We start from the raw sequence: 56720 nt of genomic DNA on the forward strand, positions 1-56720 counted from the left end.
GTAGGACGTCGCCAGGCTGCCAAAAAGTTCTAAAAGCGTTAAGCTTTTAGAACTTTTTTTATTGCTTTTATCGATAAATGACTTTCTTCCAATTCCCCCCATACTATGTAAAAAAGCCTCTTTTTTTATCACATTAAAAGATATACATTACACAAATTATTAAACTTGAAAATTGCAATAAATCAGACTATAGTTAATATAATCTTTAAACATATGCCTTTTCTTCCATGAAAGAATGGGGATAGCAGGTTTGGAATAACTAAAAAATGGGAAAATTAATAAAACGTCTTCCTTGCTAAATAATATTTTTATCGTGTATAATTATAGTCAAATATAGTCAAAGTCAGAAGGGGGAGGCTTGGTGAGAAATATTTCGGATATAATTGAGAATTACTTAAAAGAAGTATTAGAAATGAGCGAAAAATCATTAGTAGAAATAAAACGAAGTGAAATCGCTGATAAATTTGAGTGCGTACCATCACAGATTAATTATGTAATCAATACTCGTTTTACGATAGAAAAAGGGTATGTGGTGGAAAGTAAACGTGGTGGCGGTGGTTTTATTCGAATTATGAAAGTCCAAACATATGATCATGCCCATTTAATTGACCAATTACTATCCCTTATTCAAAGTCGGATACCTCAAAATAGTGCAGAAGATTTAATTCTTCGATTAGTAGAAGAAGATGTTATCAATAAGCGAGAAGCGAAGATAATGTTAAGCGTAATTGATCGTTCTGTATTATATTTAGAATTACCATATAGAGATGAATTAAGAGCAAGATTATTAAAGGCGATGTTAACTTCATTAAAATATAAATAATATCCCTGTGCATAAATTGAGGTGAGGATTATGATGTGTTCCGAATGTAATCAAAGACCAGCTACTTTACATTTTTCTAAAAATATCAATGGCAAAATAACAGAGTTTCATTTGTGTGAGCATTGTGCAAAGGAAAATGGTGATATATTTATGACGAATGGCTCATCTGGTTTATCTTTGAATAGTTTATTAGCTGGGTTATTAAATATAGAGCCAAGTTTTCAACATATCACAGAAGATACCTATAAGAGACAGCAGCCGTTACAGTGCAAAGAGTGTAATATGACATTTTCTCAATTCAGGAAATTAGGTAAACTAGGTTGTCCTCATTGCTACGATACATTTAAAGACCAGCTGCTGCCATTTATAAAGCGGCTCCATGGTGGGAATATTGAGCACAAAGGAAAAATTCCAGAGCGTATTGGAGGCCATTTTCTCATTAAAAAGGAAATTGAGCAGTTGCGAATAGAGTTAAAAGAACTAATAAACAACGAAGAATTTGAAAAGGCAGCAGTCATTCGAGATGAAATAAAAGATAAAGAAAAGCAGTTAACTTCTTTTACTGAGGGAGGGGAGTAACGTGTCTTTAGAAAAATTTATAAGTAAAGCACGAACTTCATGGATGTGTTCCGATGGTCCTGATTCTGAAATCGTTCTTACCTCTCGAATCCGATTAGCAAGGAATATAGAGGGCGTGAAATTTCCTCTTTTATTTTCAAAAGAAGAAGCTGAGAATGTGATTCAACAGGTTGAGGGTGCAATCATAAATGAGTCCAATCAACCTTTTGGTCAATTGGAACTTCTTTCGATGAATAATTTAAATACATTGGAAAAAAGAGTCCTTGTGGAGAAACATTTAATTAGTCCTCAGCTGGCAGAGCAGTCTCCTAATGGAGCAGTCATCTTATCAGAGGATGAAGAAGTAAGTATTATGATTAATGAGGAAGATCATATTCGTATTCAGTGTATAAAGCCTGGTCTTCAAATAGAAGAAGCGATTAAAGAAGCTAATATAATTGATGATTTATTAGAAAAAAAGGTCAATTATGCTTACCATGTAGAAATGGGATATCTGACAAGCTGTCCAACTAATATCGGAACAGGATTAAGAGCTTCTGTTATGATGCATCTACCGGGAATGGTATTAACCCAGCAAATGAACCGAATTATTCCAGCGATTCAACAGCTTGGATTAGTAGTTAGAGGAATCTATGGAGAAGGCAGCGAAGCCCTCGGAAATATTTTTCAAATTTCTAATCAGATAACACTAGGTAGATCAGAAAAAGACATCATCGAGGAACTAAAAAGCGTTGTTACTCAATTAATTGAGCAAGAAAAAGAAGCAAGGAATGCATTAGCACAAACCTCAAACATACAATTAGAAGATAGGGTTTTTCGTTCATACGGTATACTGTGTAATAGTCGTATTATGGAAACAAAGGAAGCAGCTAAATGTCTATCCGATGTTCGGTTAGGAATTGATATGGGATATATAAAAAATATATCGAAAAGCATCCTGAATGAATTAATGATTCTTACCCAGCCTGGATTTTTACAACTATATGCTGGAGAAGAGATGAATCCAAATGAACGCGATATTCGTCGTGCAGTCTTAATAAGAGAAAGATTAAAATTGGAAACAGAATAGAGATTCTAAGGAGGATGAAAGTATGATGTTTGGCCGATTTACAGAAAGAGCGCAGAAAGTATTAGCACTTTCCCAGGAAGAAGCAATTCGATTAGGTCACAATAATATTGGTACAGAGCATATCTTATTAGGATTAGTTCGTGAAGGAGAGGGAATTGCTGCAAAGGCATTGCAAGCACTTGGATTAGGTGCTGAAAAAATCCAAGAGGAAGTAGAAAACTTGATTGGTCGTGGTCAAGATACAACTCAAACCGTACCACATTATACACCAAGAGCTAAAAAAGTGATTGAACTATCCATGGATGAAGCAAGAAAATTAGGTCACTCCTATGTGGGCACAGAACATATTCTTTTAGGCTTAATTAGAGAAGGTGAAGGGGTAGCTGCCAGAGTATTAAATAATTTAGGTGTAAGCCTAAATAAAGCGCGTCAACAAGTCCTCCAGTTGCTTGGCAGTAGTGAATCAGGAAATCATCCAGGCGGCTCTGCTGCTAGTGCTAATACACCAACGCTTGATAGTTTAGCTCGAGATTTAACTGCTATTGCAAGAGAAGGAAGTCTTGATCCTGTTATAGGGAGAAGCAAAGAAATCCAACGTGTTATTGAAGTATTAAGCAGACGGACAAAAAATAATCCTGTATTAATAGGGGAACCTGGTGTTGGTAAAACTGCTATTGCAGAAGGTCTTGCACAACAAATTGTTCAAAATGAAGTTCCAGAAATTTTGAGAGATAAACGTGTAATGACATTAGATATGGGAACAGTTGTTGCTGGTACGAAATACCGTGGTGAATTTGAGGATCGCTTGAAAAAGGTGATGGATGAAATTCGCCAGGCTGGTAATATCATTCTTTTCATTGATGAGCTGCATACATTAATCGGTGCAGGTGGTGCAGAAGGTGCTATTGATGCTTCAAATATTCTAAAGCCATCCTTAGCTAGAGGAGAGCTTCAATGTATTGGTGCCACAACATTAGATGAATATCGTAAATATATTGAAAAAGATGCAGCGTTAGAAAGAAGATTCCAGCCGATCACGGTTGAAGAGCCTACTAGTGATGAATCTATTCAAATTTTAAAAGGCTTAAGAGACCGTTATGAGGCGCACCATCGGGTATCAATTACAGACGATGCAATTGAAGCAGCTGTAAAATTATCTGATCGCTATATTTCAGATCGTTTCTTACCAGATAAAGCAATTGACTTAATTGACGAAGCTGGTTCCAAGGTTCGATTAAGATCTTATACAACTCCACCAAACTTGAAAGAATTAGAAGTGAAGTTAGAAGAAGTACGTAAAGAGAAGGATGCTTCTGTGCAAAGTCAAGAGTTCGAAAAGGCTGCTTCTTTACGGGATACAGAACAAAGATTAAGAGAACAGTTAGAAGAAACGAAGAAAAATTGGAAAGAGAAGCAAGGACAAGAAAATACAGAGGTGACAGTAGAAGATATTGCGAGTGTAGTATCTAGCTGGACTGGAATCCCTGTATCTAAGCTTGCGCAAACAGAAACCGATAAATTACTGAACATGGAAAATATCCTTCATAATCGCGTAATTGGTCAAGAAGAAGCAGTTATTGCTATTTCTAAAGCAGTAAGACGTGCAAGAGCTGGTTTGAAAGATCCGAAGAGACCAATAGGTTCCTTTATTTTCCTTGGTCCTACTGGGGTAGGGAAGACTGAACTTGCTCGAGCGCTGGCAGAGTCCATGTTTGGTGATGAAGATGCCATGATCCGTATTGATATGTCTGAATATATGGAGAAACATTCTACTTCTAGATTGGTAGGATCTCCTCCTGGTTATGTAGGATATGAAGAAGGCGGACAATTGACAGAGAAGGTTAGAAGAAAACCATATTCTGTTGTTCTTTTAGATGAAATTGAAAAAGCGCATCCCGATGTATTTAATATTTTACTTCAAGTGCTGGAGGATGGCCGTCTAACAGATTCGAAAGGAAGAACGGTTGATTTCCGAAACACTGTATTAATTATGACTTCCAACGTTGGAGCTTCTGCATTAAAACAAAATAAATATGTTGGATTTAATGTGCAAGATGGAGATCAAGATTATAAAGATATGAAGGGCAAAGTAATGGAAGAGCTGAAAAGAGCATTCCGTCCAGAGTTCTTAAACCGTATCGATGAAACAATCGTTTTCCATGCATTAGAGAAGAAGCATTTAAAAGAAATTGTTACTTTAATGGCAGATCAGTTAGTTAAACGTCTAACAGAACAGGATATTCAATTGACTATCACAGAAGCGGCCAAAGAAAAAATTGCGGAAGAAGGCTATGATCCGGAGTATGGAGCGAGACCACTTCGTCGTGCAATACAAAAGCATATAGAAGATCGATTATCTGAAGAACTTCTAAAGGGCACAGTATTAACTGGTCAGCAAATTGAATTGGATGTCGAAAATGGTGAGTTTACTGTGAAGGTGAACGGTGCAGAGCCAGCGGTAAATCTACAAAAATAATACCAAGAACAATTATAAAGTGACACACGTATTACAGCTTTACGTGTGTCCTTTCTTTATTTAAGATAAAATAGAAAAAATTAAATATCTATTGTTTGGGTTGGAGACGTTAGTAATAAAAGGGGAAGGAGGCAGAATATGGCTAAAAGAAAAACAAAGTTTCTTTGCCAGGAATGTGGATATGAATCAGCAAAATGGATGGGGAAATGTCCTGGTTGTGGAAACTGGAATACAATGGTGGAAGAAGTAGAGAAGAGTGCTGTTCAAAGAAAAGGTGCGTTTGCTCACACTGCAGCTAGTACTGTTGCAGCAAAGCCTATTCCTATAACAAGCATTGAAACGGTTAATGAGCCAAGAATATATACCGACTTAATGGAGTTAAACCGTGTTCTTGGCGGAGGAGTCGTGCGTGGTTCTCTTGTATTAATAGGTGGAGATCCCGGGATTGGAAAATCAACGCTTCTTTTACAAGTATCCTCGCAGTTAGCACATAAGAAACATTCTGTCTTATATGTTTCTGGAGAAGAATCGCAAAAGCAGACAAAGTTAAGAGCAGACCGATTGGGTGTAGTTTCCGATCATTTGCTTGTGTATTCAGAAACCAATCTAGAGGAAATAAGTAGAACCATTGAAAATACGAATGTGGAATTTGTGGTTATTGATTCGATTCAGACAATCTATCATCCGGAGGTCACCTCTGCCCCAGGAAGTGTTTCTCAAGTTAGAGAATGTACAGCAGAATTAATGCGGATAGGAAAAACAAAAGGAATAGCAATCTTTATTGTAGGACATGTCACAAAGGAAGGATCGATTGCAGGACCAAGATTATTGGAGCATATGGTTGATACTGTACTGTATTTTGAAGGAGAAAGACATCATACATATCGTATTTTACGCGCTGTAAAGAACCGTTTTGGCTCTACTAATGAGATGGGTATTTTTGAGATGAAGGAATTTGGACTGGAAGAGGTAGAGAATCCCTCTGAAATTTTCTTAGAAGAGCGATCACAGGGTGCCGCTGGTTCCACTGTTGTAGCATCAATGGAAGGAACAAGACCAGTTCTGGTTGAAATCCAAGCATTGATTTCACCGACTAGTTTTGGGAATCCACGAAGGATGGCAACGGGCATAGATCATAATAGAGTGCCGTTGTTAATGGCGGTATTAGAAAAAAGAGTTGGTATGTTATTGCAGAATCAAGATGCTTATTTAAAAGTAGCTGGTGGTGTAAAACTAGATGAGCCTGCCATTGATTTGGCGATTGCTGTAAGCATTGCCTCGAGTTTTAGAGATAAACCGACAAGAGCAACTGATTGTATTATTGGGGAAGTTGGCTTAACTGGAGAAGTTAGAAGAGTATCCCGTATTGAGCAAAGGGTGCAGGAGGCTGCTAAATTAGGTTTTGAGCGTGTTATTATTCCAGCTAATAATTTAAGTGGTTTGAAGGCTCCAAAGGGCTTAGAGGTCGTTGGCGTTCATACGGTTGCGGATGCTTTAAAAGCGGCTTTAGGTGATTAGCTTTTTGGAAAAAATACATTGATGTGAATTTTTAGTTGTGTTAAAATGTAATATTTAATTATTTGACTTGCGTTTATTTTTAATGCTAATCTAGTTTTATAAATAAAATAGGTATTTATCTCTTTGTCTGTGTTATATTTCCATTTTTGTAAGGGTTTAAGGATTTTTGCTGAGTTATTATTAAATGTTTCTATTGAATATAGATAATCGGGCATTATTTCCCGAGCAATGGAAAAAGGGCATTTTTAACACTAGTATATGACATAGTCATCATATCTATAAAAATAACTTTTTCATTACAAATAAAAAATTCCTGTAATATTAGGTTTCAAAACTGGGAATTTGTTTATAATGTGAAAGAGGAGGTGGAAGTATTGTTAAAACGCATTGTTCAAGTTTGTTTTTTAATTATTGGAGGAACAATCGGGTTTTTATTTATTCCTGATTTATTCTCGGTAATGTCTATCGATCATGATCTTATTAATAACGCATATGTGTCTGCAATACTTGGTGCCATTATTTTTTATCTTATTACTTTTTGGGCGATTGATTATATTGTTAACTTTATTAAGTTTTTAGAAGAATCAATTGTAAAGGCTCCGATAACGGATATAATTTTCGGTAGTCTTGGAATAGGATTTGGGTTAACTCTAGCCTTTTTAGTAGGCTATGCATTAACATCTGTTCCTGTGCTTAATACTGTCGCTCCAATCCTTTTATCATTACTTTTTGGATATTTAGGCTTTCAAGTTGGGTTTAAAAAGAGAGATGAGCTATTAACACTCTTCACAACTAGAAAGAAGAAGGTAGTGGAAGAGGAACCCACAAAAGTTGAGAAAAGTAATTTAAAAATATTGGATACTAGTGTTATTATTGATGGAAGAATAGCTGATATTTGTCAAACAGGTTTCCTGGAGGGCACAATTGTTATTCCGCAATTTGTACTGGGAGAACTTCAGCATATAGCAGATTCATCTGATGCGCTAAAACGTAATCGTGGACGAAGAGGGCTAGATATTCTAAATCGAATTCAAAAGGAATTAGCGATTAAAGTAGAAATTTACGAAGGTGATTTTGAAGATATCACGGAAGTAGATAGTAAACTAGTCAAATTAGCTAAATTAACAAATGGTGTTGTTGTTACAAATGATTTTAATTTAAATAAAGTTTGTGAACTGCAGAAGGTTGCTGTTCTTAATATTAATGATTTGGCAAATGCTGTAAAGCCAGTGGTTCTTCCAGGGGAAGAAATGAAAATACAAATTATTAAAGATGGAAAAGAACATAATCAAGGTGTTGCCTATCTAGATGATGGCACGATGATTGTAGTAGAAGAAGGTCGCAATTATATTGGAAAACATATAGATGTTCTCGTAACGAGCGTATTGCAAACGTCTGCAGGTCGAATGATCTTTGCAAAACCAAAATTATTAGAAAAAGCATTGTAAGAATAGGGGTTAGTTATATGACTTATGAAGTCATTATTCCGGCAGCAGGACAAGGGAAACGAATGGGACTAGGAAAAAACAAATTATTTCTTGAGCTAGACCGTTTACCAGTATTTATTCATACCTTAATTGTTTTCGAAAATGATCCAAACTGTAATGGAATTTGGTTGGTAGTTAGTTCAGATGATAAAAAAGAAATGAATGAACTAGTAAAAAAATATGCAATTACAAAGGTTATTGCTCTTATTGAGGGTGGTACAGAAAGACAGCATAGTGTTTACCATGCAGTAAAGGAATTATCGGACGATACAATTGTTCTTGTTCATGATGCGGCGAGACCTTTTATTCAAACAGAGCAAATAGCTAGATTAACAAAGGTTGCAGTAGAAAGCGGCGCAGCTGTTTTAGCAGTACCAATTAAAGATACGATCAAAAAAGTTGATGGTGATTTGGTAGTGGAAACAGTTGAGCGTTCAAGCTTGTGGGCGATTCAGACCCCACAAGCTTTTCGCGTTTCTATTTTAAAAGAAGCACATGAAAAGGCGATTGTCGATACATATATAGGTACAGATGATGCTAGTTTGGTGGAACGATTAGGACAAGCTGTTCAAATCGTAGAAGGAAACTATGACAATATTAAATTAACGACACCAGAAGATTTATACTTTGCCGAAGCAATTGTGGCAAAGCGAAAAGAAGATATAGCAGATAGTAATAAATAAGTTTTGAAAAGTTTTAACATAAGCAAATGAATGGAGGAGTTAAAGATGTTTCGCATAGGACAAGGGTTTGATGTTCATCAATTAGTAAGTGGAAGGCCACTGATTATCGGAGGGATAGAGATACCATATGAAAAGGGTCTTCTAGGACACTCTGATGCAGATGTTTTACTACATACGATTGCTGACGCTTGTTTGGGTGCTATTGGTGAAGGGGATATCGGAAAACATTTTCCTGATACAGATGAAGCCTTTAAAGATGCTGATTCTGCAAAATTATTGCAGCATGTATGGCAAATAGTAAAGGAAAAGGGTTATGAATTAGTGAATGCTGATTGTACGATAATGGCTCAACAGCCGAAAATGGCGCCACATATTCAAGCAATGCAAGCGAGAATTGCAGAATTGCTGGAGACAGAACAAGATAATATTAATGTAAAAGCAACAACAACAGAGAAATTAGGATTTACCGGAAGAGGAGAAGGGATTGCTTCCCAAGCAGTTGTATTGCTCCAAAAAAGAAATGTATAAATGATAACCAATTATAGAGGCGAACACCTTTTAAAGGAAAAAGCAAAGTGATAGAATAGATTAGAAAAAAGCGTAAGTAATCAAGGAGGCACAAGCATGTCTAACGAAATTCGTGTTCGTTATGCTCCAAGTCCAACAGGGCATTTGCATATAGGGAATGCGCGTACAGCGTTATTTAATTATTTATTTGCACGTAGTCAAAGCGGAAAATTTATTATCCGAATTGAAGATACGGACAAAAAAAGAAATATTGAAGGTGGAGAAGAAAGCCAATTAAAATATTTAAAATGGCTTGGTATGGATTGGGATGAAAGTACGGATGTTGGCGGAGAATACGGTCCGTATCGTCAATCTGAAAGAAATGACATTTATAAGAAGTACTACACAGAATTACTAGAAAAGGGACTTGCTTATAAGTGTTACTGTACAGAAGAGGAAATTGAAGCAGAAAGAGAAGAACAAGTAAGTAGAGGGGAAACACCTAAGTACTCTGGCAAATGTCGTCATTTAACAAAGGAACAGCAAGCGGCATTAGAAGCGGAAGGAAGACAGCCGAGTATTCGAATTCGTGTTCCTGAAAATGTTGTTTATGAATTTAATGATATGGTTAAAGGAGACGTTTCATTCGAATCAGCAACAATTGGCGATTATGTTATTGTGAAAAAGGATGGTACTCCAACCTATAATTTTGCAGTAGCAATTGATGATCATTTAATGGATATCACACATGTATTGCGTGGAGATGATCATATTACCAATACACCAAAACAATTAATGATCTATGATGCACTAGGTTGGGACAGACCTATTTTTGGACATATGACTTTAATCGTCAATGAAAGCAGAAAGAAATTGAGTAAGCGGGATGAATCCATTATTCAATTTATTGAGCAATATGAAGAATTAGGCTATTTGCCTGAAGCATTGTTCAATTTCATTGCTTTATTAGGATGGTCTCCAGAGGGAGAAGAGGAATTATTCTCTATAGAAGAATTTATCCGCATCTTTGATCCAGCAAGGTTGTCTAAGTCTCCTGCGTTATTTGATCAAAATAAATTAGCATGGATGAATAATCAATATATCAAAAAGGCTGATTTAGAAACAGTTGTTCGTCTAGCTGTTCCTCATTTAGAGAAAGCAGGCTTAGTAAGTGAAAATCGCTCAGCTGATGAAGAGGCATGGGTAAATAATTTGGTTGGTTTATATCAAGAGCAAATGAGCTGCGGTGCTGATATTGTAAACTTATCTACGTTATTCTTCAGTGCTGAATTGCAATATGATGAAGAGGCAAAAGAGGTTTTAGCTGGTGAACATGTTCCGGCTGTAGTCCAAGCGTTTAAAGAGGCATTAGCTGAAATGTCAGAGTGGAGTGCAGAGCAAATTAAAGCCGCTATTAAAGTGGTTCAAAAAGCTACTGGTCAAAAGGGCAAAAACTTATTTATGCCGATACGCGTGGCTACAACAGGTCAGACACATGGTCCTGATTTACCAAAAGCGATCGAGCTATTAGGTAAAGAAAAAATTGATGCGCGATTAACAGCATTAATTAGTTAACATTTTGGAGAAAATATAATATAGTAGTAGGAAAGCTATATAGAAAAAACGAAGATGAGGAAAAGTAAAAAAGGAGAAGCTTATTAGAGAGAATCATCACCCGGCTGAAAGTGATTCAAGTAACCTCTTTTTTGAAGTGCGCCTCAGAGTCCTGTATCGAAAAAGAATTTATTTTAGTAGATAGAGGCGGAACCTATCCGTTAACAGGGATGAGTGGAGATTATTGCTTAAAAGCAGTAATCTAAACAGAGTGGAACCGCGCCTAAATAAGCGTCTCTGTCTTTTAGACAGAGACGCTTTTTATATGGATAAAAAGCTTCGGTGAGATCAAGGGGAAGAGACGCAGTAGTTTTACTTTTTTGGCTGGAGTTTTGGGATAAAAATGAAGTAGTAAAAAATAGGGATTAAAATGTTTTTCTTGTATATAAGATATATAGACATTTAAAGGGAAACAGTGGTAAAGGAAATGACATCTTTTACGAGTGTGATGATTGCTAGAAAGCAGCATTGGAGTTGCAAAACAGGGGGGAGATTTGTATGTTTCGGCGCATGAAAGAGGATATTGCTGTAGTGTTTGAACAAGATCCTGCTGCAAGGAGCTCGATAGAAGTTATTTTAACTTATTCTGGGTTGCATGCTATATGGTTTCACAGAATTGCTCATTTCTTTTTTAGACACAATCGTTTTTTCTTAGCAAGAGTTATCTCGCAATTTAGCCGCTTTATGACAGGGGTGGAAATACATCCAGGAGCAAAGATCGGCAATCGTCTATTCATTGATCATGGTATGGGTGTGGTGATAGGGGAAACCTGTGAGATAGGGGATAATGTCACTATTTTTCAGGGAGTAACGCTTGGGGGAACGGGAAAAGAAAAAGGAAAAAGGCATCCAACCGTTAAAGATAATGCTCTTATTGCCTCCGGTGCAAAAGTATTAGGATCTATTGTAATTGGGGAAAATGCCAAAATTGGTGCAGGATCAGTTGTATTAAAAGATGTTCCTGCAAATTCGACTGTAGTAGGTATTCCAGGAAGAGTTAAAGTACAAGATGGTATTAAAATAAAGAAAGACTTAAATCATTGTGATTTACCAGATCCGATTGCGGATCGACTGAAAGAAATGGAATTGGAAATTAGCTATTTAAGAGAACAACTAAAAGAATTACAGGAAGAAAGGAGTTATAAGTAATGCCTATTCAAATATATAACACATTAACACGAGCAAAGGAGGATTTTGTTCCGCTAGAAGAGGGAAAGGTAAAAATGTATGTATGTGGACCAACTGTCTATAACTATATCCATATTGGAAATGCTCGCCCAGCAATTGTCTTTGATACTGTGCGCCGTTATCTAGAGTTTCGTGGATACGATGTACAATTCGTATCTAATTTTACCGATGTAGATGATAAGTTAATAAAAGCGGCCAATGAGCTAGGAGAAACGGTGCCGGTTATCGCTGACCGCTTTATTGACGCATATTTTGAAGATGTTTCCGCGTTAGGCTGCAAAAAGGCTGATTCTCATCCGCGTGTAACAGAAAATATGGATATTATTATCGATTTTATTGCAGCATTAATAGATAAAGGGTTTGCTTATGAGTCAGATGGTGACGTGTATTATCACACTAGAGCTTTTGATGGATATGGAAAGCTTTCTCATCAATCTATTGATGAACTTCGCTCAGGTGCAAGAATTGCAGTTGGGGAGAAGAAACAAGATTCATTAGATTTTGCCCTATGGAAGAAGGCAAAAGATGGCGAGATTTTCTGGGAGAGTCCTTGGGGGAAAGGGCGTCCAGGCTGGCATATTGAATGCTCTGCGATGGTGCGCAAATATTTAGGTGATACAATTGATATCCATGCAGGTGGGCAGGACTTAGCATTTCCACATCATGAGAATGAAATTGCTCAGTCTGAAGCATTAACAGGTAAGACCTTTGCTAATTATTGGATGCATAATGGTTATATTAATATTGATAATGAAAAGATGTCTAAATCATTAGGGAATTTTATTACTGTAAACGATATTATTAAGATTCATGATCCACAAGTGTTAAGATTCTTTATGCTTTCTGTGCATTACCGTAATCCAATTAATTATAGCGAAGAAGTATTGGAAAATACGAGAGCAGGGTTAGAGAGAATCAGAACATCTTATGAAAATTTAAAACATCGCAGTATCGCGAGTACGGATCTTACAGATACAAATGAGGAATGGATTGCAAAAATTACCGATCTTCGAAAACAATTTGTTGATAGTATGGATGATGATTTTAACACAGCGAATGGTATTTCTGTTCTTTTTGAACTATCGAAGCAAGCAAATTATTACCTGCTTGAAAAAACCACCTCTCCTGCTGTTATTCATGCTTTTATGAATGAGTTTGAAGAATTATTTGCAGTGCTTGGTTTATCTTTATCTGCGAATGAGGAATTATTAGATGATGAAATCGAGGCGCTAATAGAAAAAAGAACGCAAGCAAGAAAGGATAGGGATTTTGTGCTTGCCGATCAAATTAGGGATCAATTAAAAGCAATGAACATCATTTTAGAAGACACCGCACAAGGTATACGATGGAAAAGAGGGTAAAAGATGCTCCTCTATGATAAAAAAGTAGATGAAAAACAATTGAACAGCCTTGCCCTTGCTTATATGGGCGATGCTGTTCTTGAAATATATGTAAGAAGGCATTTATTGTATAGCGGAAAGGTGAAGCCTAATCAACTTCATCGAGAAGCGACAAAATATGTTTCAGCGAAGGGACAGGCAAAGGTAGTGCATGGTCTTTTGGAAAAAGGATTTTTCTCTGAAGAAGAGATTGCGGTATTAAAGCGAGGGCGAAATGCGAAATCAGGCACAATTCCTAAAAATACCGATGTGCAAACCTACCGATATAGTACTGGTTTTGAAGCGGTTTTGGGTTATTTATATTTAGCGAAGCGAGAAGAGCGTCTTGAGGAAATAATCAAAGCTGCTTTTTCTATCATTGAAAGCAAATAGGAGGAGCAAAAGTGTCAAGTGACTTTATTGTTGGAAAAAATGCTGTTATTGAAGCGTTAAAATCAGAAAGAGATGTAAATAAAATACTTATTGCGGAAGGTTCCCAAAAAGGCCAAATGCAAACAGTAATTGGTTTAGCTAAACAAGCAAATGTGCTTGTTCAGTTTGTTCCTAAAAAGAAATTGGATAGCTTAGTAGACGCGAATCACCAAGGTGTAGTAGCACAAGTTGCTGCTTATCAATATGCTGAAATAGATGATTTATTTGCACTAGCAGAAAAGAAGCAGGAAACGCCTTTTTTCTTGTTGCTTGATGAAATTGAGGATCCTCATAATTTAGGATCCATCATGCGAACGGCTGATGCGGTGGGTGCTCATGGGATTATTATTCCACGGAGAAGAGCGGTTGGGTTAACAGCTACAGTTGCAAAGGCATCTACTGGTGCTATCGAGCATATTCCCGTTGCACGAGTAACAAATATGGCAAGGACGATAGAGGAACTTAAAACGAGAGGAATATGGATTGCAGGAACGGATGCAAAAGGAAGTGAAGATTATCGCAAATTTGATGGAACGATACCATTAGGATTAGTGATTGGCAGTGAAGGAAAAGGCATGGGAAGATTGATTAAGGAAAAATGCGATTTTCTTATTCATTTACCAATGGCTGGAGCTGTTACGTCTTTAAATGCTTCTGTTGCAGCGGCACTTTTAATGTATGAGGTATATCGGAAACGCCATCCGCTTGAGGGATAATAATGGACATTCTTATTGTTGACGGCTATAACATTATTGGTGCTTGGCCAGAATTAAATGTACTAAAGAATAGAGACCTTGCAGCAGCAAGAGATGCTTTAGTAGCGAAAATGGCAGAATATCAGGGCTATTCCGGATACAGAGTAATGGTTGTTTTTGATGCATACTATGTAAAAGGCACAGAGAAAAAATATAAAGATTACAAGGTGGAAGTCATTTTTACCCGTGAAAATGAAACGGCTGACGAGCGTATCGAAAAACTAGCTATTGAACTAAATAACAGAAAAACACAAATTCATGTTGCAACTTCAGATTTTACAGAGCAATGGGCTATTTTTGGACAAGGTGCCCTGCGGAAATCAGCGCGCGAATTATTGTTAGAAATGGCTGGGATGGAACAGGAAATCGGAAAAAAAGTAAAAAAAATTAAAGAAAAAAAACCAGCTGCAAAGATTCCGCTTTCAAGAGAAGTGGAAGAAATTTTCGAAAAATGGCGACGTGGAGAGAAATGAGTTGTTGACGCTCAAAAAAAGGCTAGAGTATAATGGATTTATCCATGATTGCACGGTCGGGGGGATCTGTATGAGTACTGACAGCTGGACTAAGAGTAACAAGTATATTGGAAATTATATGGAACTTGAAGATGAAGTGTTGGTGGAATTGGTGCATCAAGGGGAAAGTGATGCTTTGGATTATTTAATTCAAAAGTATCGTAACTTTGTGCGAGCTAAAGCCAGATCCTATTTCTTAATCGGAGCGGACAAAGAAGATATTGTGCAAGAGGGAATGATCGGTCTTTATAAGGCAATACGCGATTTTAAAGAGGATAAGCTTTCTTCCTTTAAGGCATTTGCTGAATTGTGTATAACAAGACAAATCATTACTGCGATCAAAACGGCCACTAGGCAGAAGCATATTCCTTTAAATTCTTATGTCTCTTTGGACAAGCCCATTTACGATGAAGAATCTGATCGAACGTTAATGGATATTATCTCTGGAGCAAAGGTTCTTGATCCAGAAGAATTGATCATTAATCAGGAAGAATATGATCACATTGAGATCAAAATGTCTGAATTATTGAGTGATTTAGAAAGAAAAGTATTGTCTCTATATCTTGATGGTCAATCCTATCAAGAAATTTCTGAGGAATTGAATAGGCATGTGAAGTCTATTGATAATGCCCTTCAGCGGGTGAAAAGAAAATTGGAGCGGTATTTAGAAATAAGAGAATTCTCGCTATAAGCGTAAAAGGTTGAAATAGCAAATATTTACTGATATTGACATCTTACGCCTGTCCATGATACAGTTTGAGAAGATATAAAGGACGTAGTAGGTGTAGGTCGAATGAGAAAAAAGATTGTATTAGCATGTGAAAAATGTGGGTCAAGAAATTATTCTACTGTGAGTAACAATGGTACAGAACGTTTAGAAGTAAAGAAATTTTGTCAAAATTGTAATGCTCATACTGTTCATAAAGAAACAAAATAATGATTTTGGATAATGCCCGCTCTTAAAGATGGAGGTAACAAAAATGCAAAGTGCTGTTAAGTATTTTCGTGAAGTTGGTAGAGAATTAAAGAAAGTTAGCTGGCCGAAAAAAAAGGAGTTAACTAATTATACACTCACAGTCCTTGTGACAGTTGTCTTTTTTGCTATCTTCTTTGCTGTTGTTGATTTAGGAATTTCCGAACTTATTCGTTTAATACTTGAATAACAGTTGTCTACTCATGGTATAATGGTAAAACGATAGGAAACATTTACAAAAGCCCGGTAACGGGTTTTTTCATTTGCTGAAAAATAAATGACTTGTTCCTTACAGATACTATAAAAAACAGCACGAAAAAAATAATGTTGCAGGGAGGGACGGACGAAGTAGTCCTCTTTTATGGAAAAAAACTGGTATGTAGTGCATACGTACTCTGGATATGAGAATAAGGTGAAAGCTAATTTAGAAAAACGGGTAGAAACAATGGCGATGCAAGATAAAATTTTTCGCGTGGTTGTACCTGAAGAAGAAGAAACAGATATCAGAAACGGTAAAACAAAAGTAGTAAAAAGAAAAGTATTCCCAGGTTATGTGTTGGTAGAAATTGTTATGACCGATGATTCTTGGTATGTCGTACGTAATACCCCTGGTGTAACTGGATTCGTTGGTTCCGCTGGGTCTGGATCAAAACCAACGCCGCTTTTACCAGAAGAAGTCCAAGTAATTCTGAAAAGAATGGGCGTAGAAGAACAAAGAATTGAAATTGAATTTGAATTAGGAGAAACAGTAAAAGTAAATGAAGGTCCATTTGCTAATTTCACTGGTACAGTTGAGGAAATTGATAAGGATAAAGCAAAGGTTAAAGTACTAGTAAATATGTTTGGTAGAGATACTCCTGTAGAGCTCGATTTTACACAAATTGAAAAATTTTAACTAGAAAACTTGAAATGGTATTGAAAAAGTGTTACTATTTCATAGGTCAGTATATCTCATAAAGAGATAAGATATTGTCAAATTTCTTTATTTCATATAAAGACGATAAGTTGAGTGGGAGGGGAAACCCCTATTACCACATCACGGACTTTAAGGAGGTGTGTCTCGTGGCTAAAAAAGTAATTAAAGTTGTTAAATTGCAAATCCCAGCAGCTAAAGCGAATCCGGCACCACCAGTTGGTCCTGCATTGGGTCAAGCTGGCGTAAATATTATGGGATTCTGTAAGGAGTTTAACGCTCGTACAGCTGAACAAGCTGGTTTAATCATTCCTGTTGAGATTACGGTTTTCGAAGACCGTTCATTTACATTTATTACAAAAACTCCACCTGCTGCAGTTTTACTTAAAAAAGCAGCTGGTATCGAGTCTGGTTCTGGTGAACCAAATCGTAATAAAGTAGCAACTGTTAAGCGTGATAAAGTACGCGAGATTGCTGAAACAAAAATGCCTGATTTAAATGCAGCTAGTGTTGAATCTGCTATGCGCATGGTTGAAGGTACTGCCCGCAGCATGGGTATTGTTATTGAAGACTAAACCTATATATGGTTAGTGTTGATTAAGGTTGTGACGACGGTGAATCTTTAGTCGCAACCTTTATTCGTGGGAGGTAATTCCGCTAAAACCACAATTCAAGGAGGAAATATAGTTATGGCTAAAAAAGGTAAGAAGTATTTAGAAGCTATCAAACTTGTTGATCGTACTAAAGCTTACCCAATTCAAGAAGCAATTGAGTTAGTGAAAAAAACTAGCACTACAAAATTTGATGCATCAGTTGAAGTTGCTTTCCGTCTAGGAGTAGATCCTAAGAAAGCAGACCAACAAATCCGTGGAGCAGTAGTTCTTCCAAACGGTACTGGTAAAACTCAACGCGTTTTAGTTTTCGCTAAAGGTGAAAAATTAAAAGAAGCAGAAGCAGCAGGTGCAGACTATGTAGGCGATGCTGAATATATAAATAAAATCCAACAAGGTTGGTTTGATTTTGACGTAATCGTTGCAACTCCAGATATGATGGGTGAAGTTGGTAAACTTGGTCGTGTATTAGGACCTAAAGGTTTAATGCCAAACCCTAAAACTGGTACAGTTACATTTGATGTAACAAAAGCAGTTAACGAAATCAAAGCTGGTAAAGTAGAATACCGTGTAGACAAAGCTGGTAACGTACATGTTCCAATCGGTAAAGTTTCTTTCGATGAAACTAAACTAGTTGAGAACTTCAAAACTATCTTTGATACAATGTCAAAAGCAAAACCAGCTGCTGCAAAAGGTACTTACATGAAGAACGTATCTGTTACTTCAACAATGGGACCTGGCGTAAAAGTAGATCCATCTACTGTTTGATAAAAATTGGTATTTGACAAAATAAGATGGATAGCATATACTTCATCTTGTTGAAAAAATAAATAACATTTGTACCGTAGACAGTAGGTGCTAATTTTTTAGCTTAATTCCCTGCCGAGGTAATACGATAGATTATTTGATCAGTTGTGAGAACGACTATTGTATACACCTCCATGTCTGAAAGATATGGAGGATTTTATTTGTCGGTATGAATGTAGAAATTCTACAGGAGGTGTAAAGATGAGCAGCGTAATCGAACAAAAGAAACAAATAGTATCTGATATTGCGGAGAAATTCAAAGCAAGTAAATCAACTATCGTTGTTGACTACCGTGGTTTGACTGTTTCAGAAGTAACTGAACTTCGTAAACAACTTCGTGATGCAGGAATCGAGTTTAAAGTTTTCAAAAACTCTTTAACTCGCCGTGCTGCAGAATCTGTTGAATTAGCAGGTTTAAACGAATCCTTAACTGGTCCAAACGCTATTGCGTTCAGTAATGAGGATGTTGTTGCACCAGCAAAAATTCTAAATGACTTCGCTAAAAACCATGAAGCATTAGAAATTAAAGCGGGAGTAATCGAAGGGAACTTAGCAACAGTTGAAGAAGTAAAAGCTCTAGCTGAACTTCCATCACGCGAAGGTTTACTTTCTATGTTACTCAGCGTTCTTCAAGCACCAATCCGCAACCTTGCTCTTGCTACAAAAGCAGTTGCAGATCAAAAAGAAGAACAAGGCGCATAATCTTTTATACGGAAACGTATCATAAAACCCCAAAAAACAAGGAGGAAACATATAATGTCTAAAGAACAAATCTTAGAAGCAGTTAAAAATATGACTGTTTTAGAATTAAACGATTTAGTAAAAGCAATTGAAGAAGAATTTGGAGTAACTGCTGCTGCTCCTGTAGCTGTAGCTGCAGGTGGCGGAGAAGCTGCTGCTGAAAAATCTGAGTTTGATGTAGTTCTTGCATCTGCTGGAGATCAAAAAATCAAAGTTATCAAAGTTGTACGTGAAATCACAGGTCTTGGTCTTAAAGAAGCAAAAGAACTTGTTGACAACACTCCAAAAGCAGTTAAAGAAGGAGCTTCTAAAGAAGAAGCTGAAGAAATCAAAGCTAAACTTGAAGAAGTTGGAGCTAACGTTGAAGTTAAGTAATGTTAGTTAAAAAGAAGCTCGCTATTTTAGCGGGCTTTTTTTTCCTGAAAGTGAGAAGGACTTAAGAAAAGTTAGCCGCAATTTACCAAGTTAGAAGTGAAATATGAACTGCTGGGAGAATTATCTTCTAAGGAGTCTCTAAATAAGATACTGTTGGTATATGATAGCTTTAGGATAAGTCGTCTGCGCTTTTTTATTGATTACAATCTAAGTTTTGTAGTCAATCCTCAAGTAGTCTTCCTTAAATAAATTCTCCTAAGGAGGTGTTCGTATGACGGAACATTATTATTCCCGAACCCAAAATGTAAATAGCGATCCAAATTACTGGAATTTTACGCTTAAAGGTAATACAATACGTTTTAAAACAGATAATGGAGTCTTTTCTAAAAAGGAAGTGGACTTTGGATCCAGATTATTGATAGAGACGTATACCTTGCCTGATTTAGATGGAGATATATTAGATGTAGGTTGTGGATATGGCCCGATAGGTTTATCTATTGCGAAGACTTCCCCAAATAGAATGGTCCATATGGTTGATGTTAATTTACGTGCTATTGAATTAGCAGAAGAAAATGCCAGACAAAACGGCGTTGAAAATGTTCGTATTTATGAAAGTGATCGACTTCTTCGTGTAAAGGGAAAAAAATTTGCCTCTATTTTAACCAATCCGCCAATAAGAGCGGGGAAGAAAGTAGTTCATGATATTTTTGAGCAAAGCTATGACTGCTTAGTACCTAATGGGGAATTATGGGTTGTGATTCAAAAGAAACAAGGAGCACCCTCTGCTATTGCAAAATTAGAAGAATTCTTTAAAGAGGTAAACGTAGTAGAAAAGAAAAAAGGCTATTTTATAATTCAAGCAAAAAAGATTGACTAGTCCTTTTTGTTGTGATAGCATTGTATAATGCCAATATAATATTTTTCTGAAACTCGCAATTTTATCTAAGTTACTGTATAAAATTGGTGTAAGAAGGAAAAACTAACAGAATAATATTAGAAATATGAAAATGTGGTTTTTTGATTGGAAAACCCTTTTTCTTTTTGTCTTATAAAAATGGGTCTAATATCCTTTTTTATAAGATGTTAATAGATGTACTATAACGTTTGATTTGAGGGGTGAATCAGTTGACAGGTCAACTTGTTCAGTATGGACGACACCGCCAGCGGAGAAGCTACGCACGAATTAGTGAGGTTTTAGAATTACCAAATCTTATTGAAATCCAAACCTCTTCCTATCAATGGTTTTTAGATGAGGGATTGCGAGAAATGTTCCAGGACATTTCACCTATTGAAGATTTTACTGGCAATTTATCACTTGATTTCATTGATTATAGCTTAGGAGATCCTAAGTATTCAGTGGAAGAATCGAAAGAGCGAGATGTTACATATTCTGCACCTTTGCGTGTGAAGGTTCGTCTTGTGAATAAAGAAACAGGAGAAGTAAAAGACCAAGATGTATTCATGGGTGATTTCCCGCTTATGACTGAAACTGGTACTTTTGTTATTAATGGTGCGGAACGGGTTATCGTTTCTCAGTTAGTACGTTCTCCAAGTGTTTATTATAATGGAAAACTTGATAAGAACGGTAAAAAAGGATTTACTGCTACAGTAATTCCTAACCGTGGAGCATGGCTAGAGTATGAAACAGATGCAAAGGATGTAGTATATGTACGTATTGATCGTACACGTAAACTTCCTGTTACTGTTCTGTTACGCGCTTTAGGATTTGGTTCCGATCAAGAGATTATTGAATTGATTGGTGACAATGAGTATTTGCGTAACACTTTAGAAAAAGATAACACAGAAGGAACAGACAAAGCGCTATTAGAAATTTATGAGCGTCTTCGTCCGGGAGAACCACCTACTGTGGAAAATGCAAAAAGTCTATTGGTATCAAGATTTTTCGATCCAAAAAGATACGATCTTGCGAATGTAGGTCGTTATAAAATTAATAAAAAGCTTCATATTAAAAATAGATTATTTAATCAGCGTTTAGCAGAAACATTAGTGGATCCTGAAACTGGCGAGATTATCGCTGAAAAAGGAACTCTTTTAGATCGCCGTGCGCTTGACCGTATTATTCCTAATCTAGAAAACAATATTGGCTTTAAAAAGCTGAGCCCATATGGCGGAGTATTAGAAGATGATGTTGTTGTACAATCGGTGAAAATTTATTCACCACTAGATGAAGGGGATAAAGAAATTAATGTTATTAGTAATGCATATGTAGAAGAAGCTGTGAAAAACATCTCTCCTTCAGATATCATTGCTTCTATCAGTTATTTCTTTAATTTATTGCATGGAGTAGGTCTAACAGATGATATTGACCATTTAGGTAACAGACGTCTTCGTTCTGTAGGCGAATTGTTGCAAAACCAATTCCGTATTGGTTTATCTAGAATGGAGCGTGTTGTTCGCGAAAGAATGTCTATTCAAGACACGAATACTATTACACCGCAGCAGCTAATTAATATCAGACCTGTTATTGCATCTATCAAAGAATTCTTTGGAAGCTCTCAGCTTTCTCAATTCATGGACCAAACAAATCCATTAGCAGAATTAACACACAAACGTCGTTTGTCTGCATTAGGACCTGGTGGTTTAACAAGAGAGCGTGCAGGAATGGAAGTTCGTGACGTTCACTATTCTCACTATGGCCGTATGTGTCCGATTGAAACACCTGAGGGGCCAAACATTGGTTTGATTAACTCCTTATCTTCTTATGCAAAAGTAAATCGTTTCGGATTTATCGAAACACCGTACAGACGTGTTGATCCTGAGACAGGTAAAGTATCGTCGCGAATAGATTATTTAACAGCTGATGAACAAGATAACTATGTTGTTGCCCAAGCGAACGCTCGTTTAGGTGAAGATGGTTCCTTCTTAGATGAAGATGTTGTAGCACGTTTCCGTGATGAGAACGTTGTTGTTAAGCGTGATCGTGTAGACTATATGGACGTATCTCCAAAGCAGGTTGTATCTGCTGCGACAGCGTGTATCCCATTCTTAGAAAATGATGACTCTAACCGTGCCTTAATGGGTGCGAACATGCAGCGTCAAGCAGTACCTTTAATGCAGCCGGAAGCTCCAAGAGTAGGAACTGGAATGGAATATGTTTCAGGAAAAGACTCAGGTGCAGCTGTTATCTGTAAGCATCCTGGTATTGTTGAACATGTAGAAGCACGTGAAGTGTGGGTTAGACGTATTTCTGAAGTAGATGGTCAAGAAGTAAAAGGAAATCTTGATAAATATAAAATGCTTAAGTTTGTTCGTTCAAACCAAGGTACTTGTTATAATCAACGCCCGATTGTTGCTGTAGGTGATAAAGTAACAAAAGGCGAGGTTTTAGCTGATGGTCCTTCTATGGAACTTGGTGAATTAGCCCTTGGACGTAACGTATTAGTTGCCTTTATGACATGGGACGGATACAACTACGAGGATGCTATTATCATGAGCGAACGCTTGGTAAAAGATGATGTTTATACTTCTATTCATATTGAAGAATATGAATCAGAATCTCGTGATACAAAATTAGGACCGGAAGAAATTACGCGTGATATTCCGAATGTCGGAGAAGATGCTTTACGCAACTTAGATGATCGCGGAATTATTCGCATCGGTGCTGAAGTAAAAGATGGTGACTTGCTTGTTGGTAAAGTTACACCTAAAGGGGTAACTGAATTAACAGCAGAAGAACGATTATTACATGCTATCTTTGGTGAAAAAGCACGTGAAGTACGTGATACAAGTTTACGTGTTCCACATGGTGGCGGCGGTATCGTCCACGATGTTAAAGTCTTCAATAGAGAAGATGGAGACGAATTACCACCAGGTGTTAACCAATTAGTACGTGTATATATTGTTCAAAAACGTAAAATCCATGAAGGCGATAAGATGGCAGGTCGTCACGGTAATAAAGGGGTTATCTCCCGAATTCTACCCGAAGAAGATATGCCATACTTACCAGACGGAACACCAGTTGATATCATGTTAAATCCACTAGGTGTACCATCACGTATGAATATCGGTCAGGTGTTAGAATTGCATCTTGGAATGGCTGCAAGAAGCTTAAATATCCATGTTGCATCTCCAGTATTCGATGGTGCTCGTGAGGAAGATGTATGGGAAACAATTAGAGAAGCCGGAATGGCGCAAGATGCGAAAACAGTACTATATGACGGACGTTCAGGTGAACCTTTTGATAACCGTGTATCCGTTGGAGTTATGTATATGATCAAACTTGCTCATATGGTTGATGATAAGCTACATGCTCGTTCAACAGGACCATATTCTTTAGTAACGCAACAACCACTAGGAGGAAAAGCTCAATTCGGTGGTCAGCGTTTTGGAGAGATGGAGGTTTGGGCGCTTGAGGCTTATGGAGCTGCTTATACTTTACAAGAAATTCTTACTGTTAAATCAGATGACGTTGTTGGTCGTGTGAAAACATATGAAGCTATTGTAAAAGGAGAAAACGTTCCAGAACCTGGAGTTCCTGAATCATTCCGCGTATTAATGAAAGAGTTGCAAAGTTTAGGGTTAGATGTAAAAATCTTATCTAGCACGGAAGAAGAAATTGAAATGAGAGACACAGACGATGATGATGATATTCATCAAGCTGAATCTCTGACAATTGTTTCCGAAACACAAGAGCCTGAGTCAGAAAAGGTAGGCATGCAAGAATAATAAAGTAATGAACATGGCCTGTCTAAAAACGAAAGGGTCAGACTCCACTGCGAAGACATCTAAATAGAAGATCCTTTTATATCTTTTAAAATAGATTATTCAAGTGAAGTCAGACCCTTTTGTGACGGCCTGTCTTTGATTATATAAGTTTTTAGAAGTTTTTAAGTAAGGCAAAAGCCTGAAGATCGAAAGGGAGGTAGGACCCTTGTTGGATGTTAATAATTTTGAATATATGAAAATAGGCCTAGCTTCGCCAGATAAAATCCGTTCATGGTCATTTGGTGAAGTTAAAAAGCCAGAAACAATTAACTATCGTACTTTAAAACCGGAAAAAGATGGCTTGTTCTGTGAGCGTATTTTTGGTCCTACAAAAGACTGGGAATGTCACTGTGGTAAATACAAGCGTGTTAGATACAAAGGAGTAGTCTGTGACCGTTGTGGAGTAGAAGTTACCCGTGCAAAGGTTCGTCGTGAACGTATGGGACACATTGAATTAGCGGCTCCAGTATCACATATTTGGTATTTCAAAGGAATCCCAAGCCGTATGGGTCTAGTGTTAGATATGTCTCCACGTGCACTGGAAGAAGTTATTTACTTTGCTTCTTATGTTGTAACAGATCCAGGTGACACTGCTCTTGAGAAGAAACAACTTCTTTCAGAGAAAGAGTATAGAGCATACCGTGATAAATACGGTGTGAAGTTCCAAGCTTCAATGGGTGCTGAATCTATTAAGAAGTTATTATCAGATATTGATTTAAATAAAGAAGTAGATGCTTTAAAGGAAGAATTAAAAACGGCACAAGGGCAAAGAAGAACTCGTGCGATTAAAAGACTAGAAGTATTAGAAGCGTTCCGTGGTTCTGGGAATGAGCCTTCTTGGATGATTCTTGACGTACTTCCAGTGATTCCTCCAGAATTGCGCCCGATGGTTCAATTAGATGGTGGCCGCTTTGCGACTTCTGACCTAAATGATTTATACCGCCGTGTTATTAACCGTAATAATCGTCTGAAAAGATTATTAGACTTAGGTGCACCAAGCATTATCGTGCAAAACGAAAAACGTATGCTCCAAGAAGCTGTAGATGCGTTGATTGATAATGGCCGTCGTGGACGACCGGTAACTGGTCCTGGTAATAGACCACTTAAATCATTGTCACATATGCTTAAAGGTAAACAAGGGCGTTTCCGTCAAAACTTATTAGGAAAACGTGTTGATTACTCTGGTCGTTCTGTTATTGTTGTAGGTCCGAACTTAAAGATGTATCAATGTGGTCTGCCTAGAGAAATGGCGATTGAATTATTTAAGCCTTTCGTAATGAAAGAGTTAGTAGAAAAGGGTATTGCTCACAATATCAAATCTGCGAAAAGAAAAATCGAAAGACTTCAACCGGAAGTTTGGGATGTGCTGGAAGAAGTTATTAAGGAGCACCCTGTTTTACTTAACCGTGCACCGACTTTACACAGATTAGGTATTCAAGCATTTGAACCAACACTAGTAGAAGGCCGTGCAATTCGTCTTCATCCGTTAGTATGTACAGCTTACAACGCGGACTTTGACGGAGACCAAATGGCGGTTCACGTTCCATTATCATCTGAAGCACAAGCAGAAGCTCGTTTACTTATGCTTGCGGCTCAAAACATCTTGAACCCTAAAGATGGTAAGCCAGTTGTTACTCCTTCACAAGATATGGTATTAGGAAACTACTACCTAACATTAGAGCGTGAGGGTGCAGTTGGAGAAGGTATGATCTTCAATGATACAAATGAGGCTTTATTAGCTTATCAAAATGGTTACGTGCATCTACACACTCGTGTGGCAGTACGTGCTAGTTCTTTAAATAACGAAACATTTACAGAAGAACAGAATAAACAATTGTTATTAACAACAGTAGGTAAGTTAGTGTTCAATGAAATTTTACCAAAATCTTTCCCGTACATTAACGAACCAACGAAAACAAACTTAGAAGAAAAAACTCCTGAAAGATACTTTGTTGAGCCAGGTGTAGATGTACCTGCCGCAATTAGGGAGCTGCCAATTATCGAACCGTTCAAAAAGAAAATTTTAGGTAATATAATTGCTGAAGTATTTAAACGTTTCAAGATAACGGAAACTTCTAAGATGTTGGACAGAATGAAAGACTTAGGATTTAAGCATTCTACTAAAGCTGGTATTACTGTTGGTGTAGCTGATATTGTAGTATTAGGCGAAAAACAAGAAATTATCGAAGAAGCACAAAGTAAAGTAGATAATGTAATGAAACAGTTTAGACGTGGATTAATCACAGAAGAAGAGCGCTATGATCGCGTTATTTCTATCTGGAGTGCTGCAAAAGATACTATCCAGGCAAAACTGATGAAATCTTTAGATAAACGTAATCCAATCTTTATGATGAGTGACTCTGGAGCCCGTGGTAATGCATCTAACTTCACACAGCTTGCTGGTATGCGTGGTTTGATGGCCAACCCGGCTGGTAGAATCATCGAATTACCGATTATCTCAAGTTTCCGTGAAGGTTTAACTGTATTAGAGTACTTTATCTCTACACATGGTGCGCGTAAAGGTCTTGCCGATACAGCACTGAAAACAGCAGACTCTGGTTACTTAACTCGTCGTCTTGTTGACGTAGCACAGGATGTCATTGTTCGTGAGGATGATTGTGGTACGGACAGAGGATTATTAGTTTCTGCGCTTAAAGAAGGTACAGAAATTATCGAATCACTAGATGAGCGTTTAATCGGAAGATATGCAAGAAGATCAATTAAACACCCAGAAACGAACGAAGTTATTGTTCCAGAAAATGGACTTATTACAGAAGATTTAGCAGTGGAAATTGTTGAAGCTAATATCGAAGAAGTATGGATCCGTTCTGCGTTTACATGTAATACTCGTCATGGTGTATGTAAAAAATGTTATGGTCGCAACCTAGCAACTGGTCAAGAAGTGGAAGTAGGAGAAGCTGTTGGTATTATTGCAGCACAATCTATCGGGGAACCGGGTACACAGTTAACAATGCGTACATTCCATACTGGTGGGGTTGCTGGAGACGATATCACACAAGGTTTACCTCGTATCCAAGAAATATTCGAAGCTCGTAATCCAAAAGGGCAAGCGGTTATTACGGAAATGGCAGGGGTTGTTGTTGGTATCAACGAAGGTAGAGACCGTCAACATGAGATTGTTGTTCAAGGTGAATTAGAAACTAGAACATATACTGCCCCTTATACAGCAAGGCTTAAAGTAAAAGTTGATGATGTAGTAGAGCAAGGGCAGGAATTAACAGAAGGTTCTATTGATCCGAAAGAATTAATTAAAGTGAAAAACGTTACAGCAGTACAAGAATATCTACTTCGTGAAGTACAAAAGGTTTATCGTATGCAAGGGGTAGAAATTGGTGATAAACACGTAGAAGTAATGGTTCGCCAAATGCTTCGCAAAATCAGAGTAGTAGACGCTGGTGAGACAGATGTATTACCAGGTACTCTATTAGATATTCACCAATTCACTGATGCAAATGCAAAAGCTTTAAGAGAAGGAAAACTTCCTGCAACAGGAAGACCAGTATTACTTGGTATCACAAAAGCATCTCTGGAAACAGATTCATTCTTATCAGCTGCATCTTTCCAAGAAACTACAAGAGTTCTGACAGATGCTGCGATTAAAGGTAAACGCGATGAATTACTAGGATTGAAAGAGAATGTAATTATTGGTAAATTAGTTCCTGCTGGTACTGGTATGCCAAGATATCGTCATGCTGAACCTATTACTGCAGAAGAACTAACAGAAGAGTCTGTTACTGTAGAGTAATAGCGATAAATTAGAATCTTTCCTAAAAAGGCATATGGTTATTATGTTGACCTATCTATCATTTGTGAATTAATAGATAGGTCAACATCCATAGCTTTGATAAACAGATCTAGGTATTAAAGGAAAGTTTTTTAGGAAAATAATTGACATCTAATTTTATAGATGATACTATATCAAAGGTGCTCCTATTCACCTGTTGCTTTGGAGGATATAAAAATGTCTTATGAAAAAGTACGACAGGCAAGTAAAATAGTAGTAGGAACAAAGCAAACAGTAAAAGCGTTAAAAAAAGGGATTGCAACTGAGGTTATCGTTGCAGAGGATGCCGATCCGATGATCATTAGAAAGGTATCTGAGGTAGCTGAAGAAGTGAATATTCCTATTATACTTGTTGAATCCATGAAGAAGCTTGGCGAATCATGCGGAATAGAAGTAGGCGCAGCAACTGTTGCCATAATTATTTAAAACTGTTTTTATGGAATTAACCATGAGAACTTTGTTTTTGCCCTAATATGAACCACCTGGATGTGTGGGCTTCAAACATAAAGGAAGGGAGGAAAAAGAAATGCCAACAATTAACCAATTAGTGCGCAAGCCTCGTCAATCTACTGAAGAGAAGTCGAAGTCTCCTGCGTTAAACAAAGGTTATAACAGTTTCAAAAAAGCACAAACAAACGTATCTTCACCTCAAAAACGTGGGGTATGTACTCGTGTTGGTACAATGACACCGAAAAAACCAAACTCTGCATTACGTAAATATGCACGTGTTCGTTTAACAAACGGTATCGAAGTAACAGCATACATTCCTGGTATTGGTCACAACCTACAAGAACATAGTGTTGTACTAATCCGTGGAGGACGTGTAAAAGACTTACCGGGGGTACGTTATCATATCGTACGCGGTGCGCTTGATACTGCTGGAGTTAACAACCGTATGCAAGGTCGTTCTAAATACGGTACTAAAAAACCAAAAGCAGCAAAAAAATAATAAAATAGAATTTATAGCATAATTGAAAGGAGGAAATCAAATGCCACGTAAAGGTCCTGTAGCAAAAAGAGACGTATTACCAGATCCGATTTACAATTCAAAGCTTGTATCTCGTTTAATCAACAAAATGATGATTGATGGTAAAAGAGGGAAATCGCAAGCTATCCTATATTCAGCATTCGAAATCGTTGCTGAGCGTTCTGGAAAAGAAGCGATTGAAGTATTTGATCAAGCATTAAAGAATATCATGCCAGTTCTTGAAGTAAGAGCACGCCGTGTTGGTGGTTCTAACTATCAAGTTCCAGTGGAGGTTCGTCCTGAAAGACGTACTACTTTAGGTCTTCGCTGGTTAGTTAACTATGCTCGTCTTCGCGGAGAGAAAACAATGGAAGAGAGATTAGCTAACGAAATCTTAGATGCAGCTAACAACACTGGTGCATCAGTTAAGAAACGTGAAGATACACACAAAATGGCAGAAGCGAACAAAGCGTTTGCTCACTACCGTTGGTAATATTATAATTTACAAAAATACTTTCATTATGAAAGGAGAAAGACCAAATGGCAAGAGAGTTCTCCTTAGAAAACACTCGTAATATTGGTATCATGGCACATATTGATGCTGGTAAAACGACTACAACTGAGCGTGTACTTTACTACACTGGTCGTATCCACAAAATTGGTGAAACTCACGAAGGTGCATCTCAAATGGACTGGATGGAGCAAGAACAAGAGCGTGGAATTACCATCACATCAGCAGCAACAACTGCACAATGGAAAGGTAACCGTGTAAACATCATCGATACTCCAGGACACGTAGACTTCACTGTTGAAGTTGAACGTTCCCTACGCGTACTTGATGGTGCTGTTGCAGTACTTGATGCACAATCTGGTGTTGAACCACAAACAGAAACTGTTTGGCGTCAAGCTACAACATATGGTGTACCTCGTGTAGTATTCGTAAACAAAATGGATAAAATCGGTGCAGACTTCCTTTATTCATTAAAAACTTTACATGAACGTTTACAAGCAAACGCTCATGCAATTCAACTACCAATTGGTGCTGAAGATCAATTCGAAGGTATCATTGACTTAGTTGAAATGAAAGCAACTTTCTACGGAAATGACCTAGGAACAGATATTCAAGAACGTGAAATTCCAGAAGACTACAGAGAGTTAGCAGAAGAATACCATGAGAAATTGGTTGAGGCTGTAGCTGAACTTGATGAAGAGTTAATGGAAAAATATCTTGGTGGTGAGGAAATCACTACTGATGAATTAAAAGCTGCTATCCGTAAAGGTACAGTTAACGTTGAATTCTACCCAGTAATCTGTGGTTCAGCTTTCAAAAACAAAGGTGTACAAAAAATGCTTGATGCTGTTATTGAGTACTTACCATCTCCATTAGACGTACCTGCAATTAAAGGTACTGCTCCTGATTCAGATGAAGTAATCGAAAAGCACTCAAGTGATGATGAGCCATTCGCTGCACTTGCGTTCAAAGTAATGACAGATCCATTCGTTGGTAAACTGACATTCTTCCGTGTATACTCTGGTACATTGAGCTCCGGTTCATATGTACAAAACTCTACAAAAGGTAAGCGTGAGCGCGTAGGACGTATTCTGCAAATGCACGCAAACAGCCGTCAAGAGATTACAGAAGTATATGCTGGTGATATCGCAGCAGCTGTAGGTTTAAAAGATACTACTACTGGAGATACTCTATGTGATGAAAAGGATTTAGTAATCTTAGAATCAATGGAATTCCCAGAGCCGGTTATCGAATTGTCTATTGAACCTAAATCAAAAGCTGACCAAGATAAAATGACAACTGCACTACAAAAATTACAAGAAGAAGATCCAACGTTCCGTGCGCATACTAACCAGGAGACTGGTCAAGTTATCATCGCTGGTATGGGTGAACTTCACTTAGATATTCTTGTAGATCGTATGCGTCGTGAATTCAAAGTTGAAGCTAATGTTGGTGCTCCTCAGGTTGCTTACCGTGAAACATTCCGTTCTTCTGCAGCAGTTGAAGGGAAATTCACACGTCAATCTGGTGGACGTGGACAATATGGACACGTTTGGATTGAATTCTCACCAAATGAAGAAGGTAAAGGATTCGAATTTGAAAATGCTATCGTCGGTGGTGTTGTTCCACGTGAATACATCGCTCCAGTTCAAGCTGGTTTAGAAGATGCGTTACAAAGAGGAGTGCTTGCTGGTTATCCAATGGTAGACATCAAAGCTAAATTATTTGATGGATCATACCATGATGTTGACTCATCTGAAATGGCGTTCAAAATCGCTGCTTCAATGGCATTGAAAAATGCAGCATCTAAATGTAATCCTGTAATTCTTGAGCCTGTTATGAAGGTAGAAGTTATAATTCCAGAAGAATACATGGGTGATATCATGGGTAATATCACTTCACGTCGTGGACGTGTTGAAGGTATGGAAGCTCGTGGTAACGCACAAGTTGTTCGTGCGATGGTTCCTCTTTCTGAAATGTTTGGTTATGCTACGACATTACGTTCAAGCACGCAAGGTCGTGGAGTATTCTCAATGGTGTTTGATCACTATGAAGAAGTACCAAAATCAATCTCTGAAGAGATCATCAAAAAAAATAAAGGGTAATTGTTGATTTTACCTTTTTAATGAAGTATAACTACTATGTAGGCAATAAAGCTGTGATCATTAATCACAGCTCTATAAAAATACTTATTTTTTAAAAATCAAAGGAGGATTTTCCTAATGGCAAAAGCTAAATACGATCGTTCTAAGCCACACGTAAATATTGGAACAATTGGTCACGTTGACCATGGTAAAACTACATTAACAGCTGCTATCACAACTGTACTTTCTAAAGTTGGTGGCGGTGAAGCTCGCGGTTATGATCAAATCGACGCTGCTCCAGAAGAGCGTGAGCGTGGAATCACAATCTCTACTGCACACGTTGAGTACGAAACTGCTACTCGTCACTATGCACACGTTGACTGCCCAGGACATGCTGACTATGTTAAAAACATGATCACTGGTGCTGCTCAAATGGATGGCGGTATCTTAGTAGTATCTGCTACTGATGGTCCAATGCCACAAACTCGTGAGCACATCCTTCTTTCTCGTCAAGTTGGTGTACCTCACTTAGTAGTATTCTTAAACAAATGTGATATGGTTGATGACGAAGAACTATTAGAATTAGTAGAAATGGAAGTACGCGACCTATTATCAGAATATGAATTCCCTGGTGATGATATTCCTGTAATTAAAGGTTCTGCTCTTAAAGCTCTTGAAGGAGATGCTGCTTGGGAAGAAAAAATCACTGAGCTTATGGCTGCAGTTGATGAATATATCCCAACTCCAACTCGTGACACTGACAAACCATTCATGATGCCAGTTGAGGATGTATTCTCAATTACTGGTCGTGGTACAGTTGCAACTGGTCGTGTTGAGCGTGGACAAGTTAAAGTTGGTGACGTTGTAGACATCATCGGTTTAGCTGAAGAGAAAAAATCAACTACTGTAACTGGTGTTGAAATGTTCCGTAAATTACTTGATTATGCTGAAGCTGGAGATAACATTGGTGCACTTCTTCGTGGGGTTGCTCGTGAAGAAATCCAACGTGGTCAAGTATTAGCAAAACCAGGTACAATTACTCCACACGTAAAATTCAAAGCTGAAGTTTACGTATTATCAAAAGAAGAAGGTGGACGTCACACTCCATTCTTCACTAACTACCGTCCTCAGTTCTACTTCCGTACAACTGATGTAACTGGTATTTGTAACTTACCTGAAGGGGTAGAAATGGTTATGCCTGGTGACAACATTGAAATGGATGTTGAATTAATTTCTTCTATCGCTATCGAAGAAGGAACTAAATTCTCTATTCGTGAAGGTGGACGTACAGTAGGCGCTGGTGTAGTTGCTACTATCGTTGAATAATAACCTTTGATAAAAACAAGCTGATTCGTCAGCTTGTTTTTTTTGTAATTAAATCTATTGTTAATAAAATTGATACAGGTATGTAAATGGTAATTTTAATATTTGAAGATAGAGATAAATGTAAGTCGAAGTAAATATGTTTAATTATTTTAAGGTTAGCTTAATAGATAGAGTTATTAATATAGAAGAAAGTGGTTTTCCAAAATCTTTCTATATAATCTTTCACTACTTTTTGTTAGAATATAAAAGTCTTACTAATAGTTTTCTTAAATCTAAATGGTTCATTACCAATTGACTGACAATTATACATTGGGTTGAAATATGATCTTAGAATATGTATAATAATCTGAGTGTACTAAAACGAAAGAAAAATAATAAATGTTGTTGCTTTTCTAGGCGTTTTTATGTATAATAGACAATGTTGGTCTTTGACTTGCGATGATGTGGGAGGTTGCTGACACACCCGGCCGCTTTGCCATGGCGAGTGTGTGGGAAATTCCTGCGGAGAATGTCTATTCTAAAATAGGCGAAAAGGAGGGAAAATAATGGCAAAACAAAAAATTCGTATTCGTTTAAAAGCGTATGATCATAGAATTTTAGATCAATCAGCTGAGAAAATCGTTGAAACTGCAAAACGTTCTGGTGCTGCTGTATCTGGACCGATTCCGTTACCAACAGAGAAGTCTATATACACAATCCTACGTGCGGTTCATAAATATAAAGATTCTCGTGAACAGTTTGAAATGCGTACGCATAAACGTCTAATCGACATCGTGAACCCAACTCCACAAACAGTTGATTCACTAATGCGTCTGGATTTACCGTCAGGTGTAGATATCGAAATTAAATTATAATTGAAATAAACATTTAAACAATCAGGAGGTGTGACTTAAATGACCAAAGGAATCTTAGGAAGAAAAATAGGTATGACTCAAGTATTCGCTGATAACGGCAATCTTATCCCTGTAACAGTAGTGGAAGCTGCTGAAAACGTTGTTCTTCAAAAGAAAACTGTTGAAGCTGATGGCTATGCAGCAGTACAAATCGGTTTTGAAAACAAACGTGAAAAGTTAGCTAACAAACCTGAACAAGGACATGTTGCTAAAGCAAGTACTGCTCCTAAGCGCTTCGTTCGTGAATTTAGAGATGTTAGCGTAGAAGAGTATGAGGTTGGTCAAGAAGTCAATGTAAGTATTTTCGCTGAAGGCGATATAGTGGATGTAACAGGTATCTCTAAAGGGAAAGGTTTCCAAGGTTCAATCAAGCGCCATGGACAATCTCGCGGACCAATGGCTCACGGTTCTCGTTACCATCGTCGTCCAGGTTCAATGGGACCTGTAGCGCCAAACCGTGTATTCAAAGGTAAAGCATTACCAGGACGTATGGGTGGAGAACAGATTACTGTTCAAAACTTAGAAATTGTTAAAGTGGATGCAGAGCGCAATCTACTATTAATCAAAGGTAATGTACCTGGAGCTAGAAAAGCTTTATTAAAAATTAAAACTGCTGTTAAAGCATAATTATTAATCTGGAAAGGAGGAAATAAGAATGCCTAAAGTTGCATTATTCAACCAAGACGGTAAGCAAGCTGGAGATATCGAATTAAATGAATCAGTATTTGGTATCGAGCCTAACAAAAGTGTTTTATTTGAAGCAGTTGTTATGCAAAGAGCTTCTTTACGTCAAGGAACTCATAAAACTAAAATTCGTTCTGAGGTTGCTGGTGGTGGACGTAAGCCATGGCGCCAAAAAGGTACAGGACGTGCACGTCAAGGATCTATCAGATCTCCACAATGGCGTGGTGGTGGTACGGTATTTGGACCGGTACCGCGTAGCTACAGCTATAAATTACCTAAAAAAGTTCGTAGATTAGCAATTAAGTCTGCATTATCTACTAAAGTATTAGAAGAAAATATTTTAGTATTACAAAGCCTTGCTTTTGAGGCACCTAAAACTAAAGATTTCAAAGCCGTATTAGGTAATCTTTCTGTAGAAAAGAAAGCATTAATCGTTACAGCTGACCTTGATGAAAACGTAGCATTATCTGCTCGTAACATCCCGGGGGTAACAGTTGTTACTGCTTCTGGAATTACAGTATTAGATGTTTTAAACCATGATAAATTAATCATGACAAAAGCAGCGGTTGAAAAAGTAGAGGAGGTGCTTGCATAATGGATGCACGCGATACGATTAAGCGCCCCGTTATCACTGAACGTTCTACTGATTTAATGGTTGATAAAAAATACACGTTTGAAGTTGATGTAAGAGCTAATAAAACTCAAGTTAAAGATGCTGTTGAAGAAATCTTTGGCGTTAAAGTTGAAAAAGTTAACATCATGAACTACAAAGGTAAATTCAAGCGTATGGGACGTTTTGGTGGATACACAAACAAACGTCGTAAGGCAATTGTTAAATTAACAGCTGACAGCAAAGAAATCGAATTCTTTGAAGCTTAATAATAATATTTAGAAGAGGAGGGAACACAAATGGCGATTAAAAAATATAAACCTACCTCCAATGGTCGACGTAATATGACATCTTCAGACTTTAGTGAAATCACTACAAGTACTCCTGAAAAGTCATTACTTGCTCCTTTACACAGAAAAGGCGGCCGTAATAACCAAGGTAAGTTAACTGTTCGTCATCAAGGTGGAGGTCATAAGCGTCAATATCGTGTAATCGATTTTAAACGTGACAAAGATGGCATTCCAGGACGCGTTGCTACAATTGAGTACGATCCAAACAGATCTGCTAATATCGCGTTAGTCAATTATGTAGACGGTGAAAAACGCTACATTCTTGCACCGAAAAATTTAGAAGTTGGATTAGAAGTTATGTCAGGACCTGAGGCTGATATCAAGCCAGGTAATGCATTACCACTTGCTAACATTCCAGTTGGTACAGTAATCCACAACATCGAGTTAAAACCAGGTAAAGGTGGACAATTAGTTCGCTCTGCTGGAACAAGCGCTCAAGTGCTTGGTAAAGAAGGAAAATACGTACTTGTACGTTTAAATTCTGGTGAAGTTCGTTTAATTCTTGCTACTTGCCGTGCATCAATCGGTCAAGTTGGTAATGAACAACACGAATTAATCAACATTGGTAAAGCAGGTCGTAATCGTTGGTTAGGTAAACGCCCAACTGTACGTGGATCTGTAATGAACCCTAATGACCATCCACACGGTGGTGGTGAAGGACGCGCTCCAATCGGACGTAAATCACCAATGTCTCCATGGGGTAAACCAACACTTGGTTACAAAACGCGTAGCAAGAAAAATAAATCTGATAAATTTATTGTACGTAGCCGTAAAAAATAACGGGGTTGAACTACGGTTCAATGATAGAACCGTAGAACAATCACGAAGGGAGGTTCCATTATGGGTCGCAGCTTAAAAAAAGGACCTTTTGTTGATGATCATTTACTAACAAAGATCGAAAAATTAAGTGATAGTGATAAGAAGCAAGTTGTGAAAACTTGGTCTCGTCGTTCTACGATCTTCCCACAATTCATCGGTCAAACAATCGCTGTTTATGATGGTCGTAAACATGTTCCAGTTTATGTTACTGAAGACATGGTAGGTCACAAACTTGGAGAATTTGCTCCAACTCGTACTTACAAAGGTCATGCAAGTGACGATAAGAAAACAAGACGTTAATGAGAGGAGGGCATTCTAATGCAAGCAAAAGCTGTTGCAAATACAGTTCGTATTGCTCCTCGTAAAGCTCGTTTAGTCGTAGATTTAATTCGAGGAAAGCAAGTTGGTGAAGCGGTAGCTATTTTGAAGTTAACTCCAAAAGCAGCTTCTCCAATCGTAGAGAAAGTTTTAAAATCTGCTATTGCTAACGCAGAGCATAACTACGAAATGGATATTAATAACCTAGTGGTTGAGCAAGCATACGTTAATGAAGGACCAACTCTAAAGAGATTCCGTCCACGTGCACAAGGTCGTGCAAGTCAAATCAACAAACGTACTAGCCACATCACTATCGTTGTATCAGAAAAGAAGGAGGGGTAATTAGTGGGTCAAAAAGTAAATCCAGTCGGTTTACGTGTTGGGATCATTCGTGACTGGGAATCTAAATGGTTCGCAGGTAAAGATTATGCTGATCTTTTACACGAAGACCTAAAGGTACGTGAGTATATTACAAAACGCCTAAGTGATGCTTCTGTTTCTAAAGTAGAAATCGAGCGTGCTGCTAACCGCTTAAATGTTACTATCCACACTGCTAAACCAGGTATGGTTATTGGTAAAGGTGGTACAGAAGTTGAAGCTTTACGTAAAGCTCTTAACTCACTTACTGGCAAACGTGTACACATCAATATTTTAGAAATTAAAAGAGCAGATATGGATGCGAAACTAGTTGCTGAGAACATTGCTCGTCAATTAGAAAACCGTGTATCTTTCCGCCGTGCTCAAAAACAAGCAATCCAACGTTCAATGCGTGCTGGTGCTAAAGGTATCAAAACAATGGTATCAGGTCGTCTAGGCGGCGCAGATATCGCTCGTTCAGAGTCTTATAGCGAAGGAACTGTTCCATTGCACACTCTACGCGCAGATATCGACTATGCAACTGCTGAAGCTGATACAACATATGGTAAATTAGGTGTAAAAGTTTGGATCTATCGTGGAGAGATCCTTCCAACGAAGAAGAAAACTGAGGAAGGAGGCAAATAATATGTTACTACCTAAACGTGTAAAATATCGTCGTGTTCATCGTGGTAAAATGCGTGGTCAAGCAAAAGGTGGTACAGAGGTTGCATTCGGTGAATACGGTTTACAATCTTTAGAAGCTTCTTGGATTACAAACCGTCAAATCGAGTCTGCTCGTATTGCAATGACACGTTATATGAAACGTGGCGGTAAAGTTTGGATTAAAATTTTCCCTCATAAGCCTTACACTGCTAAGCCTCTTGAAGTCCGAATGGGTTCCGGTAAGGGTGCTCCTGAAGGTTGGGTAGCGGTAGTTAAGCCTGGAAAAATTATGTTCGAAGTAGCTGGTGTATCTGAAGAGATCGCTCGTGAAGCTCTTCGTCTTGCAGCGCACAAACTTCCTGTTAAATGTAAGTTTGTAAAACGTGAAGAAATTGGTGGTGAAACTAATGAAAGCTAATGAAATTCGTGACCTTACCACTGCTGAAATTGAACAAAAAGTTAAATCCTTAAAAGAAGAGCTTTTCAACCTTCGCTTTCAATTAGCGACTGGACAACTTGAAAATACAGCTCGCATTCGTGAAGTACGCAAAGCGATCGCTCGAATGAAAACTGTCATTCGTGAGAGAGAAATCGGCGTCAATAATCGATAAGTTGAGAGGAGGTTCGTAGAATGAGCGAACGCAATCAACGCAAAGTCTATACTGGTCGTGTTGTATCTGATAAAATGGATAAAACCATTACAGTTGTTGTTGAAACATACAAAAAACACCCTTTATATGGCAAACGCGTGAAATACTCTAAGAAGTATAAAGCTCATGATGAGCAAAACACAGCAAAAACTGGCGATATCGTACGCATTATGGAAACTCGCCCGTTATCAGCTACAAAACGTTTCCGTCTTGTAGAAGTAGTAGAAAAAGCAGTTATTATATAATTGTTCGGAATTAAGCATCCCGAAGGGAGGTTACACACATGATTCAACAAGAATCACGTTTGAAAGTTGCTGACAACTCTGGTGCTCGTGAAGTACTTACTATTAAAGTTCTTGGTGGTTCAGGACGTAAAACTGCAAACATCGGTGATATCATCGTCGTTACTGTGAAACAAGCAACACCAGGTGGCGTTGTTAAAAAAGGTGACGTAGTTAAAGCAGTAGTCGTTAGAACTAAAAGTGGTGTTCGTCGTGCAGACGGTACTTACATTCGTTTCGATGAAAACGCATGTGTAATTATCCGTGATGATAAGAGTCCACGTGGAACACGTATCTTTGGACCAGTTGCACGCGAACTTCGCGACAACAACTTTATGAAGATTGTATCATTAGCTCCAGAAGTACTATAATATAAATTTTAATTGCCTTTAAGGAGGTGCGAAAAGATGCATGTTAAAAAAGGTGACAAAGTAATGGTCATCTCTGGTAAGGATAAAGGCAAAACTGGTGTTGTTCTTGCTGCATTCCCTAAAAAAGATCGCGTGATCGTTGAAGGAATCAACATTGTTAAGAAGCACTCTAAGCCATCCCAATTGAATCCACAAGGTGGAATCAATGACCAGGAAGCTGCTATTCATGTATCCAACGTTATGCCTATCGACCCTAAAACTGGTGAACCTACTCGTGTAGGATCAAAAACGGTTGATGGTAAAAAAGTACGCGTAGCGAAAAAATCCGGTGAAATTCTAGATAAATAGTTCAAATGAAGAAGGGAGGTACAATGAATGAACCGCCTAAAAGAAAAATTTGTTAAAGAAACTACTCCTGCTCTTATGAGCAAGTTCAATTATAAATCAGTTATGGAAGTTCCAAAACTGGAAAAAATCGTTGTTAACATGGGTGTCGGTGATGCGGTAGCAAACGCTAAAGCATTAGATGTTGCTGTTGAAGAATTAGCACAAATTACAGGTCAAAAGCCAGTAATCACTCGTGCTAAGAAGTCAATTGCAGGTTTCCGTCTACGTGAAGGAATGCCTATCGGAGCAAAAGTTACTCTTCGTGGAGAACGCATGTATCAATTCCTTGATAAACTTGTATCTGTTTCTCTTCCACGTGTACGTGACTTCCGTGGTGTATCTAAAAAATCATTTGATGGACGCGGTAACTACACTCTAGGTGTTAAAGAACAATTGATTTTCCCTGAAATTGATTACGATAAAGTAAACAAAGTTAGAGGAATGGATATTGTTATCGTTACAACTGCAAACACAGATGAAGAAGCTCGTGAACTGTTAACTCAATTTGGAATGCCGTTCCAAAAGTAATCTCTAATTAGAGGGAGGCGAAGATGTGGCTAAGAAGTCAATGATTGCGAAACAAAAACGCACGCCTAAATATAAAGTACAAGAATACACACGTTGCGAACGTTGTGGTCGTCCACATTCTGTGTACCGTAAATTTAAGCTTTGCCGTATTTGTTTCCGCGAATTAGCGTATAAGGGACAAATTCCTGGTGTGAAAAAAGCTAGCTGGTAAAACCCGATATTGGGAAGGAGGTAAATACAAATGGTTATGACAGATCCAATTGCAGATTTGCTTACAAGAATCCGTAATGCGAATATGGTTCGTCACGAAAAATTAGAAGTTCCTGCTTCTAACATCAAAAAAGAGATCGCTGAAATCTTAAAGCGTGAAGGTTTTGTACGTGATGTAGAATATATCGAAGACAACAAACAAGGTATTATCCGCATTTTCTTAAAATACGGTTCAAGCAACGAGCGTGTAATTACTGGACTTAAAAGAATTAGTAAACCTGGTCTTCGTGTTTATGCGAAAGCAACAGAAGTACCTCGTGTATTAAACGGTCTTGGAATTGCATTAGTTTCTACTTCTCAAGGAGTACTTACTGATAAAGAAGCTCGTGCGAAACAAGTTGGCGGAGAAGTATTAGCATACGTTTGGTAATAATAGGTTTAATGAATGGAGGTGCAACTAAATGTCTCGTGTAGGTAAAAAACCAATCGAAGTACCAGCAGGCGTTACAGTTACTATTGATAAAAGTACTGTAACGGTGAAAGGTCCTAAAGGTGAATTAACTCGTACTTTTAATTCTGATATTGCGATCAGCTTAGAAGAAAACGTGATTAATGTAACTCGTCCTTCTGATGTGAAGGAACATCGTGCATTACATGGAACAACTCGTGCATTGTTATCTAACATGGTGGAGGGTGTTTCAAAAGGCTTTGAAAGAGGTCTTGAATTAATCGGTGTCGGTTACCGTGCTCAAAAACAAGGAAACAAACTTGTATTGAACGTAGGTTACTCTCATCCAGTAGAAATCGAACCAGAAGCTGGTATTGAAATCGAAGTACCATCTGCTACGAAAGTAGTTGTAAAAGGAACTAGTAAAGAGCGTGTTGGAGCACTTGCTGCTAACATTCGTGACGTTCGTCCACCAGAACCTTATAAAGGGAAAGGTATCCGTTATGAAGGCGAATATGTACGTAGAAAAGAAGGTAAAACTGGTAAGTAATGCCGCATAGGTAAACGAAAGGAGTGACCTAAATGATTACGAAGGCTGATAAAAATCAAGTTCGTAAGAAAAGACACGCACGTGTGCGTTCTAAACTTAGCGGAACTGAAGCTCGTCCTCGTTTAAATGTGTTCCGTTCAAACAAACACATTTACGCTCAATTAATTGATGATGTTAACGGTGTAACAATCGCAAGTGCATCTTCATTAGATAAAGAGCTTAACCTTGAATCTACTGGTAATTTAGAAGCTGCAGTTAAGATCGGTGAATTAGTAGCTAAACGTGCTGTAGAAAAAGGAATTAAATCAGTAGTATTTGACCGCGGAGGATATTTATATCATGGTCGCGTAAAAGCTTTAGCTGATGCTGCTCGTGAGAACGGCCTAGAATTTTAATAGACAAAGGAGGGACATAAAAAGATGCGTCGTATTGATCCAAACAAACTTGAACTTGAAGAACGCGTAGTTACAGTTAACCGTGTAGCGAAAGTTGTTAAAGGTGGACGTCGTTTTCGTTTCTCTGCTCTAGTAGTAGTTGGGGACAAAAATGGTAACGTTGGTTTTGGTACTGGTAAAGCTCAAGAAGTACCTGATGCAATTCGCAAAGCGGTTGAAGATGCGAAGAAAAATCTTATTGAAGTACCAATGGTTGGTACAACAATTCCACACGAAATTATCGGACATTTCGGAGCTGGTGAAATCCTATTGAAGCCTGCTTCTGCAGGTACAGGGGTTATCGCTGGTGGTCCAGTACGTGCTGTGCTTGAATTAGCTGGTGTAGCTGATATCTTATCTAAGTCATTAGGTACTAACACACCAATTAACATGGTTCGTGCCACTTTAGACGGTTTAAAACAATTAAAACGTGCTGAAGACGTAGCGAAGTTACGTGGAAAATCAGTAGAAGAACTGTTAGGATAAGGAGGGAAATTAAATGGCAAACAATCTGGAAATTACCCTCACTAGAAGCGTAATTGGTCGTCCGCAAGACCAACGCGAAACAGTTAAAGCTTTAGGATTACGTAAGGTAAATCAAACAGTTGTTCAACAAGATAATGCTGCAATTCGCGGTATGATCAATAAAGTATCACATCTTGTAACTGTAAAAGAAAATTAAAAATCATTCTTCTTCAATAAGGAGGTGCCAAAATGAAACTTCATGAATTAAAACCTGCAGAAGGTTCTCGTCAAGAACGTAAACGCAAAGGGCGCGGTATCGGTTCAGGTAATGGTAAAACTGCTGGTAAAGGTCATAAAGGTCAAAACGCACGTTCAGGTGGGGGTGTAAGACCTGGATTCGAAGGTGGTCAAACGCCTTTATTCCGTCGTTTACCTAAACGTGGTTTTACTAATATCAACCGTAAAGAATACGCTATTGTTAATTTAGATACTCTAAATCGTTTTGAAGAGGGAACTGAAGTAACTCCAGAACTTCTTATCGAAACAGGAGTTGTTAGCAACGAAAAAGCAGGAATTAAGATTCTTGCAAAAGGCAACGTAGAGAAAAAGCTTACTGTTAAAGCTCATAAATTCTCCTCTGCTGCAAAGGAAGCTATTGAAGCTGCCGGCGGTCAAACAGAGGTGATCTGATGTTTCAGACAATCTCCAATTTTATGCGCGTGGGTGAAATAAGACGAAAAATCATATTCACCCTATTAATGTTGATTATATTTCGTCTTGGTACATTTATTCCTGTACCATATGTGAATGCAGACTTTTTAAAAGCACAAGATGCTTTTAGCGCCTTCGGAATTTTAAATACTTTCGGTGGTGGAGCACTAAAGAATTTTTCTATTCTTGCAATGGGAATCATGCCGTATATTACAGCGTCTATTATTGTAAGCTTATTACAAATGGATGTTGTACCAAAATTTACGGAATGGTCAAAACAGGGTGAGGCTGGACGAAGAAAATTAACGCAGTTTACGCGTTACTTTACAATCGTTCTAGCACTTATCCAAGGTTTTGGTATGTCATACGGTTTTAATAATCTTGCTGGTGGTGCATTGATTACAAAACCTGGATTTTCATCCTATTTGGTAATTTCTCTTGTGTTAACAGCTGGTACAGCCTTTTTAATGTGGTTAGGAGAACTAATTACTTCTAAAGGGGTTGGGAATGGTATTTCTATTATCATTTTTGCTGGTATCGCAGCCGGAATTCCTTCTATTGCTAATCAAATCTATGCTCAGCAGTTTGACAACCCGGGTGATCAATTATTCCTTAATATTGTTACGTTAGCTTTAATCGTTCTAGCTGTCATTGCAATAGTAGTAGGAGTAATTTTCATTCAGCAAGCTCTTAGAAAGATACCAATTCAATATGCTAAAAGAATGGTAAACGGAAATAGCAGCACAGGTGGACAATCAACACATTTACCGTTGAAAGTAAACTCTGCTGGTGTTATTCCAGTTATCTTTGCAGTTTCCTTCTTGGTTACACCGAGAACTATTGCATCATTCTTACCGCAAAACGACGTTACTTCCTGGATACAAAGAGTATTTGACTATACTCATCCAATAGGAATGATTATATATACGGTATTAATCCTTGCTTTTACTTATTTCTATGCTTTCATTCAGGTGAATCCAGAACAAGTTTCTGAAAACCTGAAAAAACAAGGTGGATATATTCCAGGTATTCGACCTGGTAAAAGTACGCAAGATTATTTATCACGTGTTCTATCTCGTTTAACACTAGTTGGAGCTCTATTCTTAGCCATTATTGCAATACTTCCTGTATTTTTCATTAATATTGCAGGGCTTCCACAATCGGCTCAGATTGGCGGAACAAGTATTATAATCGTGGTTGGGGTGGCATTGGAAACAATGAAGCAATTAGAATCTCAATTAGTAAAACGACACTATAAAGGTTTTATTAAATAGTATAATTTAGGGGACGCTTGTCCCTTGAATTTTATGTAAGAGAACTTGAGGGGGAATACGCATGAATTTAGTCTTAATGGGGCTCCCTGGCGCAGGTAAAGGTACACAAGCTGAGAAGATTGTCGCGAAGTACGACATCCCTCATATTTCAACTGGCGACATGTTCCGTGCGGCTATGAAAGACGAAACAGAACTTGGACTAAAGGCAAAATCTTTTATGGATAAAGGTGAATTAGTACCAGATGAAGTGACAATTGGTATTGTTCGCGAAAGACTTAGCAAGGATGACTGTGAAAAAGGTTTTCTTTTAGATGGTTTTCCTCGTACAGTTCCTCAAGCAGAAGCTTTAGAAAATATTTTGTCTGATTTGAATAAGAAACTAGACTTTTGTATCAATGTTCAAGTGGATCAAGAGATATTAATGGAGCGTTTAACAGGCAGACGTATTTGTAAAAGCTGTGGTGCGACCTATCATCTAGTGTTTAATCCGCCAACCAAGCCAGATACATGTGATCGTTGTGGAGGCGAATTATACCAACGCGCTGATGATAATGAAGCAACAGTGAAAAATCGTTTAGAAGTTAATATCAAGCAGTCTCAACCATTACTTGATTTCTATGAGTCAAAAGGTTATCTTCGTAATATCAATGGACAACAAGATATTAATAAAGTATTCGTAGATCTTGACGAATTATTAAGTACTTTAAAATAAGAGTAACTTTTGCTTTGACTAATCTGTTCTCTAGCATGGAATAAATCAGAGATAATAAATAGAAGAATTGGGATGAAATGGCTGAGGAGTTTATTCCTAAACATGATGCATTTCCTTTTTTCAAAAGGTATAATAATTTTCATGGTTATATCTGTAACAAAAAAAGCATAACCGTGTTATTTTGACATGTTTATCTTCGTTAAAAGATTAATCAATTTAGATAATTGGTGCAGAGTATTTTGGATTTCATGGTAACTCCGCTTGAATTGCTTTTTTATCTAGTAGTGAAGAAGGTAATGTAACTATTATTCTTTCTATTATGACGATTGGTATTAGAAACAGGTGTGCAGTTGTCGAACAGTCTACGAAATCCTTGAAATACGAAATCTATGTGGCTTTTCAAGTGAAACCAAGTATGAGTGGGAAGTTTTAAGGCTAGACTCTTGAAGAATGATAATTTTTCTTGAAAAAGGTCATATAAATGCTTGTATACTTCGATACGATAAGACAAAAGGCTGTTGATAGAATGTTCGTAATGAGAGGAAAGATCATTTCTTTCTTAAAATGAATGATCTAGCAATGCTAAGTTTAGTTGGTAGCATTAAACCTTTTTCTATTTCTTTGCCTATTATTATATTTTTTTATAATTAATAGCGGACGAAGTACCTTCTCTTATGGTATAATCAATTAGTTGCAGTTAAATGCAGTTTTATTATATTATAGGAGCAGTTCAGAGTAGTTTAATGTACACCGATCGTGTGACAAGAAGAGCTACACTTTGCTATATTAGTTAAGATGGATCTCGTATTTTTTTATGGAAAGGAGAGATTTTCGATGGCTAAAGACGATGTAATCGAAATTGAAGGCACAATCACTGAAACTTTGCCGAACGCCATGTTTAAGGTAGAATTAGAAAATGGTCATACTGTATTGGCTCACGTTTCTGGTAAAATTCGCATGCATTTCATCCGTATTTTACCTGGTGATAAAGTAACGGTTGAGTTATCTCCATATGACTTAACTCGCGGAAGAATTACTTACCGCTTTAAATAATCTGATTGCACTCCGTACTATCAAGGAGGTTAGGATAATGAAAGTTAGACCATCTGTTAAACCAATCTGCGAAAAATGTAAAGTTATCCGCAGACGTGGTAAAGTTATGGTTATCTGTGAAAACCCTAAACACAAACAAAAACAAGGTTAATAACAAGGAGGTGCGCATATAGATGGCACGTATTGCTGGTGTGGATATTCCACGTGAAAAACGTGTAGTAATATCTTTAACTTACATTTACGGTATTGGAAAAAATACTGCACAAAAAGTATTAGCAGAAGCTGGTGTTTCTGAAGATACACGCGTTCGTGATTTAACGGAAGATGAATTAAACAAGATCCGTGATATCATTGACGGTTTAAAAGTAGAAGGGGATCTTCGTCGTGAGATTTCTTTAAATATTAAGCGTCTAATGGAAATTGGTTGCTACCGTGGCCTTCGTCACCGTCGTGGTTTACCAGTTCGTGGACAAAACACGAAAAACAACGCTCGTACTCGCAAAGGTCCTCGTAAGACTGTAGCTAATAAGAAAAAATAATCGGTAAAGGAGGTACATTATAATGGCACGTAAAACTAATACACGTAAACGTCGTGTTAAAAAGAATATTGAGTCTGGTGTTGCTCATATTCGTTCTACTTTCAACAATACTATCGTAACTATTACAGACGTTCATGGAAATGCTCTTTCATGGTCAAGCGCTGGTGCACTTGGATTCAGAGGTTCTCGTAAATCTACTCCATTCGCTGCACAAATGGCTGCTGAAACTGCTGCAAAAGCATCTATGGAACACGGTATGAAAACTTTAGAAGTAACAGTTAAAGGACCAGGTGCAGGTCGTGAAGCTGCTATTCGTGCTCTTCAAGCTGCAGGACTAGAAGTTACAGCGATCAGAGACGTAACTCCAGTTCCTCATAATGGTTGCCGACCACCTAAACGTCGCCGAGTTTAATTTTTCTGTATAAATTTTCTATCCTTGTCTATAATGGGATATGACTAAAACTTTTAGAACCCGTACAGATTTATTAACTAACCCAGTTGTTGTGCACAAGCGGGAACGTAAACATGGGGAATTTCGGTAAAAATTGCCGAGGTTTCGACGTTTTGAAGGAGGGTATATCTTGATGATCGAAATAGAAAAACCAAAAATCGAAACGGTTGAGATCAACGATGATGCCAAATATGGTAAGTTCGTCGTAGAGCCACTTGAGCGTGGATATGGTACTACTTTGGGTAACTCCTTACGTCGTATTCTACTATCCTCACTGCCAGGTGCCGCTGTCACATCCATTCAAATTGATGGGGTACTTCATGAGTTCTCAACTATTGAAGGCGTCGTAGAAGATGTTACAGCTATCATATTAAATATCAAAAAGCTAGCATTGAAAATATACTCTGATGATGAAAAAACTTTAGAGATTGATATGCAAGGTGCAGGGGTAGTAACAGCAGCAGACATTACACATGATAGTGATGTAGAGATCTTAAATCCAGATCTTCATATCGCAACATTAGGTAGTAACGGAAATTTCCGCATGCGTTTAACTGCAAAGCGTGGCCGTGGATACACACCAGCAGAGCAAAATAAACGTGAAGATCAACCTATTGGTGTAATTCCTATTGACTCTATCTTTACGCCAGTATCTCGTGTTTCTTATCAAGTAGAGAATACTCGTGTTGGTCAATTGACTAATTATGATAAGTTAACTTTTGACGTGTGGACTGACGGTAGTACAGGTCCTCAAGATGCTATCGCACTTGGTGCAAAGATTTTAACTGAGCATTTGAATATCTTTGTTGGATTAACTGACGAAGCACAGAATGCTGAGATTATGGTAGAAAAAGAAGAAGATCAAAAAGAAAAAGTTCTTGAGATGACAATCGAAGAATTAGATCTTTCTGTTCGTTCTTATAACTGCTTAAAACGTGCTGGTATTAATACCGTACAAGAATTAGCGAATAAGACGGAAGAAGATATGATGAAAGTTCGAAACTTAGGTAGAAAATCTCTTGAAGAAGTAAAACATAAATTAGAAGAGCTTGGATTAGGATTAAGAAAAGACGACTGAGAAGTCTCTTGATTATGAACGATATCTATAAAGCTTGTATTTTAACAAAAGGAGGGAATCTCACATGGGTTACAGAAAGTTAGGACGCACAAGCGCACAACGTAAAGCTATGTTACGTGACTTAACTACAGACTTAATCATCAATGAGCGCATTGAAACAACTGAAGCTCGTGCAAAAGAACTTCGTTCTGTTGTAGAAAAAATGATTACACTTGGTAAACGTGGAGATCTACATGCACGTCGTCAAGCAGCTGCTTATGTACGTCATGAAGTTGCTAATGCTGAAACAAACCAAGATGCTGTACAAAAGTTGTTCAGTGATGTTGCTGCTCGTTATACTGATCGTCAAGGTGGTTACACTCGTATCATGAAAATGGGACCTCGTCGTGGAGACGGAGCACCAATGGTAATTATCGAGTTAGTGTAATAGGATTTTCAAAGAAACTTAGGGTGCGGGACAGTTTATATTGTTATGAAACTTGTTCAAGTGCCCTTTTTCTTTAATAATCCTCACTTTTAGATCAAGCCAATATAGAGTGTTATGATGAGCATTTATCTTTTTTAATGACTCGTCTAGCTCGTGCACCTCTTCTTTGGATTTAAATCGTTAGAAAGAGGTGCGGGCTTTTTTCATGTTTTATTAGAACTGCAGGGTGCTAAGAAGTGGAATACCATAAGATATATTTAACAAGCATAGAAAAAGGATATCAAAGATTATACAAATAATCTTATGTTAAACCAATTCAAAGCTCGCCCAATTGGCGAGTTTATTTTTTTATCTTGCTTTAACAATGAGTTAGAATAAAAAATTGAAATATTTTCAGTGGGTTATTACATGCAGGTTGATAGTCATTAATAGGAATGTAGTAATTTTACTTTATTTATAATCAACAATATCTGGCAGGTAAATGGTGGGAATGTAATGGACCAAAAGATTTTAGTAAAGGTAGAAGATGTATCTTTTAAATATGAGGAGCAGACAGAATTTGCCCTTAATCATGTTTCTTTTCATATAAACGCTGGTGAGTGGGTTGCGATAGTTGGACATAATGGTTCAGGTAAATCTACGTTAGCGAAGTTATTAAATGGATTACAATACTCTCATGAAGGTTCTATAGTCATCGATGGTATTCCGATAACGGAGGAGTCTGTCTGGGACATAAGGAAAAAGGTAGGAATGGTATTCCAGAATCCTGATAACCAGTTTGTTGGTACAACGGTGAAGGATGATGTGGCTTTTGGTTTAGAAAATAACGCTGTTCCAAGAAGTGAGATGGTAACAAGAGTAGAGCGTTCTTTGGAAAAAGTAAAGATGTTATCTTTTCTTGATCAAGAGCCGCACCATCTGTCTGGAGGACAAAAACAGAGAGTTGCTATTGCAGGAATAATTGCATTGAAACCTGAAATTATCATATTAGATGAGGCTACCTCTATGCTTGATCCTCAGGGAAGAGAAGAAGTCTTTGATATTATGAGAGAGCTGCAAAAAGAAAATATGACCATTATCTCGATTACTCATGACCTAGATGAAGCTGCTAAGGCAGACCGGATTATCGTAATGAATAAGGGTAGGGTATATAAGGAAGGTAGTCCTAAGGAAATATTTAAACTGCAGAAGGAACTTGTTGAAATAGGTTTAGATATACCTTTTACTATTAAGGTTAGAGAAAGCTTAATAAACAAAGGTATTTCATTAGAGGAAATATATTTAACAGAAGAAGAGTTGGTGACAGGCATATGGACATCTCACTTCAAAAAGTAGAGTATCGTTACCAGGAAAATTCTCCGTTTGAGCGCTTAGCGATAGAGGATGTAAGTTTTAATATTCCTTCTGGAAGCTATGTTGCCGTTATAGGTCATACTGGTTCAGGTAAATCTACCATTTTACAGCATCTTAATGCTCTTTTAACCCCGTCTAAAGGGAAAGTGGTAATAGGTGACCGTATACTTGAGGGTGGACAGAAACATAAGAACTTACGGAGTATCCGGCAAAGAGTGGGCATTGTTTTTCAGTTTCCAGAACAACAGTTGTTTGAAGAAACAGTAGAAAAGGATATCTGTTTTGGTCCTCTCAATTTTGGTATTCCTGAATCAGAAGCAAAGATCAGAGCTGTGAAGGCATTAAGTGAGGTAGGATTGTCGGAAGATTTTCTTATGAAATCTCCGTTTGATTTATCAGGCGGTCAGATGAGAAGAATAGCTATTGCTGGTGTGCTGGCTATGGAACCAGATGTACTTGTATTAGACGAGCCGACAGCTGGCTTAGATCCAAGAGGCAGACGAGAAATTATGGATATGTTTTATAAGCTTCATAAAGAGCGAAATTTAACGACTGTTCTAGTTACACATAGTATGGAGGATGCTGCTCATTATGCAGATCAAATAGTCATTATGAATAAAGGGAAAGTTCATCGTCAAGGGACTCCAATAGAAATTTTTAAAGAAGCAGAGGATTTAGCTGCTATTGGATTGAATGTTCCTGAAGTTGTACGATTCCAAAAGAAAGTAGAAGCAAAATTCGGAATGAAGATGGAACGGGTTCACTTAAACATGGAAGATTTTACGGATGAGTTAGCAGTGTATCTTCAGAAGAAAGTAGGGAGCAGTTAATGGGAAAAATGATTATAGGGCGTTTTATTCCCGTTGATTCTACATTACACAGAATGGATCCTCGTTCCAAGTTACTACTTGTTTTCCTATTTATTTGTATTGTATTTTTGGCTAATAATATTTGGAGCTATTTGCTATTGATTGTATATGTAGGTACTTTAGTCGCCATCTCCAATGTACCGATTAAGTACATTTATTTAGGACTGAGGCCAATTTTTTGGTTAATTATTTTTACGTTTATTTTGCATATTTTTTTCACGAAGAATGGAGAGCTATTGTTTGAATGGGGATGGATTACGATTTATAAAGAAGGTATTAGAATGGGGATTCTCATTTCTATTCGCTTCTTCTTGCTCATTATCATGACATCCTTGCTTACGCTGACAACTACGCCAATTGAGTTAACGGATGCAATTGAAACATTATTAGGTCCACTAAAAAAGGTGAAATTTCCTGTTTATGAGCTGGCGCTTATGATGTCTATCTCCTTGCGATTTATTCCGACTTTAATGGATGAGACAGAAAAGATTATGAAGGCTCAGATGGCAAGAGGGGTAGAATTCTCTAGTGGCTCCATTAAAAGCCGTGTACAAGCAATTATTCCTTTATTGATCCCTTTATTTGTTAATTCCTTTAAAAGAGCAGAGGAGCTTGCTATTGCGATGGAGGCACGTGGCTATCAAGGTGGAGAAGGAAGAACGAAATACCGCCAATTAATCTGGAATCCTATTGATACCATAATGATTATTATTCTGTTACTAATAACAGCTATGCTGTTTGTGTTAAGAACATAATGGAGAATGCGATGCAAAGATATAAATGTACAATTAGCTATGATGGATCGAATTATAGTGGGTTTCAAATCCAGCCAAAGGATCGAACCATACAAGGGGAAATCGAAAAGGCTTTAAAAAAGCTCCATAAAGGAGTAGAAGTAAAGATTCAAGCTTCGGGTAGAACGGATGCTGGCGTACATGCAAAGGGACAAGTTATTCATTTTGATAGCTCTCTTGATATACCTGCAGATAAGTGGCCGATTGCCCTAAATACTCTTTTACCTCACGATATTGTGGTTGCAGATGCAGAGACAGTACCCGACTCCTTTCATGCCAGATATAATGTAACGGCGAAAGAGTATCGCTATTTTATTCAATTAGGAGAGCGGAGAGATCCCTTTAAACGTAATTATGCCTATTATTATCCATATGCTCTAAATATGGAGGCGATGAGGGAAGCACTAAGTTATTTTATTGGAGAGTATGATTTTACTAGTTTTTGCTCTGCTAAAACAGACAAAGAAAGAAAAGTAAGAACGATTACTGGAGTAAAGCTTACAGAGGAAGACAATATGTTAATTTTTTCTTTCCAAGGGAATGGATTCCTTTATAATATGGTGCGGATTATGGTCGGTACCTTATTAGATGTAGGAAGAGGGAAAAAGTTACCACAAGATATTCCCGTAATTTTAGAGAAAAAGGATAGAAAGGCAGCAGGAAAAACAGCCTCTGCAAATGGATTGTATCTTTGGAAGGTATGGTATTAAACCATGATTCTTGCGACGCTGGGGAGAGGAGACTAATGCTTTCCTCCTTTTCCAAAAAGAGTACAGAAAGTGACCAAGGAATCCTTTTCTTATAAGTAAAAAGTGTTGTTCTTTGAGTAAAAGTCACGAAAAAAAGATTTTTTTCTCATAACAACTAAACCTGGTGTAACATTCCCTTGACATATGCTACTCTAGGATATATCATAATATGGTATGTATTTTAAACCCACATTAAGCCCCGGAACTTAATTGTGTGAACATATAGACGTAAGAACAGACATTTATATTTTAAAACAAACTATAACTTTAACATTTCAGGAGGGAAACTCATGCGTACAACGTTTATGGCTAATTCAAACAATGTTGATCGTAAATGGTACGTGATTGATGCTGAAGGCCAAACTTTAGGGCGTCTTGCTAGTGAGATTGCATCAATTCTACGTGGTAAACATAAACCAACTTTCACACCTCATGTGGATACTGGTGATCATGTAATTATTTTAAATGCTTCAAAAATTGAATTGACTGGTAAAAAATTAACTGACAAAATTTACTACCGTCACTCTATGCACCCAGGTGGATTAAAGCAAAGAACTGCTTTAGAAATGCGTACTAAATATCCAGAGCAAATGTTAGAACTTGCAATCAAAGGTATGCTTCCAAAGAATTCTCTTGGTCGTCAAATGTTTAGAAAATTACACGTATATGCTGGTAGCGAACATCCGCACCAAGCTCAACAACCAGAAGTTTACGAACTTCGTGGATAATTAATAAAGGGAGGTAAAACAAATGGCACAGGTTCAATATATCGGTACTGGTCGTCGTAAAAGCTCTGTTGCTCGTGTACGTTTAGTTCCAGGTGACGGACAAATCATCATCAATGGTCGTGAAATCGAAAATTATATCCCGTTTGCAGCTTTACGCGAAGTTGTTAAACAACCATTAGTGGCTACTGAAACAACTGGAAGCTACAATATTTTAGTAAATGTTAACGGTGGAGGTTATACTGGTCAAGCTGGCGCTATCCGTCATGGTATCGCTCGTGCTTTACTTCAAGTAGATCCTGAATACCGTCCAACATTAAAACGCGCAGGATTATTAACTCGTGACGCTCGTATGAAAGAACGTAAAAAATACGGTCTTAAAGGCGCTCGTCGTGCACCTCAGTTCTCAAAACGTTAATCAATGGGGTTCAAAGACTCTTTTCACTTCGGTGGAAGGAGTTTTTTTATGTCTAAAAGTTGTCTGTTATTATATTTGATGACACCTCATAACAGAATCCTTCATGAACCTCAGACTATATACTATTATTTTTCTCCAGCGAAACGATGGAGTGTAATTTTCCACCTTACTCCTCATTAAACTAGATTATTGCCCAATTTTTATTGAAAAATGAAGAATTATTTAGAACGAGAGTTGCGCTGTTTCTGTATAAATTGGACAAATGGATAAAATTAGTCTCAAATTGTTCCATTTTTGAACCACAGACTTTTTTTATTATTATAATGAAATTGAGAAAAGTGTTATATTAGAGCTTAATGGGAGGCGCAATTGAGCGAGATGAATAATAGTTATGAGTTTTTATGGGGGATCAACCACTGCAGTTTATCAATGTTAAAGAGCATGGAATGAGGAAGGGATATTGTTAACCATGAGAGTCCATTGTATATTTTGAATGTAAATGGTGTGCTGCAGGTGATCTTATCAAAGATATAAGGAACAAAGTAGATTTTCTGCTCATTGCACACTTACCTCATTTATAGAGCGGAGTACCCTAGAACATGTTTAATACTATGTTTTGTAATCAGGGGTTTAAAGAAATATTTTTTATTACATCCAATCATTCATATCTTCACATACTTGGAACATAATTTCAAAGATTGGGTTTGTTACTTTAAAGACACTGAGAGGGTAACTTTAATTGGCGAGAGCAAATTTTTTGGAGGATGAAGTATTGAAAAAATGTTATGGTCAGAATTAAGATTGACTGTTCTTAAGTAAAGGAAAGGCTGAATCGAAATTTAGATTTCTTAAATTTACGACAACAGAGGCAGCTTTTGGGATTCAAGGCTAAATTCAAAATTTGTAAATACAAAAAAGCTAATTCACATTGATGCTAGATTAAGTGTAATCCTTAAAAAATATACTCTATAATGTGAGGTGAAGATACCATGATAGATAAAAAAACCACAGTACAATTTACGCTACTGACTTTTAGCATAGCCTATTTTGTGTCTGGTGCTTTGATTGTTCTTGAACCATTCGGATATTCGGTTTACAATTGGGTTCACACATTCAAGCAATTCTTAATGAATATTCCTTTTGCAATCTATATTTTGTCGCCTGCAATTGCTTCGTATGTCGTTTTAAAGAAAAATAAAAAAATAGCTGATTTTAAGGAATGGTTGAAAACTGTTTTCTACGTCAGAAACAACATATTTGTCTATTTGTTTGTTGTTGCAGGGCTTGCACTGTATTTCTTGATCCATATTGTAGTTTCAGACCGCCTAGAAATGATGCTGCCATTTTATACGTTTTTTCTTTCACTTCCTGGTAATCTTATTATTGGTGGCTTGGAGGAAGCTGGCTGGATGTACATATTGCAGTCTAAACTCGACAAAAAATACGGCTTTGTTTTATCTTCTGTTTTTACCGGAATTATATGGACTGTATGGCACATCCCTCTTTTCTTCATTCCGGGGACGAATCATGGTGAAGGGCTCATTAACTTTTGGATGTTTGTAGTTCAACTCATGGCCTTTCGATTTTTCCACGGGGCAATCTACAAAATTTCAGGAAAAGGCTTTGTCTTTATGTCCGTATTATTCCACACCATGTTCAATGCAGCATCCCCTATCTTTGGCACCATGACGATGACCTGGATGGGAACTATTGCTGCAAATGCTGCGATCGTTCTTGTGTCCATTTTAACCGTTGTGATATATGAAAAAAAGAGCATGACAATAATGCAAGTTAGAAAGCTATAGCATGATTGTAATTCCGCGGTTTAACCACTTTAACGAAGAATAGTTAAAGGAATTTTTAAATGCCTGACTTTAAATTTTTAATGGATATAGAATGACCTAGAGATGAAAAAAACTAAACTGAACACGTTAGTAGTAAAATAGAACATAAATACAGGGGTGAAACTTTAACATGCAATATGATGTAAAGAATGCTGAAGAATATTTGGAAATGCTTGAAGATGATTGGAGAAAAGAGAAACTGCTCGCGATTCGACAAATGATTTTTTCATACGCACCAGAACTAGGAGAGGTCATCCGCTATAAGATGTTGAATTATGGTAAAGAAGATAACTATATTTTTGCATTAAATGCCCAAAAACATTATGTCAGCCTCTATGTGGGTACAATAGAAAAAATCGAAAATGCAGAGGCCTTACTAGCGGGCTATAATTACGGGAAAGGCTGCATTCGCATTAAAAAATCGATAAAGATGGAAGATACGGGGTTGGCACAATTTATCCACAAAACCGTCGATAGGTGGCGTGCCGGTGAAGATACGGCATGTTAGCCATATAGGATGGAAGCTTTTTTGTGAGCTGAAATATTTATGGACAGCTGCAACAGTATAGAACAAGACCGCTAGTTAAAAGATAACTGATGAAGAAATTATGCAAAAGCTTGAAAATAGCGGTTCAGGGGTTCAGAATTTAGGTAAGTGAGGAGATTTATATGATTAATAAAATTGGTAAAATCACCATCTATGTAGAAGACCAAGAACAAGCAAAATCGTTCTGGATAGAAAAGCTTGGCTTTATATTAAAGCTAGAACAACCGATGGGGCCTAATGCGACGTGGATCGAAGTCGGTCCTAATGAAGATGAATTTACTACGTTAATCCTTTATTCTAAATCATTAATGGAGAAGCAACAGCCCTCTAAAGTTGCTCATCCATCTGTTCTCTTCAGTACCGCTGATATTGAAGCGGCTTATGAGGATATGAAGCAAAAGGGGATAAAAGTGGATGAGTTATTAAAAATGCCATATGGAAATATGTTCGTATTTTATGACCAAGATGGAAACGAGTATATGTTAAGGGAAGATAAATAATAAGGGTCAGTCTCCCGCTCTGCATAGTTAGAGAATCGGGGGACTGACCCATTAATATTGTTTTTAATGTCCACTTGTTGAAAGGCGATCACTATACAAGTGAATGAATGCAAAGAGAGACTTGTTAAGGAGTTTCCATACTAAAAGTTAAAAAATAGTTATCTAGTTACATTGTTCTTAAGGAGCTCTCCATCAATGTTCCTGTATCGCTCCTTATTTGGCAGGATCATTTTTTTACTGACAGCAATGATCTCATCCAAGCCTTTCTCTCTTTCAACAGTTGATGATTTAGTAGATGGTAAACAAGATGACTGCAGAAATTCATGTATTTTTCTTCGATTGGGATCAATAAAAAAATCCAATATGCAACTTATCTCCTGTCTGGGTAGAAAGCAACTGATGTTGGTTCCGGCAGTTTGTTTTATATTGGTGCTATTAATCGGATTGAACTCTTGCAGACCTCATTTGTTCCGGTCGAATTGGGAGCTTATTCGGACTAGGTTCTTAAAAGTTTCACTAGTTCCGGTCGAATAGACCTCTTATTTGGACAGGAGCCTTTCACGTTTCATTTGTTCAGTCCGAATACATCTCTCATTGAGGCCACTGAAAAAATATAAGCACGAGTCTGTTTCGCTTTCCAAAAAGTGACAAGGTGGATATCAGTTGGATTAATGAGTTGTGTACTTTATCCCATGGATACATATTACGTGAAATAACATATGGACAACGATAAACGCAATAATCCCATACTGCTAGAAAAGATAACCGAATCTTACCGAGTCTCTAGACTCCCAGTTT

69 protein-coding genes and 2 other annotated features are annotated in these 56720 nt (G+C 37.5%); of the genes, 68 read left to right on the forward strand and 1 reads right to left on the reverse strand.

Translation table 11 applies throughout. From position 1 onward, the window contains the following. Nucleotides 1-361 precede the first annotated feature (361 nt). From NSS71_RS22255 to NSS71_RS22590, 68 genes are all read left to right on the forward strand, one after another. Complete coding sequence (locus NSS71_RS22255; RefSeq protein WP_047943688.1) at nt 362-823, forward strand: CtsR family transcriptional regulator; 462 nt, start codon at nt 362-364, stop codon at nt 821-823. A 30-nt stretch (nt 824-853) separates the two neighbouring features. Beyond that, the gene (locus NSS71_RS22260) at nt 854-1402 is read left to right on the forward strand and encodes a UvrB/UvrC motif-containing protein (RefSeq protein ID WP_047943689.1); all 549 of its coding nucleotides are present in this window, start codon (nt 854-856) and stop codon (nt 1400-1402) included. 1 nt (nt 1403) lies between these two features. After that, nucleotides 1404-2471 carry a protein arginine kinase gene (locus NSS71_RS22265; protein WP_047943690.1) on the forward strand — a complete coding sequence of 356 codons (1068 nt, stop codon included), beginning with the start codon at nt 1404-1406 and terminating at the stop codon, nt 2469-2471. A gap of 22 nt (nt 2472-2493) precedes the next feature. Then, nucleotides 2494-4947, forward strand: a complete 2454-nt coding sequence (clpC, locus tag NSS71_RS22270; protein WP_341152056.1) for an ATP-dependent protease ATP-binding subunit ClpC — start codon at nt 2494-2496, stop codon at nt 4945-4947. 138 nt (nt 4948-5085) lie between these two features. Next, a complete protein-coding gene (radA, locus tag NSS71_RS22275) occupies nt 5086-6465 on the forward strand; it encodes a DNA repair protein RadA (protein WP_047943692.1) in 1380 nt (459 codons plus the stop codon). 374 nt (nt 6466-6839) lie between these two features. After that, on the forward strand, nt 6840-7913 hold the full coding sequence (locus NSS71_RS22280; protein WP_047943693.1) for a PIN/TRAM domain-containing protein: 1074 nt from the start codon (nt 6840-6842) through the stop codon (nt 7911-7913). 17 nt (nt 7914-7930) lie between these two features. Next, nucleotides 7931-8635, forward strand: coding sequence for a 2-C-methyl-D-erythritol 4-phosphate cytidylyltransferase (ispD, locus tag NSS71_RS22285; RefSeq protein ID WP_061800920.1), 705 nt, complete (start codon nt 7931-7933; stop codon nt 8633-8635). A gap of 45 nt (nt 8636-8680) precedes the next feature. Further along, complete coding sequence (gene ispF / locus NSS71_RS22290) at nt 8681-9163, forward strand: 2-C-methyl-D-erythritol 2,4-cyclodiphosphate synthase (protein ID WP_061800919.1); 483 nt, start codon at nt 8681-8683, stop codon at nt 9161-9163. 96 nt (nt 9164-9259) lie between these two features. Further along, entirely contained in the window at nt 9260-10717 is a 1458-nt protein-coding gene (gene gltX / locus NSS71_RS22295; protein WP_336044537.1) for a glutamate--tRNA ligase, read from the forward strand. Nucleotides 10718-10759: 42 nt separating this feature from the next. Beyond that, nucleotides 10760-10998 (forward strand) — a binding site (T-box leader). A gap of 256 nt (nt 10999-11254) precedes the next feature. Further along, the gene (gene cysE, locus NSS71_RS22300) at nt 11255-11905 is read left to right on the forward strand and encodes a serine O-acetyltransferase (RefSeq protein WP_047943697.1); all 651 of its coding nucleotides are present in this window, start codon (nt 11255-11257) and stop codon (nt 11903-11905) included. Beyond that, complete coding sequence (gene cysS / locus NSS71_RS22305) at nt 11905-13305, forward strand: cysteine--tRNA ligase (protein WP_095259478.1); 1401 nt, start codon at nt 11905-11907, stop codon at nt 13303-13305. Before cysE ends, cysS begins: the two co-directional genes overlap by 1 nt. 3 nt (nt 13306-13308) lie before the next feature. After that, a complete protein-coding gene (locus tag NSS71_RS22310; protein ID WP_047943699.1) occupies nt 13309-13716 on the forward strand; it encodes a Mini-ribonuclease 3 in 408 nt (135 codons plus the stop codon). 11 nt (nt 13717-13727) lie between these two features. Then, nucleotides 13728-14471, forward strand: a complete 744-nt coding sequence (gene rlmB, locus NSS71_RS22315) for a 23S rRNA (guanosine(2251)-2'-O)-methyltransferase RlmB (RefSeq protein WP_047943700.1) — start codon at nt 13728-13730, stop codon at nt 14469-14471. A 2-nt stretch (nt 14472-14473) separates the two neighbouring features. Next, nucleotides 14474-14983 (forward strand): NYN domain-containing protein, encoded by a 510-nt coding sequence (locus NSS71_RS22320; RefSeq protein ID WP_341152057.1) that lies wholly within the window; start codon nt 14474-14476, stop codon nt 14981-14983. A 70-nt stretch (nt 14984-15053) separates the two neighbouring features. Beyond that, nucleotides 15054-15713 carry an RNA polymerase sporulation sigma factor SigH gene (gene sigH, locus NSS71_RS22325; protein ID WP_047943702.1) on the forward strand — a complete coding sequence of 220 codons (660 nt, stop codon included), beginning with the start codon at nt 15054-15056 and terminating at the stop codon, nt 15711-15713. A 102-nt stretch (nt 15714-15815) separates the two neighbouring features. Beyond that, nucleotides 15816-15959 (forward strand): 50S ribosomal protein L33, encoded by a 144-nt coding sequence (rpmG, locus tag NSS71_RS22330; protein ID WP_047943703.1) that lies wholly within the window; start codon nt 15816-15818, stop codon nt 15957-15959. Between the two features lie 43 nt (nt 15960-16002). Then, nucleotides 16003-16185, forward strand: a complete 183-nt coding sequence (gene secE, locus NSS71_RS22335) for a preprotein translocase subunit SecE (RefSeq protein WP_047943704.1) — start codon at nt 16003-16005, stop codon at nt 16183-16185. A gap of 171 nt (nt 16186-16356) precedes the next feature. After that, on the forward strand, nt 16357-16890 hold the full coding sequence (nusG, locus tag NSS71_RS22340) for a transcription termination/antitermination protein NusG (RefSeq protein WP_016204544.1): 534 nt from the start codon (nt 16357-16359) through the stop codon (nt 16888-16890). Between the two features lie 167 nt (nt 16891-17057). Beyond that, on the forward strand, nt 17058-17483 hold the full coding sequence (rplK, locus tag NSS71_RS22345) for a 50S ribosomal protein L11 (RefSeq protein ID WP_031537888.1): 426 nt from the start codon (nt 17058-17060) through the stop codon (nt 17481-17483). A gap of 114 nt (nt 17484-17597) precedes the next feature. Continuing rightward, the gene (rplA, locus tag NSS71_RS22350; protein WP_047943705.1) at nt 17598-18287 is read left to right on the forward strand and encodes a 50S ribosomal protein L1; all 690 of its coding nucleotides are present in this window, start codon (nt 17598-17600) and stop codon (nt 18285-18287) included. 56 nt (nt 18288-18343) lie between these two features. Then, nucleotides 18344-18495 (forward strand) — a sequence feature (ribosomal protein L10 leader region). Nucleotides 18496-18527: 32 nt separating this feature from the next. Further along, nucleotides 18528-19028 (forward strand): 50S ribosomal protein L10, encoded by a 501-nt coding sequence (gene rplJ, locus NSS71_RS22355; RefSeq protein WP_047943706.1) that lies wholly within the window; start codon nt 18528-18530, stop codon nt 19026-19028. Between the two features lie 54 nt (nt 19029-19082). Then, a complete protein-coding gene (gene rplL, locus NSS71_RS22360) occupies nt 19083-19442 on the forward strand; it encodes a 50S ribosomal protein L7/L12 (RefSeq protein ID WP_047943707.1) in 360 nt (119 codons plus the stop codon). Between the two features lie 271 nt (nt 19443-19713). After that, the gene (locus NSS71_RS22365; protein WP_047943708.1) at nt 19714-20319 is read left to right on the forward strand and encodes a class I SAM-dependent methyltransferase; all 606 of its coding nucleotides are present in this window, start codon (nt 19714-19716) and stop codon (nt 20317-20319) included. A gap of 248 nt (nt 20320-20567) precedes the next feature. Beyond that, the gene (gene rpoB, locus NSS71_RS22370) at nt 20568-24128 is read left to right on the forward strand and encodes a DNA-directed RNA polymerase subunit beta (RefSeq protein ID WP_047943709.1); all 3561 of its coding nucleotides are present in this window, start codon (nt 20568-20570) and stop codon (nt 24126-24128) included. Between the two features lie 205 nt (nt 24129-24333). Beyond that, nucleotides 24334-27933 carry a DNA-directed RNA polymerase subunit beta' gene (gene rpoC, locus NSS71_RS22375; RefSeq protein ID WP_047943710.1) on the forward strand — a complete coding sequence of 1200 codons (3600 nt, stop codon included), beginning with the start codon at nt 24334-24336 and terminating at the stop codon, nt 27931-27933. 216 nt (nt 27934-28149) lie between these two features. Then, nucleotides 28150-28398 (forward strand): 50S ribosomal protein L7ae-like protein, encoded by a 249-nt coding sequence (locus tag NSS71_RS22380; protein WP_047943711.1) that lies wholly within the window; start codon nt 28150-28152, stop codon nt 28396-28398. 100 nt (nt 28399-28498) lie between these two features. Continuing rightward, the gene (gene rpsL, locus NSS71_RS22385) at nt 28499-28921 is read left to right on the forward strand and encodes a 30S ribosomal protein S12 (RefSeq protein WP_047943712.1); all 423 of its coding nucleotides are present in this window, start codon (nt 28499-28501) and stop codon (nt 28919-28921) included. 40 nt (nt 28922-28961) lie between these two features. Continuing rightward, a complete protein-coding gene (rpsG, locus tag NSS71_RS22390) occupies nt 28962-29432 on the forward strand; it encodes a 30S ribosomal protein S7 (RefSeq protein ID WP_016204554.1) in 471 nt (156 codons plus the stop codon). A 47-nt stretch (nt 29433-29479) separates the two neighbouring features. Continuing rightward, nucleotides 29480-31555: an elongation factor G gene (gene fusA / locus NSS71_RS22395; RefSeq protein ID WP_047943713.1), complete on the forward strand. Its 2076-nt coding sequence runs from the start codon at nt 29480-29482 to the stop codon at nt 31553-31555. Between the two features lie 117 nt (nt 31556-31672). Next, nucleotides 31673-32860 (forward strand): elongation factor Tu, encoded by a 1188-nt coding sequence (tuf, locus tag NSS71_RS22400; protein WP_047943714.1) that lies wholly within the window; start codon nt 31673-31675, stop codon nt 32858-32860. 545 nt (nt 32861-33405) lie between these two features. After that, entirely contained in the window at nt 33406-33714 is a 309-nt protein-coding gene (gene rpsJ, locus NSS71_RS22405; RefSeq protein ID WP_009336571.1) for a 30S ribosomal protein S10, read from the forward strand. 39 nt (nt 33715-33753) lie between these two features. Further along, the gene (gene rplC, locus NSS71_RS22410) at nt 33754-34380 is read left to right on the forward strand and encodes a 50S ribosomal protein L3 (RefSeq protein WP_047943715.1); all 627 of its coding nucleotides are present in this window, start codon (nt 33754-33756) and stop codon (nt 34378-34380) included. 28 nt (nt 34381-34408) lie between these two features. Beyond that, complete coding sequence (rplD, locus tag NSS71_RS22415) at nt 34409-35032, forward strand: 50S ribosomal protein L4 (RefSeq protein WP_047943716.1); 624 nt, start codon at nt 34409-34411, stop codon at nt 35030-35032. Further along, nucleotides 35032-35316, forward strand: coding sequence for a 50S ribosomal protein L23 (gene rplW, locus NSS71_RS22420; protein WP_016204560.1), 285 nt, complete (start codon nt 35032-35034; stop codon nt 35314-35316). The genes rplD and rplW overlap by 1 nt, the downstream gene beginning before the upstream one ends. Before the next feature lie 30 nt (nt 35317-35346). Beyond that, nucleotides 35347-36177 (forward strand): 50S ribosomal protein L2, encoded by an 831-nt coding sequence (gene rplB, locus NSS71_RS22425; protein WP_341152058.1) that lies wholly within the window; start codon nt 35347-35349, stop codon nt 36175-36177. A 60-nt stretch (nt 36178-36237) separates the two neighbouring features. Beyond that, nucleotides 36238-36516 (forward strand): 30S ribosomal protein S19, encoded by a 279-nt coding sequence (rpsS, locus tag NSS71_RS22430; protein WP_016204562.1) that lies wholly within the window; start codon nt 36238-36240, stop codon nt 36514-36516. Nucleotides 36517-36534: 18 nt separating this feature from the next. After that, entirely contained in the window at nt 36535-36876 is a 342-nt protein-coding gene (rplV, locus tag NSS71_RS22435) for a 50S ribosomal protein L22 (RefSeq protein ID WP_047943717.1), read from the forward strand. Between the two features lie 3 nt (nt 36877-36879). Next, complete coding sequence (gene rpsC / locus NSS71_RS22440; RefSeq protein WP_047943718.1) at nt 36880-37536, forward strand: 30S ribosomal protein S3; 657 nt, start codon at nt 36880-36882, stop codon at nt 37534-37536. A gap of 1 nt (nt 37537) precedes the next feature. Beyond that, nucleotides 37538-37972, forward strand: a complete 435-nt coding sequence (gene rplP / locus NSS71_RS22445) for a 50S ribosomal protein L16 (protein ID WP_016204565.1) — start codon at nt 37538-37540, stop codon at nt 37970-37972. Next, complete coding sequence (gene rpmC / locus NSS71_RS22450; RefSeq protein ID WP_003351417.1) at nt 37962-38165, forward strand: 50S ribosomal protein L29; 204 nt, start codon at nt 37962-37964, stop codon at nt 38163-38165. Before rplP ends, rpmC begins: the two co-directional genes overlap by 11 nt. Nucleotides 38166-38185: 20 nt before the next feature. Then, nucleotides 38186-38449 (forward strand): 30S ribosomal protein S17, encoded by a 264-nt coding sequence (gene rpsQ, locus NSS71_RS22455; protein WP_031537905.1) that lies wholly within the window; start codon nt 38186-38188, stop codon nt 38447-38449. 38 nt (nt 38450-38487) lie between these two features. Then, entirely contained in the window at nt 38488-38856 is a 369-nt protein-coding gene (gene rplN, locus NSS71_RS22460) for a 50S ribosomal protein L14 (RefSeq protein ID WP_016204567.1), read from the forward strand. A 36-nt stretch (nt 38857-38892) separates the two neighbouring features. Continuing rightward, entirely contained in the window at nt 38893-39204 is a 312-nt protein-coding gene (rplX, locus tag NSS71_RS22465; protein ID WP_016204568.1) for a 50S ribosomal protein L24, read from the forward strand. 27 nt (nt 39205-39231) lie between these two features. Further along, nucleotides 39232-39771 (forward strand): 50S ribosomal protein L5, encoded by a 540-nt coding sequence (gene rplE / locus NSS71_RS22470; protein ID WP_144581433.1) that lies wholly within the window; start codon nt 39232-39234, stop codon nt 39769-39771. A 25-nt stretch (nt 39772-39796) separates the two neighbouring features. Beyond that, the gene (gene rpsN / locus NSS71_RS22475) at nt 39797-39982 is read left to right on the forward strand and encodes a 30S ribosomal protein S14 (RefSeq protein WP_009499044.1); all 186 of its coding nucleotides are present in this window, start codon (nt 39797-39799) and stop codon (nt 39980-39982) included. A gap of 30 nt (nt 39983-40012) precedes the next feature. Further along, nucleotides 40013-40411 carry a 30S ribosomal protein S8 gene (gene rpsH / locus NSS71_RS22480; RefSeq protein ID WP_016204570.1) on the forward strand — a complete coding sequence of 133 codons (399 nt, stop codon included), beginning with the start codon at nt 40013-40015 and terminating at the stop codon, nt 40409-40411. Between the two features lie 31 nt (nt 40412-40442). Then, a complete protein-coding gene (gene rplF, locus NSS71_RS22485) occupies nt 40443-40979 on the forward strand; it encodes a 50S ribosomal protein L6 (RefSeq protein WP_047943720.1) in 537 nt (178 codons plus the stop codon). Between the two features lie 32 nt (nt 40980-41011). Beyond that, nucleotides 41012-41374, forward strand: a complete 363-nt coding sequence (gene rplR, locus NSS71_RS22490) for a 50S ribosomal protein L18 (protein WP_047943721.1) — start codon at nt 41012-41014, stop codon at nt 41372-41374. A 24-nt stretch (nt 41375-41398) separates the two neighbouring features. Next, the gene (gene rpsE, locus NSS71_RS22495; RefSeq protein ID WP_047943722.1) at nt 41399-41899 is read left to right on the forward strand and encodes a 30S ribosomal protein S5; all 501 of its coding nucleotides are present in this window, start codon (nt 41399-41401) and stop codon (nt 41897-41899) included. A 13-nt stretch (nt 41900-41912) separates the two neighbouring features. Further along, nucleotides 41913-42095, forward strand: a complete 183-nt coding sequence (gene rpmD, locus NSS71_RS22500; protein WP_016204574.1) for a 50S ribosomal protein L30 — start codon at nt 41913-41915, stop codon at nt 42093-42095. Nucleotides 42096-42127: 32 nt separating this feature from the next. Then, nucleotides 42128-42568: a 50S ribosomal protein L15 gene (gene rplO, locus NSS71_RS22505; protein WP_047943723.1), complete on the forward strand. Its 441-nt coding sequence runs from the start codon at nt 42128-42130 to the stop codon at nt 42566-42568. Beyond that, complete coding sequence (secY, locus tag NSS71_RS22510) at nt 42568-43863, forward strand: preprotein translocase subunit SecY (RefSeq protein ID WP_047943724.1); 1296 nt, start codon at nt 42568-42570, stop codon at nt 43861-43863. Before rplO ends, secY begins: the two co-directional genes overlap by 1 nt. A gap of 61 nt (nt 43864-43924) precedes the next feature. Next, nucleotides 43925-44575 carry an adenylate kinase gene (locus tag NSS71_RS22515; protein ID WP_061800912.1) on the forward strand — a complete coding sequence of 217 codons (651 nt, stop codon included), beginning with the start codon at nt 43925-43927 and terminating at the stop codon, nt 44573-44575. Between the two features lie 834 nt (nt 44576-45409). Continuing rightward, entirely contained in the window at nt 45410-45628 is a 219-nt protein-coding gene (gene infA, locus NSS71_RS22520; RefSeq protein WP_016204578.1) for a translation initiation factor IF-1, read from the forward strand. Nucleotides 45629-45665: 37 nt separating this feature from the next. Then, on the forward strand, nt 45666-45779 hold the full coding sequence (gene rpmJ / locus NSS71_RS22525; protein ID WP_000868344.1) for a 50S ribosomal protein L36: 114 nt from the start codon (nt 45666-45668) through the stop codon (nt 45777-45779). Nucleotides 45780-45801: 22 nt separating this feature from the next. Next, a complete protein-coding gene (gene rpsM / locus NSS71_RS22530) occupies nt 45802-46167 on the forward strand; it encodes a 30S ribosomal protein S13 (protein WP_016204579.1) in 366 nt (121 codons plus the stop codon). A 22-nt stretch (nt 46168-46189) separates the two neighbouring features. Continuing rightward, nucleotides 46190-46579 carry a 30S ribosomal protein S11 gene (gene rpsK, locus NSS71_RS22535; protein WP_016204580.1) on the forward strand — a complete coding sequence of 130 codons (390 nt, stop codon included), beginning with the start codon at nt 46190-46192 and terminating at the stop codon, nt 46577-46579. Between the two features lie 172 nt (nt 46580-46751). Next, the gene (locus NSS71_RS22540) at nt 46752-47696 is read left to right on the forward strand and encodes a DNA-directed RNA polymerase subunit alpha (protein ID WP_016204581.1); all 945 of its coding nucleotides are present in this window, start codon (nt 46752-46754) and stop codon (nt 47694-47696) included. A gap of 64 nt (nt 47697-47760) precedes the next feature. Further along, nucleotides 47761-48123 carry a 50S ribosomal protein L17 gene (gene rplQ / locus NSS71_RS22545; protein WP_016204582.1) on the forward strand — a complete coding sequence of 121 codons (363 nt, stop codon included), beginning with the start codon at nt 47761-47763 and terminating at the stop codon, nt 48121-48123. Nucleotides 48124-48618: 495 nt separating this feature from the next. Beyond that, nucleotides 48619-49458, forward strand: coding sequence for an energy-coupling factor ABC transporter ATP-binding protein (locus NSS71_RS22550; protein ID WP_095259479.1), 840 nt, complete (start codon nt 48619-48621; stop codon nt 49456-49458). Further along, nucleotides 49434-50306 carry an energy-coupling factor ABC transporter ATP-binding protein gene (locus NSS71_RS22555; protein WP_047943727.1) on the forward strand — a complete coding sequence of 291 codons (873 nt, stop codon included), beginning with the start codon at nt 49434-49436 and terminating at the stop codon, nt 50304-50306. The genes NSS71_RS22550 and NSS71_RS22555 overlap by 25 nt, the downstream gene beginning before the upstream one ends. Then, nucleotides 50306-51100, forward strand: coding sequence for an energy-coupling factor transporter transmembrane component T family protein (locus tag NSS71_RS22560; protein ID WP_047943728.1), 795 nt, complete (start codon nt 50306-50308; stop codon nt 51098-51100). The genes NSS71_RS22555 and NSS71_RS22560 overlap by 1 nt, the downstream gene beginning before the upstream one ends. Nucleotides 51101-51111: 11 nt before the next feature. After that, nucleotides 51112-51849, forward strand: coding sequence for a tRNA pseudouridine(38-40) synthase TruA (truA, locus tag NSS71_RS22565; protein WP_305781558.1), 738 nt, complete (start codon nt 51112-51114; stop codon nt 51847-51849). A gap of 329 nt (nt 51850-52178) precedes the next feature. Then, entirely contained in the window at nt 52179-52616 is a 438-nt protein-coding gene (gene rplM / locus NSS71_RS22570; protein ID WP_047943730.1) for a 50S ribosomal protein L13, read from the forward strand. Nucleotides 52617-52638: 22 nt separating this feature from the next. Then, complete coding sequence (gene rpsI / locus NSS71_RS22575; protein WP_047943731.1) at nt 52639-53031, forward strand: 30S ribosomal protein S9; 393 nt, start codon at nt 52639-52641, stop codon at nt 53029-53031. Between the two features lie 989 nt (nt 53032-54020). Next, nucleotides 54021-54836, forward strand: coding sequence for a CPBP family intramembrane glutamic endopeptidase (locus tag NSS71_RS22580; protein ID WP_061800911.1), 816 nt, complete (start codon nt 54021-54023; stop codon nt 54834-54836). A 169-nt stretch (nt 54837-55005) separates the two neighbouring features. Next, nucleotides 55006-55383 (forward strand): iron chaperone, encoded by a 378-nt coding sequence (locus NSS71_RS22585; protein WP_341152059.1) that lies wholly within the window; start codon nt 55006-55008, stop codon nt 55381-55383. Between the two features lie 161 nt (nt 55384-55544). Continuing rightward, complete coding sequence (locus NSS71_RS22590; protein ID WP_061800910.1) at nt 55545-55922, forward strand: VOC family protein; 378 nt, start codon at nt 55545-55547, stop codon at nt 55920-55922. A 158-nt stretch (nt 55923-56080) separates the two neighbouring features. On the opposite strand, the gene NSS71_RS22595 is transcribed toward NSS71_RS22590, so the two are convergent. Continuing rightward, nucleotides 56081-56284, reverse strand: coding sequence for a hypothetical protein (locus NSS71_RS22595; protein ID WP_061800909.1), 204 nt, complete (start codon nt 56282-56284; stop codon nt 56081-56083). Between the last annotated feature and the right edge of the window lie 436 nt (nt 56285-56720).

Source organism: Niallia sp. FSL W8-0951 (assembly GCF_038006525.1).
GTDB lineage: Bacteria > Bacillota > Bacilli > Bacillales > Cytobacillaceae > Niallia > Niallia circulans.

Excerpts from the sequence above, each read along its gene's own strand:
- rplO (WP_047943723.1), top strand. The coding sequence starts at position 42,128 with ATGAAACTTCATGAATTAAAACCTGCAGAAGGTTCTCGTCAAGAACGT.
- NSS71_RS22580 (WP_061800911.1), top strand. The coding sequence starts at position 54,021 with ATGATAGATAAAAAAACCACAGTACAATTTACGCTACTGACTTTTAGC.
- NSS71_RS22310 (WP_047943699.1), top strand. The coding sequence starts at position 13,309 with ATGCTCCTCTATGATAAAAAAGTAGATGAAAAACAATTGAACAGCCTT.
- clpC (WP_341152056.1), top strand. The coding sequence starts at position 2,494 with ATGATGTTTGGCCGATTTACAGAAAGAGCGCAGAAAGTATTAGCACTT.
- gltX (WP_336044537.1), top strand. The coding sequence starts at position 9,260 with ATGTCTAACGAAATTCGTGTTCGTTATGCTCCAAGTCCAACAGGGCAT.
- ispD (WP_061800920.1), top strand. The coding sequence starts at position 7,931 with ATGACTTATGAAGTCATTATTCCGGCAGCAGGACAAGGGAAACGAATG.
- NSS71_RS22540 (WP_016204581.1), top strand. The coding sequence starts at position 46,752 with ATGATCGAAATAGAAAAACCAAAAATCGAAACGGTTGAGATCAACGAT.
- rplJ (WP_047943706.1), top strand. The coding sequence starts at position 18,528 with ATGAGCAGCGTAATCGAACAAAAGAAACAAATAGTATCTGATATTGCG.
- rplX (WP_016204568.1), top strand. The coding sequence starts at position 38,893 with ATGCATGTTAAAAAAGGTGACAAAGTAATGGTCATCTCTGGTAAGGAT.
- NSS71_RS22320 (WP_341152057.1), top strand. The coding sequence starts at position 14,474 with ATGGACATTCTTATTGTTGACGGCTATAACATTATTGGTGCTTGGCCA.
- rplR (WP_047943721.1), top strand. The coding sequence starts at position 41,012 with ATGATTACGAAGGCTGATAAAAATCAAGTTCGTAAGAAAAGACACGCA.
- NSS71_RS22365 (WP_047943708.1), top strand. The coding sequence starts at position 19,714 with ATGACGGAACATTATTATTCCCGAACCCAAAATGTAAATAGCGATCCA.
- sigH (WP_047943702.1), top strand. The coding sequence starts at position 15,054 with ATGAGTACTGACAGCTGGACTAAGAGTAACAAGTATATTGGAAATTAT.
- rpsI (WP_047943731.1), top strand. The coding sequence starts at position 52,639 with ATGGCACAGGTTCAATATATCGGTACTGGTCGTCGTAAAAGCTCTGTT.
- rpsM (WP_016204579.1), top strand. The coding sequence starts at position 45,802 with ATGGCACGTATTGCTGGTGTGGATATTCCACGTGAAAAACGTGTAGTA.
- rplA (WP_047943705.1), top strand. The coding sequence starts at position 17,598 with ATGGCTAAAAAAGGTAAGAAGTATTTAGAAGCTATCAAACTTGTTGAT.
- NSS71_RS22550 (WP_095259479.1), top strand. The coding sequence starts at position 48,619 with ATGGACCAAAAGATTTTAGTAAAGGTAGAAGATGTATCTTTTAAATAT.
- NSS71_RS22555 (WP_047943727.1), top strand. The coding sequence starts at position 49,434 with ATGGACATCTCACTTCAAAAAGTAGAGTATCGTTACCAGGAAAATTCT.
- fusA (WP_047943713.1), top strand. The coding sequence starts at position 29,480 with ATGGCAAGAGAGTTCTCCTTAGAAAACACTCGTAATATTGGTATCATG.
- rplM (WP_047943730.1), top strand. The coding sequence starts at position 52,179 with ATGCGTACAACGTTTATGGCTAATTCAAACAATGTTGATCGTAAATGG.
- rpsE (WP_047943722.1), top strand. The coding sequence starts at position 41,399 with ATGCGTCGTATTGATCCAAACAAACTTGAACTTGAAGAACGCGTAGTT.
- infA (WP_016204578.1), top strand. The coding sequence starts at position 45,410 with ATGGCTAAAGACGATGTAATCGAAATTGAAGGCACAATCACTGAAACT.
- secY (WP_047943724.1), top strand. The coding sequence starts at position 42,568 with ATGTTTCAGACAATCTCCAATTTTATGCGCGTGGGTGAAATAAGACGA.
- rpsQ (WP_031537905.1), top strand. The coding sequence starts at position 38,186 with ATGAGCGAACGCAATCAACGCAAAGTCTATACTGGTCGTGTTGTATCT.
- rplQ (WP_016204582.1), top strand. The coding sequence starts at position 47,761 with ATGGGTTACAGAAAGTTAGGACGCACAAGCGCACAACGTAAAGCTATG.
- tuf (WP_047943714.1), top strand. The coding sequence starts at position 31,673 with ATGGCAAAAGCTAAATACGATCGTTCTAAGCCACACGTAAATATTGGA.
- rpmJ (WP_000868344.1), top strand. The coding sequence starts at position 45,666 with ATGAAAGTTAGACCATCTGTTAAACCAATCTGCGAAAAATGTAAAGTT.
- secE (WP_047943704.1), top strand. The coding sequence starts at position 16,003 with ATGCAAAGTGCTGTTAAGTATTTTCGTGAAGTTGGTAGAGAATTAAAG.
- NSS71_RS22260 (WP_047943689.1), top strand. The coding sequence starts at position 854 with ATGATGTGTTCCGAATGTAATCAAAGACCAGCTACTTTACATTTTTCT.
- NSS71_RS22560 (WP_047943728.1), top strand. The coding sequence starts at position 50,306 with ATGGGAAAAATGATTATAGGGCGTTTTATTCCCGTTGATTCTACATTA.
- rplP (WP_016204565.1), top strand. The coding sequence starts at position 37,538 with ATGTTACTACCTAAACGTGTAAAATATCGTCGTGTTCATCGTGGTAAA.
- rplV (WP_047943717.1), top strand. The coding sequence starts at position 36,535 with ATGCAAGCAAAAGCTGTTGCAAATACAGTTCGTATTGCTCCTCGTAAA.
- rpmC (WP_003351417.1), top strand. The coding sequence starts at position 37,962 with ATGAAAGCTAATGAAATTCGTGACCTTACCACTGCTGAAATTGAACAA.
- cysS (WP_095259478.1), top strand. The coding sequence starts at position 11,905 with ATGCCTATTCAAATATATAACACATTAACACGAGCAAAGGAGGATTTT.
- rplF (WP_047943720.1), top strand. The coding sequence starts at position 40,443 with ATGTCTCGTGTAGGTAAAAAACCAATCGAAGTACCAGCAGGCGTTACA.
- rpsH (WP_016204570.1), top strand. The coding sequence starts at position 40,013 with ATGGTTATGACAGATCCAATTGCAGATTTGCTTACAAGAATCCGTAAT.
- rpsG (WP_016204554.1), top strand. The coding sequence starts at position 28,962 with ATGCCACGTAAAGGTCCTGTAGCAAAAAGAGACGTATTACCAGATCCG.
- rplW (WP_016204560.1), top strand. The coding sequence starts at position 35,032 with ATGGATGCACGCGATACGATTAAGCGCCCCGTTATCACTGAACGTTCT.
- rpsK (WP_016204580.1), top strand. The coding sequence starts at position 46,190 with ATGGCACGTAAAACTAATACACGTAAACGTCGTGTTAAAAAGAATATT.
- NSS71_RS22380 (WP_047943711.1), top strand. The coding sequence starts at position 28,150 with ATGTCTTATGAAAAAGTACGACAGGCAAGTAAAATAGTAGTAGGAACA.
- truA (WP_305781558.1), top strand. The coding sequence starts at position 51,112 with ATGCAAAGATATAAATGTACAATTAGCTATGATGGATCGAATTATAGT.
- ispF (WP_061800919.1), top strand. The coding sequence starts at position 8,681 with ATGTTTCGCATAGGACAAGGGTTTGATGTTCATCAATTAGTAAGTGGA.
- radA (WP_047943692.1), top strand. The coding sequence starts at position 5,086 with ATGGCTAAAAGAAAAACAAAGTTTCTTTGCCAGGAATGTGGATATGAA.
- rplN (WP_016204567.1), top strand. The coding sequence starts at position 38,488 with ATGATTCAACAAGAATCACGTTTGAAAGTTGCTGACAACTCTGGTGCT.
- rplC (WP_047943715.1), top strand. The coding sequence starts at position 33,754 with ATGACCAAAGGAATCTTAGGAAGAAAAATAGGTATGACTCAAGTATTC.
- rplB (WP_341152058.1), top strand. The coding sequence starts at position 35,347 with ATGGCGATTAAAAAATATAAACCTACCTCCAATGGTCGACGTAATATG.
- rpmG (WP_047943703.1), top strand. The coding sequence starts at position 15,816 with ATGAGAAAAAAGATTGTATTAGCATGTGAAAAATGTGGGTCAAGAAAT.
- nusG (WP_016204544.1), top strand. The coding sequence starts at position 16,357 with ATGGAAAAAAACTGGTATGTAGTGCATACGTACTCTGGATATGAGAAT.
- rpsL (WP_047943712.1), top strand. The coding sequence starts at position 28,499 with ATGCCAACAATTAACCAATTAGTGCGCAAGCCTCGTCAATCTACTGAA.
- rpsJ (WP_009336571.1), top strand. The coding sequence starts at position 33,406 with ATGGCAAAACAAAAAATTCGTATTCGTTTAAAAGCGTATGATCATAGA.
- cysE (WP_047943697.1), top strand. The coding sequence starts at position 11,255 with ATGTTTCGGCGCATGAAAGAGGATATTGCTGTAGTGTTTGAACAAGAT.
- NSS71_RS22590 (WP_061800910.1), top strand. The coding sequence starts at position 55,545 with ATGATTAATAAAATTGGTAAAATCACCATCTATGTAGAAGACCAAGAA.
- rpsS (WP_016204562.1), top strand. The coding sequence starts at position 36,238 with ATGGGTCGCAGCTTAAAAAAAGGACCTTTTGTTGATGATCATTTACTA.
- NSS71_RS22515 (WP_061800912.1), top strand. The coding sequence starts at position 43,925 with ATGAATTTAGTCTTAATGGGGCTCCCTGGCGCAGGTAAAGGTACACAA.
- rplD (WP_047943716.1), top strand. The coding sequence starts at position 34,409 with ATGCCTAAAGTTGCATTATTCAACCAAGACGGTAAGCAAGCTGGAGAT.
- rplE (WP_144581433.1), top strand. The coding sequence starts at position 39,232 with ATGAACCGCCTAAAAGAAAAATTTGTTAAAGAAACTACTCCTGCTCTT.
- rpmD (WP_016204574.1), top strand. The coding sequence starts at position 41,913 with ATGGCAAACAATCTGGAAATTACCCTCACTAGAAGCGTAATTGGTCGT.
- rplL (WP_047943707.1), top strand. The coding sequence starts at position 19,083 with ATGTCTAAAGAACAAATCTTAGAAGCAGTTAAAAATATGACTGTTTTA.
- NSS71_RS22585 (WP_341152059.1), top strand. The coding sequence starts at position 55,006 with ATGCAATATGATGTAAAGAATGCTGAAGAATATTTGGAAATGCTTGAA.